This is a genomic window from Corynebacterium sp. HMSC075F02, from assembly GCF_001838335.1.
Classification (GTDB): domain Bacteria; phylum Actinomycetota; class Actinomycetes; order Mycobacteriales; family Mycobacteriaceae; genus Corynebacterium; species Corynebacterium jeikeium_D.
This window is the reverse complement of the sequence record NZ_KV836308.1, coordinates 56322-113992: the sequence shown is the minus strand read 5'-3', so window position 1 is coordinate 113992 and position 57671 is coordinate 56322. Positions and strand designations below refer to the sequence as shown.

Annotated in this window: 46 protein-coding genes (2 of these 46 cut by a window edge); 21 read left to right on the top strand and 25 right to left on the bottom strand. The window is 59.1% G+C overall.

All coding sequences use genetic code 11. The features are described from left to right. The 4 genes from HMPREF2920_RS03630 to HMPREF2920_RS03615 all read right to left on the bottom strand — a co-directional run. Positions 1 to 10 carry the 5' end (the start) of a glycosyltransferase gene (locus HMPREF2920_RS03630; RefSeq protein ID WP_016421829.1) on the bottom strand. 1913 nt of this gene lie to the left of the window's left edge, so 10 of the gene's 1923 nt are visible here — the first part of the coding sequence; its start codon is at positions 8 to 10; its stop codon lies beyond the left edge, outside the window. Between the two features lie 18 nt (positions 11 to 28). Beyond that, entirely contained in the window at positions 29 to 562 is a 534-nt protein-coding gene (locus HMPREF2920_RS03625; protein ID WP_053093006.1) for a GtrA family protein, read from the bottom strand. Positions 563 to 640: 78 nt separating this feature from the next. After that, entirely contained in the window at positions 641 to 1624 is a 984-nt protein-coding gene (locus tag HMPREF2920_RS03620) for a hypothetical protein (RefSeq protein ID WP_049193889.1), read from the bottom strand. A 51-nt stretch (positions 1625 to 1675) separates the two neighbouring features. After that, the gene (locus HMPREF2920_RS03615) at positions 1676 to 2329 is read right to left on the bottom strand and encodes a hypothetical protein (RefSeq protein WP_070854018.1); all 654 of its coding nucleotides are present in this window, start codon (positions 2327 to 2329) and stop codon (positions 1676 to 1678) included. 19 nt (positions 2330 to 2348) lie between these two features. On the opposite strand from HMPREF2920_RS03615, the gene HMPREF2920_RS03610 reads away from it, so the two are divergent. From HMPREF2920_RS03610 to HMPREF2920_RS03585, 6 genes are all read left to right on the top strand, one after another. Further along, positions 2349 to 2576: a hypothetical protein gene (locus tag HMPREF2920_RS03610; RefSeq protein ID WP_005510976.1), complete on the top strand. Its 228-nt coding sequence runs from the start codon at positions 2349 to 2351 to the stop codon at positions 2574 to 2576. Positions 2577 to 2689: 113 nt separating this feature from the next. Further along, the gene (locus HMPREF2920_RS03605) at positions 2690 to 4159 is read left to right on the top strand and encodes a decaprenylphosphoryl-beta-D-ribose oxidase (RefSeq protein ID WP_070607246.1); all 1470 of its coding nucleotides are present in this window, start codon (positions 2690 to 2692) and stop codon (positions 4157 to 4159) included. Between the two features lie 25 nt (positions 4160 to 4184). Further along, positions 4185 to 4946, top strand: coding sequence for a decaprenylphospho-beta-D-erythro-pentofuranosid-2-ulose 2-reductase (locus HMPREF2920_RS03600; protein WP_038627263.1), 762 nt, complete (start codon positions 4185 to 4187; stop codon positions 4944 to 4946). A 110-nt stretch (positions 4947 to 5056) separates the two neighbouring features. Further along, positions 5057 to 7078, top strand: a complete 2022-nt coding sequence (locus HMPREF2920_RS03595; RefSeq protein WP_070854017.1) for a galactan 5-O-arabinofuranosyltransferase — start codon at positions 5057 to 5059, stop codon at positions 7076 to 7078. Between the two features lie 132 nt (positions 7079 to 7210). Next, a complete protein-coding gene (locus HMPREF2920_RS03590; protein ID WP_070854016.1) occupies positions 7211 to 10609 on the top strand; it encodes an arabinosyltransferase domain-containing protein in 3399 nt (1132 codons plus the stop codon). Between the two features lie 40 nt (positions 10610 to 10649). After that, positions 10650 to 11678 (top strand): TIGR00730 family Rossman fold protein, encoded by a 1029-nt coding sequence (locus tag HMPREF2920_RS03585; protein WP_070854015.1) that lies wholly within the window; start codon positions 10650 to 10652, stop codon positions 11676 to 11678. 27 nt (positions 11679 to 11705) lie between these two features. Here HMPREF2920_RS03585 and HMPREF2920_RS03580 read toward each other — a convergent pair whose 3' ends face one another. After that, positions 11706 to 12632 carry a glycoside hydrolase family 25 protein gene (locus HMPREF2920_RS03580; RefSeq protein ID WP_070854014.1) on the bottom strand — a complete coding sequence of 309 codons (927 nt, stop codon included), beginning with the start codon at positions 12630 to 12632 and terminating at the stop codon, positions 11706 to 11708. Between the two features lie 106 nt (positions 12633 to 12738). Here HMPREF2920_RS03580 and HMPREF2920_RS03575 point away from each other — a divergent pair, with 106 nt between their 5' ends. From HMPREF2920_RS03575 to HMPREF2920_RS03565, 3 genes are all read left to right on the top strand, one after another. Then, positions 12739 to 14772, top strand: a complete 2034-nt coding sequence (locus HMPREF2920_RS03575; protein WP_070854013.1) for a M13 family metallopeptidase — start codon at positions 12739 to 12741, stop codon at positions 14770 to 14772. Positions 14773 to 15032: 260 nt separating this feature from the next. Continuing rightward, the gene (locus HMPREF2920_RS03570; protein WP_070854023.1) at positions 15033 to 16007 is read left to right on the top strand and encodes a sugar-binding transcriptional regulator; all 975 of its coding nucleotides are present in this window, start codon (positions 15033 to 15035) and stop codon (positions 16005 to 16007) included. 143 nt (positions 16008 to 16150) lie between these two features. Next, positions 16151 to 17299 (top strand): YihY/virulence factor BrkB family protein, encoded by a 1149-nt coding sequence (locus HMPREF2920_RS03565; protein WP_246821099.1) that lies wholly within the window; start codon positions 16151 to 16153, stop codon positions 17297 to 17299. A gap of 411 nt (positions 17300 to 17710) precedes the next feature. Here the strand turns inward: HMPREF2920_RS03565 and HMPREF2920_RS03560 are convergent, their stop codons facing one another. The 4 genes from HMPREF2920_RS03560 to HMPREF2920_RS03545 form a co-directional block, all read right to left on the bottom strand. Then, positions 17711 to 19087: a hypothetical protein gene (locus HMPREF2920_RS03560; RefSeq protein WP_070854012.1), complete on the bottom strand. Its 1377-nt coding sequence runs from the start codon at positions 19085 to 19087 to the stop codon at positions 17711 to 17713. Beyond that, positions 19080 to 19667: an ABC transporter ATP-binding protein gene (locus HMPREF2920_RS10595; protein WP_083327109.1), complete on the bottom strand. Its 588-nt coding sequence runs from the start codon at positions 19665 to 19667 to the stop codon at positions 19080 to 19082. The genes HMPREF2920_RS03560 and HMPREF2920_RS10595 overlap by 8 nt, the downstream gene beginning before the upstream one ends. Before the next feature lie 267 nt (positions 19668 to 19934). Next, on the bottom strand, positions 19935 to 21152 hold the full coding sequence (locus tag HMPREF2920_RS03550) for a NupC/NupG family nucleoside CNT transporter (RefSeq protein WP_070854010.1): 1218 nt from the start codon (positions 21150 to 21152) through the stop codon (positions 19935 to 19937). A gap of 45 nt (positions 21153 to 21197) precedes the next feature. Continuing rightward, a complete protein-coding gene (locus HMPREF2920_RS03545; protein WP_049189792.1) occupies positions 21198 to 21617 on the bottom strand; it encodes a cytidine deaminase in 420 nt (139 codons plus the stop codon). 169 nt (positions 21618 to 21786) lie between these two features. On the opposite strand from HMPREF2920_RS03545, the gene HMPREF2920_RS03540 reads away from it, so the two are divergent. The 4 genes from HMPREF2920_RS03540 to HMPREF2920_RS10895 all read left to right on the top strand — a co-directional run bounded on the left by HMPREF2920_RS03540 (position 21787) and on the right by HMPREF2920_RS10895 (position 26713). Continuing rightward, positions 21787 to 23073 (top strand): thymidine phosphorylase, encoded by a 1287-nt coding sequence (locus HMPREF2920_RS03540; RefSeq protein ID WP_016421814.1) that lies wholly within the window; start codon positions 21787 to 21789, stop codon positions 23071 to 23073. 104 nt (positions 23074 to 23177) lie between these two features. Further along, a complete protein-coding gene (deoC, locus tag HMPREF2920_RS03535) occupies positions 23178 to 23828 on the top strand; it encodes a deoxyribose-phosphate aldolase (RefSeq protein ID WP_070601355.1) in 651 nt (216 codons plus the stop codon). Positions 23829 to 23838: 10 nt separating this feature from the next. Then, the gene (locus HMPREF2920_RS03530) at positions 23839 to 25602 is read left to right on the top strand and encodes a phospho-sugar mutase (RefSeq protein ID WP_070601356.1); all 1764 of its coding nucleotides are present in this window, start codon (positions 23839 to 23841) and stop codon (positions 25600 to 25602) included. A 637-nt stretch (positions 25603 to 26239) separates the two neighbouring features. Next, positions 26240 to 26713, top strand: a complete 474-nt coding sequence (locus HMPREF2920_RS10895) for a hypothetical protein (RefSeq protein WP_246821098.1) — start codon at positions 26240 to 26242, stop codon at positions 26711 to 26713. 44 nt (positions 26714 to 26757) lie between these two features. On the opposite strand, the gene HMPREF2920_RS03520 is transcribed toward HMPREF2920_RS10895, so the two are convergent. From HMPREF2920_RS03520 to HMPREF2920_RS03505, 4 genes are read right to left on the bottom strand one after another with little or no spacing between them, the layout of a single operon-like run. Then, on the bottom strand, positions 26758 to 27444 hold the full coding sequence (locus HMPREF2920_RS03520) for a biliverdin-producing heme oxygenase (protein ID WP_070854009.1): 687 nt from the start codon (positions 27442 to 27444) through the stop codon (positions 26758 to 26760). Next, positions 27437 to 28261, bottom strand: a complete 825-nt coding sequence (locus HMPREF2920_RS03515) for a heme ABC transporter ATP-binding protein (protein WP_083280647.1) — start codon at positions 28259 to 28261, stop codon at positions 27437 to 27439. The genes HMPREF2920_RS03520 and HMPREF2920_RS03515 overlap by 8 nt, the downstream gene beginning before the upstream one ends. Beyond that, on the bottom strand, positions 28261 to 29340 hold the full coding sequence (locus HMPREF2920_RS03510) for a FecCD family ABC transporter permease (RefSeq protein ID WP_049172506.1): 1080 nt from the start codon (positions 29338 to 29340) through the stop codon (positions 28261 to 28263). The genes HMPREF2920_RS03515 and HMPREF2920_RS03510 overlap by 1 nt, the downstream gene beginning before the upstream one ends. An 11-nt stretch (positions 29341 to 29351) precedes the next feature. After that, positions 29352 to 30425 carry a heme/hemin ABC transporter substrate-binding protein gene (locus HMPREF2920_RS03505; RefSeq protein ID WP_070429106.1) on the bottom strand — a complete coding sequence of 358 codons (1074 nt, stop codon included), beginning with the start codon at positions 30423 to 30425 and terminating at the stop codon, positions 29352 to 29354. Positions 30426 to 30628: 203 nt separating this feature from the next. Here HMPREF2920_RS03505 and HMPREF2920_RS03500 point away from each other — a divergent pair, with 203 nt between their 5' ends. Both HMPREF2920_RS03500 and HMPREF2920_RS03495 read left to right on the top strand, forming a co-directional pair. Beyond that, positions 30629 to 31183, top strand: coding sequence for a neocarzinostatin apoprotein domain-containing protein (locus HMPREF2920_RS03500; protein WP_070429105.1), 555 nt, complete (start codon positions 30629 to 30631; stop codon positions 31181 to 31183). Positions 31184 to 31227: 44 nt separating this feature from the next. Further along, entirely contained in the window at positions 31228 to 32412 is a 1185-nt protein-coding gene (locus HMPREF2920_RS03495; RefSeq protein WP_070854008.1) for an isocitrate/isopropylmalate dehydrogenase family protein, read from the top strand. Between the two features lie 249 nt (positions 32413 to 32661). Here HMPREF2920_RS03495 and HMPREF2920_RS03490 read toward each other — a convergent pair whose 3' ends face one another. Next, positions 32662 to 33543: a glyoxalase/bleomycin resistance/extradiol dioxygenase family protein gene (locus tag HMPREF2920_RS03490; RefSeq protein ID WP_070566502.1), complete on the bottom strand. Its 882-nt coding sequence runs from the start codon at positions 33541 to 33543 to the stop codon at positions 32662 to 32664. Between the two features lie 3 nt (positions 33544 to 33546). Beyond that, positions 33547 to 33840: an RNA-binding S4 domain-containing protein gene (locus tag HMPREF2920_RS03485; protein ID WP_070566500.1), complete on the bottom strand. Its 294-nt coding sequence runs from the start codon at positions 33838 to 33840 to the stop codon at positions 33547 to 33549. A 163-nt stretch (positions 33841 to 34003) separates the two neighbouring features. On the opposite strand from HMPREF2920_RS03485, the gene HMPREF2920_RS03480 reads away from it, so the two are divergent. Then, entirely contained in the window at positions 34004 to 34531 is a 528-nt protein-coding gene (locus tag HMPREF2920_RS03480; protein ID WP_049189801.1) for an HPP family protein, read from the top strand. Positions 34532 to 34897: 366 nt separating this feature from the next. Here the strand turns inward: HMPREF2920_RS03480 and HMPREF2920_RS03475 are convergent, their stop codons facing one another. After that, complete coding sequence (locus HMPREF2920_RS03475; protein WP_070601361.1) at positions 34898 to 35773, bottom strand: abortive infection family protein; 876 nt, start codon at positions 35771 to 35773, stop codon at positions 34898 to 34900. A 228-nt stretch (positions 35774 to 36001) separates the two neighbouring features. On the opposite strand from HMPREF2920_RS03475, the gene HMPREF2920_RS03470 reads away from it, so the two are divergent. Continuing rightward, complete coding sequence (locus tag HMPREF2920_RS03470; protein ID WP_070601362.1) at positions 36002 to 36697, top strand: acetyltransferase; 696 nt, start codon at positions 36002 to 36004, stop codon at positions 36695 to 36697. Here the strand turns inward: HMPREF2920_RS03470 and HMPREF2920_RS03465 are convergent. Genes HMPREF2920_RS03465 through HMPREF2920_RS03440 form a run of 6 tightly spaced genes read right to left on the bottom strand, consistent with a single transcriptional unit; the run spans position 36681 to position 44413 of the window. Then, a complete protein-coding gene (locus tag HMPREF2920_RS03465; protein WP_070601363.1) occupies positions 36681 to 37331 on the bottom strand; it encodes a sugar transferase in 651 nt (216 codons plus the stop codon). The genes HMPREF2920_RS03470 and HMPREF2920_RS03465 overlap by 17 nt on opposite strands. A gap of 10 nt (positions 37332 to 37341) precedes the next feature. Beyond that, positions 37342 to 38904 carry an O-antigen ligase family protein gene (locus HMPREF2920_RS03460; protein ID WP_070601364.1) on the bottom strand — a complete coding sequence of 521 codons (1563 nt, stop codon included), beginning with the start codon at positions 38902 to 38904 and terminating at the stop codon, positions 37342 to 37344. Next, entirely contained in the window at positions 38901 to 40079 is a 1179-nt protein-coding gene (locus HMPREF2920_RS03455) for a DegT/DnrJ/EryC1/StrS family aminotransferase (protein WP_070601365.1), read from the bottom strand. The genes HMPREF2920_RS03460 and HMPREF2920_RS03455 overlap by 4 nt, the downstream gene beginning before the upstream one ends. Beyond that, the gene (locus HMPREF2920_RS03450) at positions 40079 to 41269 is read right to left on the bottom strand and encodes a glycosyltransferase family 4 protein (RefSeq protein ID WP_070601366.1); all 1191 of its coding nucleotides are present in this window, start codon (positions 41267 to 41269) and stop codon (positions 40079 to 40081) included. The genes HMPREF2920_RS03455 and HMPREF2920_RS03450 overlap by 1 nt, the downstream gene beginning before the upstream one ends. 3 nt (positions 41270 to 41272) lie before the next feature. Continuing rightward, a complete protein-coding gene (locus tag HMPREF2920_RS03445) occupies positions 41273 to 42517 on the bottom strand; it encodes a lipopolysaccharide biosynthesis protein (RefSeq protein WP_048731977.1) in 1245 nt (414 codons plus the stop codon). Positions 42518 to 42535: 18 nt separating this feature from the next. Further along, positions 42536 to 44413 carry a polysaccharide biosynthesis protein gene (locus tag HMPREF2920_RS03440; RefSeq protein ID WP_070601367.1) on the bottom strand — a complete coding sequence of 626 codons (1878 nt, stop codon included), beginning with the start codon at positions 44411 to 44413 and terminating at the stop codon, positions 42536 to 42538. A gap of 366 nt (positions 44414 to 44779) precedes the next feature. On the opposite strand from HMPREF2920_RS03440, the gene HMPREF2920_RS10775 reads away from it, so the two are divergent. Together HMPREF2920_RS10775 and HMPREF2920_RS03435 are read left to right on the top strand one after the other, a co-directional pair. Then, the gene (locus HMPREF2920_RS10775) at positions 44780 to 44932 is read left to right on the top strand and encodes a hypothetical protein (RefSeq protein ID WP_161798520.1); all 153 of its coding nucleotides are present in this window, start codon (positions 44780 to 44782) and stop codon (positions 44930 to 44932) included. 132 nt (positions 44933 to 45064) lie between these two features. Then, complete coding sequence (locus HMPREF2920_RS03435; RefSeq protein ID WP_070854007.1) at positions 45065 to 47632, top strand: multicopper oxidase domain-containing protein; 2568 nt, start codon at positions 45065 to 45067, stop codon at positions 47630 to 47632. A gap of 8 nt (positions 47633 to 47640) precedes the next feature. Here HMPREF2920_RS03435 and HMPREF2920_RS03430 read toward each other — a convergent pair whose 3' ends face one another. Both HMPREF2920_RS03430 and gltB read right to left on the bottom strand, forming a co-directional pair. Next, positions 47641 to 49182 carry a glutamate synthase subunit beta gene (locus HMPREF2920_RS03430; RefSeq protein WP_070854006.1) on the bottom strand — a complete coding sequence of 514 codons (1542 nt, stop codon included), beginning with the start codon at positions 49180 to 49182 and terminating at the stop codon, positions 47641 to 47643. Then, positions 49175 to 53797 (bottom strand): glutamate synthase large subunit, encoded by a 4623-nt coding sequence (gene gltB, locus HMPREF2920_RS03425; protein WP_070854022.1) that lies wholly within the window; start codon positions 53795 to 53797, stop codon positions 49175 to 49177. Before gltB ends, HMPREF2920_RS03430 begins: the two co-directional genes overlap by 8 nt. A gap of 314 nt (positions 53798 to 54111) precedes the next feature. Between gltB and HMPREF2920_RS03420 the strand changes: the two genes are divergently transcribed. Both HMPREF2920_RS03420 and HMPREF2920_RS03415 read left to right on the top strand, forming a co-directional pair. After that, positions 54112 to 54969 (top strand): HNH endonuclease family protein, encoded by an 858-nt coding sequence (locus tag HMPREF2920_RS03420; protein WP_083295689.1) that lies wholly within the window; start codon positions 54112 to 54114, stop codon positions 54967 to 54969. A 539-nt stretch (positions 54970 to 55508) separates the two neighbouring features. Further along, positions 55509 to 57206, top strand: a complete 1698-nt coding sequence (locus HMPREF2920_RS03415; RefSeq protein WP_049193377.1) for an AMP-binding protein — start codon at positions 55509 to 55511, stop codon at positions 57204 to 57206. Between the two features lie 82 nt (positions 57207 to 57288). Here HMPREF2920_RS03415 and HMPREF2920_RS03410 read toward each other — a convergent pair whose 3' ends face one another. Further along, positions 57289 to 57671 carry the 3' portion of an SDR family oxidoreductase gene (locus HMPREF2920_RS03410; RefSeq protein ID WP_016421787.1) on the bottom strand. Its footprint extends 349 nt past the window's final position, so only the last 383 of its 732 coding nucleotides appear in the window; the start codon falls outside the window, past its right edge; the stop codon is at positions 57289 to 57291.

Sequence of the window (57671 nt, the reverse complement as noted above, 5' to 3'; positions counted from 1 at the left end):
TCGAAGTCACGTCCCCCAGCGTATCGCGCTATTTCACACGGAAGATGAATACACGCTGAATGATGAAGTTAATTACCGTCGCAACGCCCTGTGCGACGACGAATGCGCCGAACTGTGCCCACTGCGCGTTCCAATCCCAGGCCTCGACAAGCCAGGGCTGCAACACATTAAAGATGCCGACCTGTGTGGCGTAAGTAATCAAGTACAGCACCGCAACTGCCAGCACCTTCTTCGCCGAGGACTTCGACTTGAAGGTCCAGCGGCTGTTAATGATGTACGCCGTAATCGTGCCGAAAACCCAGCCGACCGTCTTACCCCAGAAGTTGGTCGCCCCGAAGGCGTTGAGCATGATGAACGTCAGGCCGAAGTCCACCACCGCCGCGATGACGCCGGAGATGATAAAGCGCATCATCTGCACTTTCAGTCCGTGCTCGTCCTTGGTCTCCGTCGCCATTGGCACTGCGGCCGAGTCCTCTACGACAAATCCGTTTTCGTGGGAGCCGTTTCCGAGCTTGCCGTTGTCGCGGTTCGGGTTTTCATTTGCTGTTTCATTCGCTGACACGCCTAGGAATTCTAGGCCACCGGCCAGCTAACAAACAGCCAGCGCGAACATAAACAGGCAATAAAGAGGAGAAAAAATCTAACGTCGCAGCGCCTCACGCAGTAGATCCAGCCGCTCCACCGGCGAGAGCGTATCCTCCCCAGCTAGCCCCAGCGCGCTCATCTCCGCCCAGCTAGCCGCTGCCAATTCCTCCACGTCCTCGCCGGATAGCGGGATGCCCTCGTCGCTCTCCCAGCCGAGGCGCTCCATGACATGCGCCGCCACATCATGCCGTAGCTCATCCGAGGTCAGCGCCGCCAAACACAGCAGCTCCACCAACGCCGCATCGTGCCCGGCCGGGTCTTTCTCGGCGTCCTCTATAGGCAATGCGCGCAATCGCTTAACGACGCTCTCCCCCGCCTCCCCGGTCAATTCCAGCGCGGTTGATTCCGACCTCTGCAGGTCCAGAGCCTGTAACAGGGGCACGAATTCAAACACCCCCGACCGCTCGATGATGTCCACCACATCAGCACGAGCGGTGGCCAACGTATTTTGAATAGAGTCCCGTCCGGTCAATTCCCTATTGATTGCGGCAATATCTACCGGCTCCTCCGCGTCCACATCTCCCAGTGCGCGGATAGAGCCCGAGCCACCGATACACAGGGCATCCGGGGTGGCCTCATCGCGGGCAAAAGCTTCTCTGACCTGCAAGGTATGTTCCCACAAGCCCCACTGCCAGATAAGGGTATCGCCGGGACTTTGCAGCACCTCGGCAACTGTGGTGGACAGGGGAACATCGACGACTCCGACCGCTGCGGGTCTGCCGCCAGTCACCAGCTGCGCCGCAGACTCCACCGCAGAGCCGGGCAAATGGAACTTCGTCGGCACGCTTTCCTCGCCCCACCCAAAGATGACCGCTAACACGCGGGACAGGCTTCGCAGATCCATCTGGTCATTGACCCCGAAGACGCGGTGGGCACTGCACGGTTCTTCCTCTAAAGAGGCACCGATAATGAGCGTGGCCGGTTCCGTGGCCACGCGAACGCCTGGGAAGGCGACTACGTTATCGGTCTGTGCTGCCATACCTCACAGCGTACGCAGGAAAAACAATGTGGCCTGGATGGCAAAAACTCGCTACAATGCGCGCGTTTTTACCAGCGGAATCTGGCGCGGCTCCGCACCCCACGGCTCTACCAAGTACTTGCGACGCAGGCGCTGCGACTCCACCGCGGTCCACTGCGCCACCAGCTCTTCTACCCCGCGGGCAAGCCCCAGCACCGGCCCTGCGACTTCTTCGCCTACATGCGGAAAATCAATAACCTCTACGTCGTTGACCTTGGGGAACCGCGGCTCCGTCAGATTTCCCTTGCCGGGCTTGGCCTTCTCTTCCTTCGCGGCGGCGCGCAGCTGTCCGATGTGGTCACGAATGCCAGCCACCGATGCCGGCAGGTCCACCACCGTGGCCCCTGCCTGTTCAATCGCATGCGATAGCAGGTCCGCCCCCTCAGCGCTCTCTGCACTCTCTGCCGCAGCGTCACCGTCACCATCGCCCGCGGTCACAGACGCAACAAAGCAACCGGTGAGCAGATTGGTGGCGGTCTCCAGGGCTCCGTCGTCAAGCGGATCCACCAGCCATGCACCCGACAACCTCTCGCCTGCAAAGGACGGCGAGAGCTCCACATGCCAAATGACAACGGGCGATGTGGAACTACATACGGCAAGGGTCTGCGGAGCAGCAGCAGGCGTGGACATCATGAGGTTGATGGTATCGCGAGTGACGGATCCCACGCGGGGTAGCCTTTATCGCATGTTCGACTTTTTCAAGAAGAAGCCGCGCGAAACCATCAACATGGCCGCCGAGTACACCAACACCCCGCTGTCGAACCAGATGGTCATGCTGTTCGCTGAGGAACTGCCCATCCTCGACAGCAAGGAACGCGCACAGGTCTACCGCGCACTCGAGGCGTACGACGGCCCGCAGATCACCTCGCAGGAAATGCTGCCGGAAGAGATCCGAAAAATTATGGATCTATAGTCTCTCCGTACATTTCACTCGCTTTCCGACGGCCCGTGCGCGGCCTCAAGCGTGACCAACACCTCGGAGCGTCACGGGCGACGGAGCCGGTGCAAAGGGGTAGCCTAGCCTTGATGTCCACTAACACTAACGGCAAGTCCAGCACCGATGCTTCGAACGGTGCCTACGGAGCCGTACACACAGAAGCCAGGACCCTGACCGGTTGGGGTCGTACCGCCCCCGCTAAGTCCCAGGTGCTGTCGACGCCGGACTTGGATGAAATCGTTAACGCCGTCAAGGCTGTCGCAGACCAGAACTCCGACAAGCCTGCCCACCTGCGCCGCGGTGTAATTGCCCGCGGTATGGGCCGCTCTTACGGCGACCCCGCCCAGAACTCGGGCGGTCTGGTCATCGACATGCAGAAGCTCAACAAGATTCACTCCATTGACCAGGAGTCGGCGATTGTTGATGTCGACGGCGGTGTCACGCTGGACCAGCTGATGAAGGCCGCACTGCCCTACGGCCTGTGGGTGCCGGTGCTGCCGGGAACTCGCCAGGTCACTATCGGTGGTGCCATTGGTCCGGATATTCACGGTAAGAACCACCACTCTGCAGGTTCCTTCGGCAACCACGTGCTGTCGATGGAGCTGCTGGTCGCTGACGGCCGTATCCTGCACCTCGAGCCGGAGGGCTCTGCAGATGACCCGGACGGCAAGTTGTTCTGGGCAACTGTCGGCGGCATGGGCCTGACCGGCATTATTGTCCGCGCTCGGATCAAGATGACCAAGACCGAGACGGCCTACTTCATCGCTGATACGGACCGCACGAATAACCTCGACGAGACCGTGGCATTCCACTCCGATGGCTCGGAGCACAACTACACGTACTCCTCCGCGTGGTTCGACGTCATCTCCCCGGAGCCAAAGCTGGGCCGTTCCACTATTTCCCGCGGTTCGCTGGCAACCTTGGCGCAGCTGGAGGAATTCGCCCCGAAGCTGGCCAAGGATCCGTTGAAGTTCAACGCTCCGCAGCTGATGACGGTTCCGGATATCTTCCCGAACTTCACCATGAATAAGCTTTCCCTCATGGCTATCGGTGAGGCCTACTACCTCATGGGCGCCCCGGCGCGTAACCAGGTCAAAAACCTCACCCAGTTCTACCAGCCGCTGGATCTCATCGGCGAGTGGAACCGTGGCTACGGCTCCAACGGCTTCCTGCAGTACCAGTTCGTGGTACCGACCGACGCCGTCGAGCCTTTCAAGGACATCATCCGGGACATGCAGCGCTCCGGCCACTACTCCGCGCTCAACGTGTTCAAGCTCTTTGGCCCCGGCAACAAGGCCCCACTGTCCTACCCGATGCCGGGTTGGAACGTCTGCGTGGACTTCCCGATCAAGCCGGGTCTGGGCGCCTTCCTCGATGATCTGGATAAGCGCGTCATGGAGTTCGGCGGCCGCCTCTACCTGGCCAAGGAATCGCGCACTTCCGCCGCTAACTTCCACCAGATGTACCCCGAGATGCAGAGCTGGCTGAACACCCGCAACGAGATCGACCCGCACGGTGTCTTCGCCTCTGACATGTCGCGTCGACTGGAACTGCACTAAAAGAACCGAGAGGATTTAAGCCCCAATGATTAATGCTGTAGGCGCTGCCCAGTCCATCCTGCTGCTCGGCGGCACTAGTGAAATCGGCCTGGCTATTACCGCCGAGTTCCTGAAGAAGGGCCCGGCCAAGGTCATCCTGGCTTCCCTGCCCAACGATCCACTGCGCGAGGCCTCCGCTGAGAAGATGAAGGCCGCCGGCGCTTCCGAGGTGGTCACCCTCGACTTCGACGCAACGGACTTCGACTCCCACCCGGAGGTCGTCGAGAAGGCATTTGCCGACGGCGACGTGGATATCTGCATCGTCGCGTTTGGCATGCTTGGCGACGCCGAGGAGCTCTGGCAGAACCAGCGCAAGGCCGTCCTGGCTGCGAACATCAACTACACCGGCGCGGTGTCGATGGGTGTTCTGGTTGGTCAGAAGTTCAAGGCGCAGGGTCACGGCCAGTTCATTGCCATGTCCTCCGTTGCTGGTGAGCGCGTGCGTCGCTCCAACTTTGTCTACGGTTCCACCAAGGCCGGCCTGGATGGTTTCTACCTGAACCTGGGTGAGGCCCTGGAGGAGTACGGCGTCAAGACCCTGGTTATCCGCCCGGGTCAGGTCCGTACCCGTATGTCCGCTGACGTGGACGAGGCCCCGCTGACTGTGAACAAGGAAGATGTCGCCAAGCTCGCGGTGAAGTCCGTCGAGGCCGGTAAGACACTGGTCTGGGCTCCGCCGGCATTCCAGCTGGTGATGATGGTGCTGAAGCACATTCCGCGCCCGATCTTCAAGAAGCTGCCGATTTAAGAGCGGGTTTCGAAGGACTCGATAGAACTCAGCGGGGCTTGACGGGCTGACGTACCCACCTTTAGCTCCGCCGTTCGTCGGAGTCCGGTTCCTGTGCAAAACTTGAGGGCATGGTAGACAAGCAGGCCGAAACCTCGAGCGCTGACACCACGGGTGCCGACAACACTAGCGCCAACACAACGGGCGCACGATCCTACAGTGAGCTGGTTGACGAAGATCGCTACGAGATCTTCAACGATGACCAGCTCTCCCTCAAGGCTGCCCTCCTCTACCTAGTTGCTGCGCTTGTGGGCGGTTCGGTTATCGCTCTAGCGTCCTGGTTTGTGTTCCACCGCCTGTCGCTGCCGGCCTTTGGCGGCTCGCAGCTGACCAGGGCAGTCGCAACAGCGCTGATTGTCATCACGCTGACGCTCACCACCGTCCTGCTGTATTTCTTCGCCACCAAGGGCAAAGATAATCGCCCCCGGTGGCTAACGTGGTTGACGTATCTGATGGCTTACATGTCACCGGCCATCTTGGTGGTCTCTGCCGTCGGCCTCCCGCTGGGCTCGACCAGGCTGTGGTTGGACGGTCTGTCCGTCGACCAGGAGTTCCGCACTGAGTACCTCACCAGGATGGCCTCGGAGCCTGGCCTGCATGACATGTCGTACATCGACATCCCGTCTTTCTACCCAGCTGGTTGGTTCTTCCTGGGCGGACGCCTGGCCAATATTCTTGGCATTGCCGGCTGGGAGGTCTTCCAGCCCTGGGCATTGATTACACTCGCTGCCGCTGGCTGTGTTTTGGTCCCGGTGTGGCAACGCCTGAGTGGCTCCCTGCCCGTAGCCACTGGCATTGCGCTGACAACCACGGCGGTCGCCCTGGCGACTGTCGCCGATGAGCCCTACGCCGCAGTCGTTGCTATGGGCCTTCCGGCGATGACCGTGATGGCCTGGCGCGGTCTCACCGGCGCCTGGTCCGCCATGTTTGGCGTGCTCGTCTTCCTGGGTATTTCTGCGACTTTCTACACTCTTTACACTGCCGTAGGCGCGCTTATTGTGGTCGTGTTGGCCGTGGTCGCGTGGACGTCGTCAAGCTCTTGGATGCCCGTAGTGCGCCTGATCATTATGGGCGTGGGATCGATGCTGATTGCGGCGACGGTGTGGGGTCCGTACATGCTGGCGGTTGCGGCGGGCGCACCGCGCTCGGGCGCGACAGCGACGCATTACCTGCCGCCAGAGGGCGCGCAGCTGCCTTTGCCGATGCTCGCTGCCAGCGTGATCGGTGTGCTGTGTTTCATCGGTGTCGTGCGCATGCTGGTCAGCGCCACGGAGCCGGATGCCCGCGCGCTCGGCCTGGGCACGCTGGTGCTCTATGGCTGGGTAGTTGCCTCGATGGTGGCGACGTTGCTCGGACGCACACTGCTGGGGTTCCGCCTCACCGCACCGATTACGTTTATGTTGATTGCGGCTGGTGTGGTCGCGCTTGCCGACGCCCGTCTCAACGGCATCGAGAAGTATTGGCCGCAGGCGGCACCAGCTCACATTGCCAAGCGCGTTTCCGCGGTAATGGCGGCAGTCTTGCTGCTGGCGGGCATTGGCTACGCGCAGTCGATTCCGAATAAGTTGCATGGTGCCATCGACTTGGCGCATACCGACACCGACGGTAACGGCGAGCGCGCGGACCGCTTCCCACCGAATGCCGGGGCGTGGTACTCAGCGGTGGACCAAACGCTGAAGGAGGCCGGGCTCGATCCGGCCCAGACAGTGGTGCTGACGGATGAGAAGAATTTCCAAGCACTCTATCCCTGGTATGGATTCCAGGCACTGACCAGCCACTACGCTAACCCTCTGGGTGAGTTTGACCGCCGTAATCAGGCATTGGAGGAATGGTCGGAGATTCGCGATCCCGATGAGCTCGTGCAGGCCATGGATGCAACGCCGTGGCGCGGACCGGATGCCATTGTGCTGCGGGGCGAGGTCGAGACACCTGATGGCGAGGATGCCGCTCCACTGACGTTGGACATCGCGGATGATATCTATCCGAACAATCCGAATGTGGTCTTCCGGAGCCTGAATTTTGCCCGCTCTGCATTTGAGAAGCACTGGAAGCTAAACCAGGTCGGCCCGTTCGTAGTGGCGGTTCGCAAGTAGGTATTGGCAAGTAGGTATTGGGCGGCCATCCCCTGCTATAAACGTGATTCCTGTTACTAATGTGGAAACTGTGATGTAACTTTCGCGTTGCAAACTCAAAGAAAAACGCCAATTACCGTAGTATCTTTCCTTGTGACTGCCGAAACTAAAGAAATCAAAGAAAGTGTCGACGGCTCACCCGAAGTGACCATCGACCGCGTGGAGAGACCGCCTATGGACGGCCCCTCTCCTACGACGCTGACTCGTTGGACAGCGATTATCGCTGGAATCGTCGGTTTCATTTGCTTTGTCATCACACCGTTCCTCCCGGTCGTGAATACTCAGTCCTCCGTGTCTTGGCCTCAGCGCGACACACTGAATTCAGTGGATGCACCGCTTATGGCGCAGGCACCGTTGGATCTGAGCATCGATCTGCCTCTGTCGCTGACGGATGAGCTTTCCGACAAGCGGACAACCCTGTTGTCGACTATCCCGCCGACCGCGGATAAGCCGACCAAACGGGGCTTGATGGTGCGTTCGGGCAAGGACGGCCTCGATGTCATTCTGCGCGACAGCGTGGTGATGAGCCTGGATAAGAAGGAGCTTGCCAGCAATAAGGGCAAGATCCTGGAGATCCGCTCAAACGAGCATGAAACCACCGTCAACATCGACGGCGCCAAGAACTCAGATGGTGAGAAGCTCACCGCCACCACACAGGGCGATTACCGCCCGCAGGTCACCGGTATCTACACTGATCTGCCCGCTGACGGCGACGCGGCCAAGGCCGTAGCCGATGGACTCGATGTCCACATGAACATCGACTCCCGCTACACCTCACACCCGACAGTGGTGAAGTACATCGTCATGTACTTGGGCCTGCTTCTGACGCTGGCTTCCCTGGTCGCGTTGGCTCGCATTGACCGTATTGATGGTTCCCCCTTCACTCCGCTGTTCAAGCGCGGTGCGCTGAAGCCGACTCCGCTGGACATCCTGGTCGGCACGATTTTGGTTGTTTGGCACTTCATCGGTGGCAACACCTCCGATGACGGTTACATCTTCACCATGGCGCGCGTCTCCGACGAGTCGGGCTACATGGCGAACTACTACCGTTGGTTCGGCGCTCCTGAGTCACCGTTCGGCAGCCCCTACTACGACCTGCTGTCGCTAATGGTGAAGGTGTCCACCTCATCTCTGTGGATGCGACTGCCGGCGCTGCTGTCCGCACTGCTGGTGTGGTTCATTATCTCCCGAATGGTTATCCCGCGCCTCGGCGACAAGATCGCCCAGCGCCGGGTGGCCTACTGGTCTGCTGCTGGTGTGCTATTGGCCTTCTGGCTGCCGTACAACAACGGACTGCGCCCGGAGCCGGTCATTGCTCTGGGGTCCCTACTGACCTGGGTATTCATTGAGCGCGCAATTCTGACTCGACGCCTGCTGCCAGCTGCAGTCGCAGTGGTTATCGCCACGCTGGCACTGGGCTCGGGTCCAACGGGTCTAATGGCAGTTGCCGCCCTGCTCGCAGGCATCCCGATGCTGGTGCGCATTGTCGTTGAGCGCCATAAGGCTCTCGGTGGTGGTTGGCAGGCCCCACTGATGCAGATTGCACCGTTCCTGGCTGCGGGCACCGCCATCTTGGTCGGTGTCTTCGGCGACCAGACTTTGGCCACGGTCCGCGAGTCCATTCGCGTCCGCAGCATCATCGGCCCGTCGGAGCCTTGGTACAACGAGTACGTCCGCTACTACTGGCTGGTGCTGCAGTCGGTCGACGGCGCGTTCCCGCGTCGTTTCCCGGTTCTGATTGCACTGGCGTGCTTGAGCATCACGATTGCCGCGCTGCTTCGTCACCGCACCGTTCCGGGGGCTCTGGCCGGTCCGTCGGCACGCCTGGTGTTCATGTTTATCGGCACCATGTTCTTCCTGACTTTCACGCCGACAAAGTGGACGCACCACTTCGGCGTATACGCGGGCATCGCGGCTTCCCTGGCAGCACTTGCCGCCATGGCCATTAGCCATTGGGTAGCAGGTAACCCGCGCAACCAGCTGTTCTTTGCCGGTGGTTTCACCTTCATCCTCGCTTTCTCGCTGATGGGTATTAACGGCTGGTGGTATGTGTCGTCCTACGGTGTGCCGTGGTTCGACAAGACCATTCAGTTGCGTGGCCACCAGCTGGGCTCAGCGGTATTGGCTCTGGCCTTGCTACTGCTGCTGGCTGGTGCCGTAATGAACTTCGTCCAGGAGTTCCGCACCAAGCCGAAGTCGCAGGAAAAGTCGGCACGTGCGCGCCGCATCAATGCAGTTGCATCGTCCCCGATTGCGGTGACGACGCTGCTGGTGACGATGTTCATGGTGGCTTCACTGGGCAAGGGCGCAGTATCGCAGTACCCGGCATACTCGGTCGCCGCCGGCAATATCCGCTCCTTGGCTGGTCAGACATGTAATATGGCGAGCGATGTGCTGATGGAAACTGATCCGAACGATGGCTTCCTGAATACCGTCGATGGCAAGCCGCTAGCGGAATCGCTGCGCGGTGGCGGCAAGAACCGTGGCTTCGACCCGAACGGCGTCCCGTCAAACATGAAGGCCGAAGCTGTGGACACCAGCCAGAGCCAGGCAAGTACTGCCGACACTGATGATCAGTCTACTGATCCGGAAGCCACAGTTGAGGGCGGTTCCGCGTCAGGCACCGACGGCGGCAAGCGCGCCGACAAGGGTGTCAACGGCTCGCAGGTCGAGCTGCCATTTGGCTTGGATCCGGATAAGGTGCCGGTGCTTGGCTCCTACTCCGAGGACATTCAGCGTCCTGCAAGCCTGGAAACTTCCTGGTTCCAGCTGCCTGAGATTGACGAGGACCACCCGCTACTCGTCGTATCGGCGGCCGGCCGTATCTTCCACCACGACATCAACGGTGTGGCTCAGCCGGGTCGCAAGCTGGTGGCACAGTACGGTCGCAAGGGCGGCGACGAGGATGGCTTCGAGGTCCTCTCCGAATCGGAGCCGATTGATATCGGCCCTGCTCCGACCTGGCGTAACCTGCGCTTCCTGACCGAGGAGATCCCAGAGGGAGCGACCGCTGTGCGACTGGTCGCGGAGGACAATGACGTCTCCGAGGATCAGTGGCTGGCACTGACCCCGCCGCGCCTGGCCGAGCTGCAGTCGATGACTGATGTCATTTCGCCGGAAACTGCGACTATCCCGGACTGGCCGGTTGCCTTCCAGTTCCCGTGCCAGCGTCCGTTCGACCACTACGCAGGTGTCGCAGAGCTTCCGGAATACCGCATCACTCCGGACCGTGGCCTGAAGGTCGTCGGTGCAGATGTCTGGCAGTCGGTCGATGGCGGTGGTCCGCTCGGATTCTCCGACGCTGTGAATGAGGCTACGTCCGTACCGACTTACCTCAAGAACGACTGGCGCCGCGACTGGGGTTCCGTCGAGAAGCTCTCGCCGCGTCCGAATAAAGACAAGGTCAAGCCGGATGTCGCCGAAATTGAGTATGAAGATATCACTCGCTCGGGTCTATACTCGCCCGGGAAGATGATTGTGAAGGATCCCTAGGCGAAAGAGCCTCGGTGCCTCCTTCACCTAAGGAGACCGAGTGACTGCACAAACCCGTTCCATCGTTGTCGCCGCAATGGTTGTGACTGACCCGGTGGGGCGGGTTTTGTGCGTTCGTAAGCGGGGCACGGATACGTTCATGCTGCCCGGCGGCAAGTTCGAGCCGGGTGAGTCCGTCGATCACCCGGAGGTCACCGCCGCGCGCGAAGTCTCCGAGGAGCTCGGCGTGGACATCGAGCTATCGCTGTTGCGTCCGTGGAATATCGCCCGCGCAGCCGCCGCCAACGAGGCGGGCTTCGAGGTCGTCGGCCACCATGTGCGCTATGTCGGAGAGTTCACCGACGAGTTGGCAAACGTTCAGCCCCATGCCGAGATTGAAGAGGTCCGCTGGCTCGACCCCTGGCTGCCGACCGGGAAAATCGCCCCTATGCTGGCCGAGACTACTCTGCCGAAGCTCCGCGAAGAGCTGCCGCAGCTTGCCGCTGGCCGTGAACAGCCACAGCGCGCACTGTCGTCACTAACTGTTTTCTGCGGCTCCGGCTTCGGCAACGATCCCGCCTGGCGCGTCACCGCCGAACGTCTCGGCCAGACACTCGCGGAAAATCGGGTGGAGCTCGTCTACGGTGGCGCGGCGATTGGTCTTATGGGCACGGTTGCTAACGCAGCGCTTGACGACGGCGGCAGTGTCACAGGTGTCATCCCCGAGGTCTTGGTCAAGAAGGAAATTGCCCATCCGCGGCTGACTCACCTGGAAACTGTTGCGACTATGGCCGATCGAAAGTCGCGCATGTATGAGCTCGGCGATGCTTTTGTTGCACTCCCCGGCGGTGCGGGCACACTGGAAGAGTTCTTCGAGGTGTGGACCCAGCAGCACCTGGGGATTCATGCCAAGCCAGTGGCGTTGCTGGGACCTTCGGGCTTCTGGGAGCCCCTGTTGGCGCTCCTGCGCAAAGTTGTGGATGCGGGGTTTGTGCGACCGGAGCTTCTCGATGCGCTTATCGTCGTCGACGACGTCGACAAGCTCCTGCCTGCGTTGATTGCGTGGCGTGCGGGGCGGACGAAGTTTTAGCCCGACCCCAGACCCCACAACATCCTGCTAGTGAGCAGCAGCCAGCTGCTGCAGCTCAGCTTCGGTGCCGTTGAAGACGTCCTCGTCCACGTTGGTCGGGATGCCATCGACGCGGCCGGTGGAGGAACGCTGCCAGAAGGCCATACTCTCCCAACCACCCGGCAGTGAGGTCGGAGCGCTGTCTTCGTAGGCGGCGAGCCACAGCGGGTAGTCGGTGAAGTCGGTCGAGTTACCCATCGGGTTCTGCCAGAACCAACGGTAGGTGTAAATCATCGGGGTTTCGCCGGTCTTTTCCTCGACGCGCTCGAGGAAGTCCTTGGTCCACTTTTGCAGCTGGGTTGGGTTGAGGCCATTGTCTAGCTCGATGTCAAGCACAGGCGGCAGTGTCTTGTCTGTGGAGATTTGTTCATCGCGCTGCTGCAGTGCTTCTACGTACTGGTCAGCCTGCGCGGTTGCGGAGCGATCCGGGTGTGCCTTGTGGTAGCTGCCCACGTACAGACCGGCCTTCGCGGCGGCGATGGAGTCCTCGAGGAAGTACTTCTGGTCACCTTCGACACCGTCGGTGGCCTTGATGAAAGCGAACTTCTGGCCGCTAGCTGCGACCTCGTTCCATTTCAGCGCGACGCCACCTGGGCGCTGCCACTTGGAGACGTCCACACCGGTCGGCCCCATGTGGAAGCCGGTGCGAGCCGGGTTCGACGATGCGCTGGTAGCCGAACCAGTTGAGGAACCGTTGGCATCAGAGCCCTGCGACTCCTGAACAGTCAAAAAGTCGAGCGACCCCTTGGAATCAGCAGCGGACGGGTTGGAGTGTGCAGATGCGTCCTGAGGTTGCGCGTCAGCCGGTGCAATAACACCCAAGGTCAGCGGCGCAACGGCCACGATACTTGCCAAAGTGGCGCGGCCCGGGCGTCGCTTCAGCACCGCGGTCGCGGAAAGTGGAAGAAATTTCATGGTTTGCACCTTACCCCCTAAATCACTTTAGCCCCATTCGCAATCCTAAACTTATCCCACCCCTCCAGTCACAGCTTCAATCCGCCCTTGCCCCTAGACTGGCGGCATGACAAATAGCACTAATACTGAGACCCAGTCCGCAACGTCCCAACTCTCAACGACTCCTCGCCCACAGGATGACCTCTACTTGGCCACCAACGGTGAGTGGATTAGCAATCACGTCATCCCGGCTGACCGCCCCATCGATGGCGCCTTTTACAACCTAAGGGATGAGGCGGAGGAAAATGTCCGCGAGCTCATCACCACTGCCGCCGATGCGGATCCGAATTCCCGCGTCGCTCGCTTGTACAACTCTTTTATGGACGAAGCCGCTATTAATGACGCCGGCGCTGCTCCGCTCGCGCAGGATTTAGAAATGATTGCCTCCGCCGAGAACGCGCATGAGCTGGCGTTGGCGCTCGGCCGCCTCGACCGCCTCGGTGTCGGTGGTGCGCTCGGGTACTGGGTGGAAAAGGATTCCGGCTCTGACCTAGATGCTCTCTACCTGCTGCAGTCGGGCCTCGGCCTCCCGGATGAGGCTTACTACCGCGAGCCTGGCCACGCCGACACTCTCGCCGCCTATGAGCAGCATGTTGCCGCTATGCTGAAGCTCCTCTCCTCGCATGACGACGGCGCGGGAGACCTCTCCACCGCACTTGCTGCATTCGAGTTGGTGGACCCGGCCGCTGCGGCGGCGCGCATCATGGCTTTTGAAAAGCGCATTGCCGCTGGTCACTGGAATGTGGTCGATACCCGCGACGCGCTGAAGACCTATAACAAGACGGCTATTGCTGACCTCCCCACCGGCTTCCCGGTCGCGGAGTGGCTCGCGGCCACCGGTGTCAATGAGACGAACCAGACTGCCATCGACACCATCGTGGTGATGATGCCGTCGTACTTCGCGCACTTGAGCAAGCTGTGGCAGGACACTGACCTGGCAGATCTGCGCCTGTGGGCACTGTGGCGCGTTCTCCACCAGCGTGCTGCCTACCTGTCGGATGACTTCTCTGCGGAGAGCTTTAACTTCTACGGCCGCACCTTGCAGGGTTCGACCGAGCAGCGTGCACGCTGGAAGCGTGGTGTTGCCTTTGCCGACGGTGCGGTTGGACATGACGTCGGCAAGCTGTATGTGGAAAAGCACTTCCCACCGGAGTACAAGGAGCAGGTCCTGGAACTGGTGGACTACCTGCTGGCGGCGTACCGGGAGCGCATTTCGGAGCTGCCTTGGATGACGAAGGCGACGCAGAAGCGGGCACTGGAGAAGCTGTCGCTGTTTAAGGCCAAGATTGGTTACCCGGAGCGTTGGCGTGATTACTCGGCGATGGAGCTCGGGGATTCGCTGATGGACAATGTCCGCGCCGCCAGTGCTTTTGCGCATGATTATGAGGTAACAAAGCTAGGTACTCCGGCCGATCGCGATGAGTGGCATGGCACTCCGCAGACGGTCAACGCCTTCTACAATCCGGTGGTCAATGACATCACGTTCCCGGCTGCGATTTTGCAGTCACCGTTCTTCTCACCGGACGCTTCCCCGGCGGAGAACTTCGGTGGTATCGGTGCCGTTATTGGTCACGAGATTGGGCATGGTTTTGATGACCAGGGCTCGCAGTATGACGGGCACGGCAACCTCCACCAGTGGTGGACCGATGAGGATCGCGCAGCTTTTGAGAACCTGACCGCCGCACTGGTGGATCAGTACGAGGGACTGGTGCCGCAGGCACTGCGCGAGCAGGCCGAGGAGGGCGCTGACCTGCCCGGTGTCAACGGTCGCTTCACCCTGGGCGAGAACATCGGTGACCTGGGCGGGCTCGGCATTGCCGTCGTCGCTTTCCGCCGTTTCCTCGCTGCCCGCGGTGAAGAACTTGGACTGGAGGACACCCCAGAGACCTACCGTGACCTGTTCAAGCAGTGGGCACTGGTTTGGCGTTCTAAGATTCGCCCGGAGTTCGCGCGTCAGCTGCTTGCCATCGACCCGCACTCACCAGCGGAGTTCCGCTGCAACGTCATTGCCAGCAACATCGATGAGTTCCATGAGGCCTTCGACACTTCAGCGGGCGACGGCATGTGGCGTGAGCCGAATGAGCGCGTGAATATCTGGTAATTCTGCGAGAACCCAACCTGCGCTGCGTTCCCCTCCGACACCTTCGGGGTCCTCCGATGCCCTCCGACACCCTCCGGGGAAAGCCAACGCCTCACCGTTTACTACAAATGCAAAAGCTGACTTTTTGTTTTTGCAAACATGGAACTAAAATCACAGGTGAGGCGCACGCTTTCCCGATGATCAAGTCGGGCAGGGCCACAATCAAGCGAGGTTCCTGTTACAAGTGCGCTTGCTAAGTGCTCTTGTTGGAGGAGGCCGCTGTGGACAGTCGCGACATCCAAGCACTCACCGCCGTCAAACTCTATTACGGCGAGGGGCTCACACAGTCTCAGGTTGCAACTGAACTCGGGGTTTCTCGTCCAACGGTCTCTAAACTGCTCAACCTTGGCCGTGAGCGCGGCTACGTGCGCATTGAGATCCATGATCCGCGCGAGGAAGCCTCAGAGACCGCTACGCAGATGCGGGATCGCTACAAGTTGAACGATGTGCGGCTGGCGCAACCGGCTCGCGCTGGCAACGCAGTCTTGCTCCGCGAGTTGGGGCGCGTGGGCGCCGAGCTTCTCGACGAGCTGGTGGTCGACGGTACCCTTCTCGGTGTTTCGTGGGGTAAGACCATGTACTCCGTATCCACGCAATTGAAGTCCAAGGATGTCTCGGGCGTGGAAATTGTGCAGCTCAAGGGAGGAATGAGCCACTCCGATAAGTCCACGAACGACATCCGCACTATCGGCGCTTTCTGCCACGCCTTCCACGCCTACGCCCGAACACTGCCGCTGCCAGTGATTTTCGATTCCGTCGAGACCAAGCGCATCGTGGAACAGGATCGGTTCATTGCCAGCGTTTTGGCCCTTGGCCGGACGGTGGACATTGCCGTTTTCACCGTCGGCGCCGTCGACCATGATTCGCTGGCCTTGAACTTGGGACAGCTGTCGGCAACCGAAAAGGACTTGCTCGTGGAGCGCGCAGTGGGCGATGCCTGCTCACGCTTCTACCGCGCTGACGGTGGCATTGCGCTACCAGAGGTCGATGCCCGCACGGTAGGTATCAACCTCTCTGACCTGCGCCGGATCCCCACTCGGGTACTTGTGGCCGGTGGCGCACACAAGGCCGTGGCCATCGACGTGGCCCTTCGAACAAATTTGGCTACTCACCTGGTCATCGACGATGCCACCGCTGAACGCCTGCTTGCGCTGGACTCCCCCGCTAGCCCCACCCCTCTTACTGCCACGGAATAACCGTCCCGGAACGCATCAGTACAAAGAACTGACACCCGGGCCCGAGAAGCGTCTTTGTCCTCTTCGACCGATAGACTTAAGCGAGCGCACATGTCCGCATATATGTTGCAGCCGCTGTCCGGTCGGAGAGGACGATTCTTTAGGTGTCACCAGCACAGCAAATCAAGCACACACTCCAGGCCTACGAGTCGGCGGACGCATTATTTGCCCAGTCCGCGAAGAAGTTGCCACCCGTGGGGTGGAAAGGAGCGCTCTACGCCCTCAAGCGTGCGGGTATCGAATTTTTCTTGGAGCTCGGTTTCGACGCTGCCGCGAAGTTGACCTACTACACGGTGTTGACCTTCGCGCCCGCACTGCTTGCGATTTATTCGATTGCCACGCTGATGCTGGCCGGTTACACCGATGATCTCAATCGTCTGACTGAGGATTTCATCCGCAGCTATGTCCCAGCTGAGTATGCCGGGACGATTCGTAATGTCATCTCGACGATTATTGGCTCCGCGACGGGCGGTCTTGTCGCACTGACTATCGGTATTGTCTTTGCACTGATTTCGTCCTCGGCCTACACGCGCGCTTTTTCGCGCACGGCTAACTCCATCTACGGCGTTTCCGAAGGTCGCACGCTGATTCGCTACCACTTGCTCATGGTCGCCATTACGCTGCTGCTGTTAATCGGCACTGTGGTGCTGCTCATTGCGATTATTGTCAATGACCAGCTAGTTATCACCATCGTCGAACCGGTTGCCCGCCCGTTGGGTATTGAATCGACCACGCGACAGGTCATTGACTTCTGCATCTCCGTCTGGAGTTGGCTGCGCTGGCCGGTCATTATTTTGATGTCGATGATTCTGATTGGCTCGCTATACTACTTCACGCCGAACGTGCGCATGCGCAAATTCCGCTGGCTCAGCACAGGTTCGGCACTGGCAATTATTAGCTCGCTGATCATCGGCAAGGCGCTCCAGCTGTACTTATTCAACTTTGCGGCTTCGAATCCCTATGGCGCCATGGGTGCGGTTATCGCGCTGATGACCGCACTCTGGAGCATTAATGTGGTCGTGGTCTTCGGCTTCAAGCTGGATGCCGAGGTTGAGAGGATGCGCCAACTGCGCGCTGGCCTGCCCTCAGAGCGATACATCCAGCTTCCGCCTCGAGCTACCGCTGCTGCCGAAGGCGAGCAGCAGATTCACCGCAATCTCGAAAACCAGGCGCACCAATTTTGGGAAGCCGCGCGGGATGAGAGTAGTAGCGCTGACGCTAGCCCTAAAAGGGCTAATTTCGAGGAGGCCTGAAGTTTCGGTTTGAACGGTCCGCAGACTACACCATCTTGAGGCCATAACCGCGGAAAGGCATACAACTTCTGATTTTCATGTTTGAGCGCGAGCACACCCCAGGCAGCATAAGCGTGGGACTGCTCCCGAGCCACGCGCAATCGAGCTCGTCTACACAATTGAAATGACGAACACTTAGGCTGTTCCTTCACTCAACGAAGGGACTAGCAGGCAACCAATCAGGTAAGGCTGGGGGTCTCTCTACACCATTTACTACTGAGAAAATCGTGTATTTGAACAAGTGCATCGAACACCGTGCTCGCAATCTCCCCCCCCCGGGGTAGACTGAGCATTCCTCGTAAGAAATCGTACTCTTGATATCCACCTAAAGCGTCAATTTAGGCAATCAGTTGCAACACGCCGTAGTTCAATTTAGCCGCAATTGGCGTATAGCAAACTACTCATGGTGCGACGAAACTTCCACGCTAAGAAGACTAGTCCGCACAGAAGGAAGGCTAGGTAGATGGCTCCAGCTAATGCTAGGGAGACCATTAATGATAGCCCCTCAATCGCGAATCTGGCCGACACATCAAGAATCATTACATGAACCATCGAGCCGCCCAGTGCGAATACAGCTGCAATTCCAAGGCTCACACATATAAACAAAAATGGTAAACCGGCAAATCTTACCAAGTACAGTACGGGGGCTGGAAACCCAACTTTGTTAAGTCGATCGGCTGTAATCACGACTTGATCTACAGCCATTAGGAATGACGTGAGTGACAATATTCCTACGAAAAATAGAGGTAGCCCTAGCATGACTAGGAAATCCCAGTTCTGGATTCCGCCGCCCGCTTGTTTCATCGCGTAAGCCTCAGTGTGTGAAACCGAGAGAACAATAGCTGGAATGCCCAATACGTAAGCCAATGGCAAGACGATTGACTTGGTCGCAGTATGGAGTTCTGCGGAGAAAGCACCTAGCGCAGCTGCCCCTGGAAAGGAACCAGCCAATCGGGCAAGAGCTCTCTCGATTGCTCTGATGATGTGCAGAATAAATCGACTACACAGCCAAAACAACGCGGATAACATAGCTAAAATCACAAATAGTCCTGCCTGAGCACCGGATTGGACCGCTATTACAAGGAAAATCATTGACAGCGCAGCGACTAAGTCTCCCCACTGCAGTTTATTGGCTCCATCAATCGAAACTCGCACTGGTTTCGCTCCTGCACTCTGAGCCTTCTGCTTCAGGGCGTATCCCATGAACACGACAATGCCACTGATGATGACGCTTATGCTGATTATGAATGTGGCCATCAGAATTGAGTTCAGCGATATGGGTTCGAAATACTGACCGGGATATAGAAGGTCATCGGAGTCTCGACGCGATATCAGCATCACTACCTGTTGAAAAAGTACCGCTACAGGATAGGATATTGCGATAGCCAAGGCCTCAATCGATAAAAGCTGTAAGACAAGCAGAAGAAAGTAACGTCGAGCAGGCCATCCCACAACTTGTAGGCAGCTAATAAAATAATCGAGTTTGGTAAACGCTCGACTCACAATCTGCGGAATACAGAAAATCGAAGCTATTGCCCAAGATATGGAAACATTAGTAGCCAGATTCACGGTGACTGCCTCACCTACTGCTGTGCCTTCCGTCGCTTGTCGGGTGTTAAGAACGGCCGCCAGTATGCCGATAGTAAAACCGATAGCTAAAGCAGCGGCAATGTTTGGGCCGATTGATGCTCGTAGATACGATGCCGCGATTTTGAGTGTGATTGATTCTTCACGAGTGCGCTTAGCCATTGATTGTCCCGCCGTCTAAACGAACAATACGATCACATAGCTTTGCAATGGATGAATCATGAGTCACGACGAGCCCGTGTCCGTCATGCGAACGACACCATGTTGTGATTTGGTCAAAAGCACGATGCGCGTTCTGTTCGTCCAAGCTTCCCGTCGGTTCGTCTGCCAACAATAGTTTCGGGCCGCTAGCCAGAGCTCGAGCAATTGCTGCACGTTGTGCTTGCCCGCCCGAAACTGCTTCGGGTAAAGAGTCTCTTTCGTTTCCAATACCCAAGTTATCTAATACGATATTTGGTGATATCTCTTTCGGATTACCCGCTAAGGACCAAGTCAGCTCCACGTTTTCCAGCAAACTTAACCCTGGAATTAGGAGATGATATTGGAAAATTATTGATACAGATTCCCTTAAGTGCTTACGCACTTTTCGTTTTGGCACACCTGATATTTGAACCCCATCAAGTTCACTCCGACCTTCGGATAAGCGTCTGATACCACCCAATCCATGCAATAAAGTGGTTTTTCCCGCCCCCGACGGCCCCATAAGAGCCACCACTTCGCCATTTGCAATCGAAAAGTCCACATCGCGGAATAGCCACTCTCCCCCCCCCCATCTCCCTTCTTGAACCGATATCCTGCTCCAATAACTTCGAACATGTGTCAGCCCTTCGCTATAGAAATAAAACTCCGCAAAAATACAGCCCTAATAGAGTCCTTTAGACAATCCACAGGAAAACCCAATTAGGAGCTCTCACACGCGCTCTATAAGACCATGGATTTAATGCCGTCGCATCAGCAACCTATATGCCATTGGATTTCTACACGACTCTCAAACATTCCTTTAGAGCAGCTATAGCGCAATCACACCCACGATTGCTGCGTTGAGCAGGTTGGTGCACAGACCCGCGATCAGCGCCAGTGGACCGTTCTTGGCAATCTCACCGCGACGCTCCGGCGACAGCGCGCCGAAGGAACCAATCTGAATCGCAATGGACGACAGGTTGGCGAAGCCGGCCAGGGCGAAGGTCGCCAGCATGATGGACTTCGGATCCAGCGAGTCGACGTGCTCAGAGAACGAGGTGTAGCCGACGAACTCGTTCAGAATCGTCTTCTCGCCAATAAAGCTACCGACCAGCCCTGCGTTCTCCCACGGCACACCAATCAGCCATGCAATTGGCGCAAAGATCAGGCCGAACAGTCCTTCCAGAGACCAGTTATTCTGACCGAACCAGCCGCCAATGCCGCCGATCATCGCCGACAGCATCGCAATCACAGCGATGAACGCAATCAACAGACACGCCACAACCACAGCGATACGTCCGCCGGCCAGCGCACCCGATCCAAGCGCATCAATGACGTTCTTCGACTCGGTATCGCGGACATCCTTCACCGACGCATCCAGATCAGATTCCTCTGTCTCCGGCCAGAAAGTCTTTGCAATCAGCAGCGAGCCCGGCGCGTTCATTACCGATGCCGCCAGCAGGTACTCCAATGGCGCACCGAGCAGGGAGTAACCAATCAACGTCGATCCGGCCACCGAAGCAAAACCGCCCGACATACATGCGAACAGCTCCGACTTGGTCAGTTTCGGAATATACGGCTTAACGACGAGCGGAGCCTCCGACTGCCCGAGGAAAATCACCGTGGAAGCGAAGACGGACTCTACCTTCGAGGTTCCCATAATGAACTTCAGTGCGGACCCGACATACTCAACGAAGTACTGCACTACCCGCAGGTAGTAGAGGGCACCGAGGACTGCGCCCAGGAAGATGATCACTGGCAGCACGTTGAGCACGAAGACGAAGTTTTTCCCCGTGCCGTCGAAAAGATTACCGAAGACAAATGAGGTGCCCTCATTTGTAAAGTCGATCATCTTCTCAATGGCACCGGCGACGCTCTTCAACGCCTGGAAGCCGGGTTCCCACTTCAGCACTACCAGCGCGAACACCGCTTGCAGCAGCAGGCCAACGCCGAGCGTGCGCCAGTTAATGGCTTTCCTGTTCTTTGAGATAGCAATGGCAAATCCGATGACGAGGATGATGCCCAGTAAGCCTTGCAGTCTATCCATGACTAAGGTCTTCTTTCTTGATAAAAGAGGCTGTGGTGATGATGCCTACAGGTCCTCGGGACCAAAGGCGTAAGGGAGAATTTTTTCGAAGTCGATGCTGGCCGGAGCGCCTAAACCACCATTTTCCGGGCGCTCGGATTCCACAATGACACGCTTGCACCCAAATTCGTGCAGGACCTGCCGACAGGCACCACAGGGGTGGCACGGTGCCGCCTTTCGCCCGACAATGGCACAGGCCGCAATCTTATGGTTGCCGCCGTGCTCCGCGACCATGCGGAACACGGCTGTGCGCTCTGCGCAGTTGGTCAACCCATAGGACGCATTTTCCACGTTGCAGCCTGTGACCACCGTGCCGTCGTCAAGCAGAAGTGCGGCACCGACCGGAAAACCTGAATAGGGGACGTACGAGTTTTCCGTGGCTGCGTAGGCCTTAGCCAGTAGTTCTTCGTCTGAGATGTGGGACATTGTGCTCTCCCTCCCCGAGCCTGTGCGAGGTGTTTATGCAAACATACTTATGTGGGTACAAATGGAAAGTTAACTATTGACATTTGTTCTAGTGCTGATGATAATCGGAATCAGCAGAGTTCACAAGACCAATATCGCTAAGCACAATCGCCTATAAAAGGAGCGAACAATGGCTGAAAAGTTCGATGTAGTTGACGTCATCAAGGTAAAGCGTGATGGCGGTGAACTCAGTCCGGAAGAGATTTCCTGGGTCATTGACGCCTACACTCGCGGCGTCGTGGGCGATGAACAGATGGCGGCGCTGAACATGGCCATCTTTATCCGCGGCATGAACCGTCGCGAAATTGTGGATTGGACTCAGGCGATGATTGACTCGGGCGAGACCATGAGCTTCGCATCGCTGAGCAAGCCCACCACGGACAAACACTCCACCGGTGGTGTCGGTGACAAGATCACGCTGCCGCTGGGCCCACTGGTGTCCTCCTACGGCGTGGCCGTCCCGCAGCTGTCCGGCCGCGGCCTCGGCCACACCGGCGGCACCCTGGACAAGCTGGAATCCATTCCGGGCTGGCAGGCTGATGTTCCGAATGACCGCTTGATGCAGATCCTGGAGGATTCCGGCGCGGTCGTCGCAGCAGCCGGTGCGGGTCTGGCACCTGCGGATAAGAAGATTTACGCGCTGCGTGACATCACCTCGACGGTCGACTGCATTCCACTGATTGCCTCGTCGATCATGTCCAAGAAGATTGCGGAGGGCACCTCCAGCTTGGTGCTGGATGTCAAGGTCGGTTCGGGCGCCTTCATGAAGGATCTGAATCAGGCCCGCGAACTGGCCCGCACCATGGTTGACCTGGGCAACGACGCGGGCGTGAACACCCGCGCGCTGCTGACGGACATGTCCACGCCGCTGGGCCTGACCATCGGCAACGCCCTCGAGGTCCGCGAATCGGTGGAGGTTCTCGCCGGCGGCGGCCCCGCAGACGTCGTGGAGCTGACCTGTGAACTGGCCCGAAACATGCTCGAGCTGGCCGGCGTGCACGATGCCGACGTGGAGCAGGCTCTGAAGGACGGCCGCGCAATGGATTCGTGGAAGAAGATGATCCGCGCTCAGGGCGGCGATCCGGATGCCGCGTTGCCGGTGGCACCTCACACGCACGATGTGGTTGCGCAGGCTGACGGTTACCTGACCAAGCTGGATGCACTGGCTCTCGGCGTTGGTTCCTGGCGCTTGGGCGCGGGACGTGCTCGTAAGGATGATCCGGTGCAGGCCACTGCCGGTATTGAGATTTTCGCCAAGCCGGGAGACAAGGTGGTCAAGGGCCAGAAGCTGCTCACGCTGCACACTGAAACTCCGGATAAGTTCGAGCGCGCTCTCGAGTCCATCGAGCCGGGCATTGAAATCGGCGACACCGCGCCTACAGCCGAGCGCGAGATTATCCTCGATCGCGTGTCCTAGAAAATTACTGACAGACTCGCGCCGGCGCCACTTCCCGCCCCGAGCCCGCCACCTCCCTACCTTGACGCTCTCTCCCAAATTTCCGAAAGGACTTGATTTCTCCCATGACTTCCCGCGCTGATGTTGCCAAGATGATTGACCACACCCTGCTCAAGCCAGAAGCCACCTCTGACCAGGTCAAGGCTCTTATCGCTGAGGCCGGCAAGCTCGGCACCTACTCCATCTGCATCTCCCCCTCGCAGCTCCCAGTCGAGGTACCGGAAGGCCTGCACATCGCCACTGTCGTCGGCTTCCCCTCCGGCGCGGTAAAGGCCGAGATCAAGGCCGCTGAAGCCGCTCGCGCTGTGGCCGATGGCGCTGAAGAAGTCGACATGGTCATTAACATCGCCTTCGCCAAGGAGCACCGCTTCGACGACCTTGAGGCCGAAATCAAGACTGTTCGCGATGCCATTCCGGGCAAGGTTCTGAAGGTCATCATCGAGTCGGCCGCCCTGACCGATGAGGAAATCATCGCAGCTTGCAAGGCCTCCGAGTCCGCAGGCGCAGACTTCGTCAAGACCTCCACAGGTTTCCACCCAGCTGGCGGCGCTTCCGCTCACGCCGTGAAACTCATGCGCGAAACCGTGGGCGACCGCCTTGGAGTCAAAGCCTCTGGCGGTATCCGCGATGCCGCTGCCGCTGAGGAAATGATCGCCGCTGGCGCCTCTCGCCTGGGCCTTTCTTCCTCCGCCGCTGTCCTCGACGGTCTGAAGTAGGCTAACCCCGATGCTCTCCGAACAGCTACAAGCCACCATCACCGATTGGATCGCCCACGATCCGGACTCGGCCACCGCCGCTGAGCTCTCCTCGCTTTACGACGAAGCCAAGGCCGCCAACCCCGATGCGATTGCCGAGCTGGAAAGCCGTTTCGCCGGGCCACTCGAATTCGGCACTGCAGGTCTTCGCGGTGTCGTTGCCGCTGGTCAGTCTCGCATGAACCGTGCCACGGTCATCCGTGCCACCGCTGGCCTGGTTGCGCATCTGAAGAACATTGTCGGCGATGACTTCACCGTGGTCATTGGTTGCGATGCCCGCCACGGCTCCGCCGATTTTCACCGAGATGCCGCCGCGGTTGTCGCCGCAGCCGGTGGCAAGGCCCTGGCTCTGCCACAGCAGCTGCCCACACCGGTGACCGCCTTTGCCGTGCGCCACCTCAATGCTGATGCCGGCATCATGGTCACGGCCAGCCACAATCCACCGAAGGACAACGGCTACAAGGTTTACCTCGGTGGCCGCGCGGTGGAGTCGGATTCCCGCCGAGGCGTCCAAATCATCGCGCCCCATGACAAGCAAATTGCGGACGCCATCGCCGCTGCTCCACCGGCTGATGAGGTCCCGCGTGACTTCGATGCCGTCGAGCAGGTTGGTCCTGAACTACTGGACGCCTATGTGAAACGGGCGGCTGCGCTCGCAACGACGTCGTCAAGCGAAGAGAAGCAGGCAGCGAAGATTGTTCTCACCCCGATGCATGGTGTCGGTGGCGAGACCATCGTGCGCACACTGAACGCGGCAGGTTTCTCGAATGTCAGCGTGGTCGAAAAGCAGTTCGCGCCGGATCCGGAGTTCCCGACGGTATCGTTCCCGAACCCGGAGGAAGCCGGCGCGCTGGATCTTGCGTTTGAGCTGGCACGTGCCGAAGACGCGGATGTCATCATCGCGGCTGACCCGGATGCGGACCGCTGCTCGGTAGCTATTCCGGACAGCGGCGTCGACGGCGGCTGGCGACAGCTCTCCGGCGACGACATCGGTGCGTTTCTGGGTGAAGTCATCGCTGCGGATGCCGAGGCCCGTGGGATTGCGACCGTGACCAATGATGAGGGCGCAGAGTTTCCGGCCACAATGGCTAACTCGATTGTGTCCTCACGCCTGCTGGGCAAGATTGCCGCAGGTCACGGACTGAATTATCGCGCTACACTGACCGGCTTTAAGTGGATTGCTGGTGTGGACGGGCTCGTCTTCGGCTACGAGGAGGCCATTGGCTACTGCACTGATCCGGCAGTCGTGCGAGACAAGGACGGCGTATCTGCGGCGGTGCGTGTCGCCGACGCGGTGGCGCGTCTGAAGGGCCAGGGGCTGGGCATTCAGGACCTGCTGGATGAGGTCGCCTGCGCCCACGGCCTCTACAAGACCGCCCCGTTGACCTTCCGAGTCGAGGACCGCTCGCTGATTACCAAGGGCATGGACACTCTGCGCGCCAACCCGCCTGCACAGCTGGCCGGATCGAAGGTCACACAGGTCACGGACATGAATGACGGCCTAGACATGGTCGACGCCAAGGCCGAGAGCTATCACATCCCGCCTACCGACGGCATTCTCATCCTCACCGAGGCCAACGACCGCGTCATTGCCCGGCCTTCCGGCACGGAACCGAAGCTGAAGTGCTACCTGGAAGTCGTGCTGCCGGTCGCTTCGGCCGCGATTCCGCACGTGGCCGCGGCCGAGCGGCTCGACCAGATTAAGGCCGAGCTCAAGGAAATCCTGGGGATGTAGCCACTAAGCAGCTACCAGCTACCAGCTACACCTCGCAACAAACTGGGGTGCGCATGAACGAAACGGCCGAAAAATGGCCGTGGGGTTTCACGCGCGCCCCAGTTTCACATATGCAGCCCGGAGTCTTGGACCGGCTCATGAGTTACTGACTAGGTTTATGACAAAAACAAGCAGAAATTAGTGCCGAAACTGACATAAACTTAGGCAGTTTCTCGATGGTCACAGCCTCATTTGAAGCTCACCACCTCATTTCGGGTCTAGCTAAACCCGTCCTTGCCGCATTTTGCGCAAGACATGCGTCTCCTAACATGCTTTACAGTTTTCCCAGTAATACAATAAAAGCCGTTAACCGTGTCCCCAGGGGATGGAGCACCATTCGCTACGTGGGTTGGGCTCATCACAGGGGGAACACTTCCTCCTCGTGATTGGTACGTCCAGCATGTCGCATAACGAGTCCCCCAGCTCAGACCCCAACTACAATTCGAATCCTTCCACCGGTTCTTTCGGCCCCGTGTACCCGAACCAGGCACCTCAACCCCAACCACAACCACAGCCCCAATTCGCTGCGCAACCGGCACCAACTTTCGCTTACGCAGCCCCGGCGTATCCGCAGCAAAGATCAGGTACTTCCGGCGCAATGATTGCGCTCATTTCAGTGCTGGTCGTGGTCCTGCTGGGCCTGGTTGGCGCGGTACTTTATGTCACCCTGAGTAAAGATGACTCGGTAACTGCGGCCGACACACAGACGGCTGCCACTACACAGGCCGCTGCCGATGCTTCGAGCCAGCCCAACCCACCGGTCACACAGACTGAGACCGTGGTTGTTCAAGATTCGAGTGGCTCATCCGGTAATTCGGGCTCGTCTCGCTCATCGGACCTGGCTGGCGGCAACCTCTCCAGCGCATGGAAGGGCACGTCCTCAACGAGCGATCCGTTCGTTCGAAATGTACACAGCGCCTACGTCCGCTACCGCAATTCCACTGGTGCGGAATCCGGCACCATCACGGCCTACAGCCCAACGACTGGCCTGACCTACAACATGTGGTGCCGCCCATCTGGTAGCAACATCAAGTGCACGGGCGGCCGTAACGCAGTGGTGTACATCGGCTAACGCATACCGCCCACCGCCACGGTCACAGCACTCCAGTCCGCGACCTACGCCACTGCGTCGTCTAGGCCGCCAGCTAGGTCGTGGAAAATGGCCCGGTTGAGACGAAATGCCTTTTTCGCCTCGTCAACCACGGCATTTTTGTCGGCATCCGAAATGCCCAGCTCAGACAGTCTCTGTCGGTAGCCGTCGCGGTAGGGCTTAATTTTTCCGATCGCGGAGAAGTCATAGAATCGGGTTCCCTCCGCACCGATGCCGTAATGCTTGGCCAGCATGGACGCAATCACCTGACCACCAGAAAGATCGCCCAGGTAGCGAACGTAATGGTGTGCCAATGCGGCGTTGGCGTTACCGTTGCTTTCGATTTCACGAAGCTCGGCCACGTAGTTCTTTGTCGCCTCCACTGGCGAGATCTTTTCCCGCCAATCAGGCCCCACCAAATGCTCAAGGTCGGCCGCCAGAGCCTCCAGGCGCTCCAGCTGCGCATCGTAGACCGCGCTGACCTGCGGCGACTCCGCAGTGGACCGCACGGCCTGCTCCAACGCTTCGTACACAAAGTACAGCTGACCAGTTAGATCGATGGCCGCCTGCGCATTCAGTTCACCCGCAAGCAGCCTCGACATGAAGTCGGAGTTCTCCGCTTCACTGTGGACACCCGCAGTCTCCACTTTGAGTCGCTCTGCCAGGGGCTGAGCAGCCTGCTTGTCACCTTCTTTAATCGTGTTTTCAACCATGATTTTCTTCTTTCTCTGTGAGGTTCGGAGACTGGGGTGAGAGATTGTGGCCCGCACGCTGAGGCACCAGCACGGGGTTGCCCGCGGAGTCCTGAAGCACTTCCACACCGATGCCGTAGACTTCGCTGACGGTCTGTGCATCCAGGGTTTCCGCAGGCGGGCCTTGCTTTACGACGCGCCCCTGCGCCACCACCACAACGTGATCGGCATACGCCGCTGCGGCGGACAAATCGTGCAGGACCACGACCACGGCTTTGCCCGCCGCCGCGCGGGCGCGCATCATTCCCATGATTTTTTCGGCGTGGTGGAGGTCCAGGGCTGCGGTCGGTTCGTCGAGAAGCACGACAGGAGTGTCCTGGTAGAACACGCGCGCGCTGTGGACGCGGGCGCGCTCGCCGCCGGAGAGGGTCGGGACTTCCCGGTCAAGGAGGTGCGCGACGTCGCATTCAGTGATGACTTCCGCGAGCAGCTCTTCGTTCGGGCAGCCCCAGGGGTTGCGTCCGAAGTTGATTACTTCGCGGCTGGTGAATGGCACGGACAGTTCTTGGCTCTGTACCAGGACGGCGCGGTAGCGGGCCAGGTCGGCGATGGAGAGCTCGGTAATGGAGTGCTCGCCGATCCGGACGTTGCCGCCGCTGAGCTCATGGTCGCCGGAAAGCGCTGCGAGCAGTGTCGACTTTCCAGCACCATTCGGGCCGACCAGCGCGGTGACTTTTCCGGGCTCGGCGACCACGGAAATATCGTTGAGAATGCGGTGACCGTCCAGGGTGATGCTGACATTTTCGGCAGAAATGCCCAGGCCAGAGTGAATTTCCATTAGTGCACCGCCCTCTTCGAACGCAGGAGCAGCCAGAAGAACAGCGGGCCACCGACGATCGAGGTGAGCATTCCCAGCGGCAGGTCCGCACCGGTGATCATGGTGCGGGCCGCGAGGTCGGCCAGCGTTGTGGCCAGCGCGCCGCCGAGGATGCATGCAGGAATCAGCGTGCGATGCGCTGGTCCCAGCAGCAGTCGTGCAGCGTGCGGCACGACCAGGCCGATGAAGACGATGATGCCGGAAAATGCCACACCAGCCGCCACGACCAGGGACGTGCCAAAAATGATGGCGCGACGCAGCGTGACGACGTTAATACCCAGGTGGCGGGCTTGCGCTTCACCAAGACTCAGAATGTCCAGCTTGCGGTAGCTGACCCACATGGCAATTACGGCCGGAACTGTCACCAACGTAATAATGACAACCTGCGTCCAGGTGGCACTGGCAAACGAGCCCATCTGCCAGAACACAATGCGGTCGCGGGCAGCCGTGGAGGCTACGAATGTCAGGAGCGAAACCAGACCACCACAGATGGAGTTCACAGCCACACCGACCAGAATGATTCGAGCGATATCGCGGCCACCGTGCGCATTGGCGGCCACAATAGCCGTGGCTACCGCGCCACCAATAAAAGCTGAGACCGCAATGGCCCAGCTGCTGGCGAAGACACTCAACACTCCGCCGAGCACTCCGGAAAGCCCGGCGGCGGTGCCCAAAACTGTGGCGGTGGCAGCGCCGACCGCGGCGCCGGAGGAAACGCCGATGAGGCCGGGTTCGGCAAGCGGGTTGCCGAACACCGCTTGCAGCGCCACACCTGCGAGGGCGAGCCCCGCGCCAACGAGGCAGGCCAGCGCGATGCGCGGCAGTCGCACTTGCCACAGCACGGTGTCGATGGGCTCTGGCGCGTCACCGAGACCGCCATTGAACACTAGCCTCACCATTGAGCTCAGTGATTCGCCGATGGTAGCGCCGAACTGCCCCACGGAGGCCGACCAACCTATTGCCAGCACCAGCGCTAGGGCGAGTCCAATGAAAACGGCCACCTGTCTGAACGGACTAGTTTTGTTCGCGGTTGTCTGCATTGCTCAGCCAGTCACTTTCCCGCAGTCTTGTCAGCGCCATCACCAGCACCGCCACCGTAGAGAGCATCCGCAATGGCGCGAATCGCACGCGGCGACTGCGAGTCAAAGGACAGCAGCTGCGAATCGGGCACGTCCACAACGGACTCATTCTGGCCCGCCGGGGTCTGTGCGATGCCCGGGATCTCCTTCAGACCTTCAATCCCGCCGACGGACTCCAGGCCACCGGTCATCACCAAGATGGTGTCGGGAGCCGCAGCAATCAGGGACTCCGGAGTAATAGGCGTGAACGCACCCTCAATACCCACGCCCTCACCGGCATCGACACCGCCGAGACGAGTGATCAGAGAACGCCCACCAGAATCCGGTCCCGCAATCATGGCCACACCGGTTCCGCGCACGTAGAGAATCATCATCTTGCGGCCATCGGCCTTGGCCTGCGCGTACTCGGTCGCAGCCGCCAGCTCCTTGTCCAGGTGCTCCTTCACCGGGCCAACTTGGTCAGCCAGGCCGACTGCGCCCGCAACTTCGTCGATAAGCGTGTTGATGGTCTCGGGAGTGCGCTCGTCCGACACATGGACGACGGTGATCCCCGCTTTTTCAAACGTGTCGAAGACACGGCTAGGGCCAATCGTGCCATCGGTAATGATGAGCTCCGGCTTTAGCTTCATCACCGACTCAGCATTGACTGCATGCCCGCCGATGGTGAGGTTCGGCAAATCCTTTACCGCCGGGAAATCGGAGGTGGAGTCGCGCCCCACCAGACGGTCTCCGAGGCCAAGCGTGTAGACCGCACGACTGAGTGCTCCCGCCCGGTCAAGCGTGAGAATACGCTGGTAGTCCTTGTCCGCCGCCGGTTTCGGGTCTTTCAGCAGCACTTCGGGGTTTTCCGAAGGCAGGTTCGCATGCGCGGCACCGTGAGCGGAAATGTTGTCGGCGCGCGGAACCGTCGTCACGCCAGCGCTTGACGACGATGCCCCCTCCCTCGCGGCATCATCGGAACCACAGGCGACTAGTCCTGCGACTAGGACAACACTCAGCAGTGTTCCGGCAAGACTGCGAACGCGACAGGCAGGCACGGTGAACATATTCCCCCTCTGTGAGCTGACGCTGCACGGAGATAGACGACAAAAAGAATGACTAAATAACGACTAACACTAGTAACAAAGAGCTTAGAAAGGACTTTGCTCTACTCACCCAAAGAATCTTAGGCTATCTTTTAGTTCTAGGTTAGCCTACCCTTAAATAAAGATAGTAATTTCTACAGTTTTTCGGAAGGACGTTACCTCCTATGACTACTCGTACACTCCAGCGTCGCGCGGCTTTCCTGGCTATTCCGGCCGTCGCCGCACTTCCACTTCTCGCCGCCTGTGGCGCAGATGACGCGTCCGATGCCGCGCAGGATGCTGCCAACGCCTCGGAAACCACCAGCTCGGCTGCAGATCAAGAAACCGACACCGACGCCAGCGCCGGCGAAGTAACCATGGAGGCCGAGCCGGTCAACGACCTCTCCGAGGGCGATGTCATCTCCGTCGACCTGTCTGGTCTCGACCCCGACTACGGCTACTACGCCGCACTCTGCGCCGCCGAGAAGGCTCCAGGCAACCCCGTCCCGGACTGCACCGGTGACCGCAGTGCCGGCACCCAGTCGCAGCAGTGGATTACCAAGAAGTCCGGCGGCACCACCACCATCGCCGACGACAACACTGCGCACTTCGAGCTCAGCGTCGTCCCCACCGGTGAGGCCGTGGACTGTACTCAGCAGGAGTGCGTGCTGAAGCTCTTCGGCGACCACAGCGAGGGTTTCGAGGACATCACCGAAATCCCGGTTACTTTCGCAAAGTAGCCAAACCACACACGCGCAGGTGTCGCAGACCTAGGCTAAGAGCCATGGAAACCGACCAGCCTGCGACTGCCAAAGAGGCGGCACCGCGCCGCATCACACTCCTGCCCGGCGACGGCATCGGCCCCGAAATCACCGATGCCTGCCGAGGACTCATCACCGGCGTCTTCCCCCACTGGGAACTGAAAGAGGCACATATTGGCTGGTCACAATGGTGCGCGCACGGCAATCCCATCCCACAGGAGACCTGGGAAACACTAGAGCGCAGCGATGCCGCTCTCCTCGCGGCGATTACCTCCAAGCCCGCTCGCGAGGCTGAGGATGAACTGGCACCACACCTGCGCGGCACTGGCCTGACCTACCGCTCCCCTATTCTCCAGCTGCGCCAGCGCCTCGATCTTTTCGCCAACATCCGCCCGGTCACCCTGCCCGGCGCGGCTGCCGACTTCACCATCGTCCGCGAAAACACCGAGGGCCTCTACAGTCACGACTATCTCCTTCCGCCTCACGACGCCCCGACCGACTCTCCGCACCACCACCTGTGGGCAGAGGTGGTGGAGGACTCAACGGTGGCTCGCGCCGTCGATAAGCGTGGCGACGTTGCGGTTTCTTTGCGCGTGACGACGTCCTTTGCGTGGCACCGCCTTGCGCGACAGGCGGCCAAGTTGGCTCTCGCGCGGCAGGCGACGCACCCAGATTCGGAGGCCACGCCGACGGTGACGGTGGCGGACAAGCCGAATATCCTGCGGGACTCTGCGCGTGTGATCCGCGGGGCGGTTGAGCAGGTGGCGAAGGAGTATCCGCAGGTCGCATTCGATTTTGCCAATGCGGATGCCGTGGCAATGCAGCTGGTAACCGACCCGGCGCGCTTTGATGTCATCATCGCGGAGAACCTTATCGGCGACATTCTCAGTGACATCGGCGCTGGGCTGATTGGCGGGCTGGGGCTGGCGGCGTCGGCGAATGTGGGCGACGACTTTGCAGTTTTCGAGCCGGTACACGGTTCGGCACCTGACATTGCGGGTCGCGGCGTTGCTAACCCGGCTGCGTTTTTGCTCTCAGCGGCAATGTGCGCGGAACATCTTGGGGCACCGGCCTCAGAGCTTGCGCCCGCAGCCAAGCTGCGCCAGGCCGTCTACGCCGCCACACGCACCGCGCCGACGTTGGACCTCGGCGGCATCGCGACAACTAGTGAGTTTGTGGCTGCGGTGCGGGCGGAGCTGGGGTTGTAGGCATTGACTCGATTACGAAGCGTAATTAAAGTGGTTGCTATCAATCCCAGCCGTTGACCCTCCGCTGATAAGGAGAGCGCCGATGACTGGGGTTACTCATAGGGGGAGGGCCAAGAAATATGAGTAGAAACAGATATAGTGCTGCGCGAGCTGTGCCTTTACGTGAGATCACTAACGAAGACGATCCTTTACACGTTAACTACACCGGGAAACGGGCCCCCGAGGACGACGACGAAGAACTCTGAGCCCCTACTGGAACTGGCTGAGGTCAATGCCTTCCAGCGGGTCGGACTCGCGGATGTCCTCCTCCGGCGGCAGCGGCACCTCGCAGAGCACAACTGCCGCACCACACGGGTCCTGCACGGTTGCCAGCGGACCGAACTCGGTGGCCTGCGGGGCGACGAGCACGGAACCGCCCAGTTCCTCAGCCTTAGCGACAGCGGTGTCGATGTTCTCCACGCCGAGGTACGCTAGCCAGCCAACGAAGCTCTTATCGGCCGCATCGGTCTGTGCGGCAACCGAGCTGGCTACCAAACCTGCGAACGGTGCCCCGTCTTCCATCGCGACTGCGAAAGTGCCGTGCTCGTTCTTGTTGCGCACGGCGATTTCCCAGCCAAAGAAGTTGTGGTAGAAGTCCGCGACCTGCTCAAAGGTCTCCTCCGGGCCTGCAACCAGCTCGAACCACACCGGGGTGCCGGGCTCGCCCGCTGCGATGAAGGCCTGCTCACCCGGTTGTTCCAGTAGTCCAATCAGGCCACCGGCGGGGTCGGAAACGACGGCCATTGTGGATCCGTCGACAAGCGGAGTCGGTTCCTGGAAGACCTCGGCGCCGAGCTCGCGCGCCTTCTCGACGGCACCAGCGGCAGAGTCGACATGGAAGTTCACACGCCACTGGTTGACGAAGGCATCCTCAGCGTCCTTATCGGCCTCCAGCAGCACTGACACCGGCATTCCGGACAGCATGGCGATGCGTCGACCAACGGAAGCTTCGCGGGCATCCTCATGAATCGGCGCGGTGTTGCGGTAAGCCCATCCGAGAACGCCGCGGTAGAAGCGCTCGGTCTTACGCGGTGCAGCGGAGAGCAAATCTACGCGCAGGGGCATGCCAAATTCGGCGGGAAATGCGGGCATGAGTTACAGGTTCCTCCACTTTTCAGGATCAAAGTCATCATCGGCGGTGGCCTCATCAAAGTAGTCATCATCGACTTCATCGGCAGTGGCCACGCGTGCCGACATACCAGCAATAGAGACGACGTCCCCTGGACGCAGCACCTTGCCACGACGAGTGTCGACCTCACCGTTCACGCTGACCTGGCCCTCAGCAATGAGTTCCTTGGCCAGACCGCCCGTTTCCACCAGGTTGGCCAACTTCAGGAATTGCCCGAGACGGATGGACTCGTCCCGGATTGCGACATCGATAGGCTCCATGTCCTTAAGTGTGTCATACCCGGTGAAAATGGTCGGGGTTGGTTCGGGTCTGGTTCGGCTTTGGAGGCTTGGGAGACCTGGGAGCCACCCCATTTAAACTTCTATTTCAATAAAAACCTCGAACCGCGACGCAGATGAGGCAGCACACCCTAACATCGTTCTCATGTCTAATTCACGGTCTCCGAAGTGGCCCCGGATCGCCAGCGAAGCGCCACCTCGCCCTCCGCTACGCCATGTTATCGCCGCCTCGGTAGCCGTGAGCCTGCCGCTGATGACCCTGGCACTCATCTCAACTTCTGTCTCTGACCTGCTATTTCTGCCTCCTATTGGCGCTGCCATGGCGCTTATTGTCGGTGCGCCCAACTTGCCTCTGGCTCAGCCACGAAATGTCGTGGTCGGACACCTCATCGGCTGCACGACTGGCATCGCAATTCTGCACATGTTGGGTTCGACCATCATTGCTGCAGCGGTTGCCGCCGGCGTCGCCTTCGCGCTCATGCTTCTTGCTCGCGCGGCGCACTCCCCTGCCACCGCTACCGCTATGGTCACTGTGCTGATGCCACACGGTCATGGGCTTGCCAACGATTTCCGCTTCATAGGCTTCATTTTCGCTTCGTCGATCATGATCGTGATGCTTGGCATCCTCGCAAATCGACTGCGCGGCCTCCGCTATCCCACATACTGGTGGTAGGTGGATTCGGAGCTCAGCCTCGAACCAGCGCCAGGGAAATCTATGGATTCACTACTAGGCATCTTTGCAGCCCCAAATATAGTTCCGTCGCACTTTCTATAGTGATTTCTCGCTTTACGGCGAACACAACCTAGGCTTTCCTAGGTTATGAACTTTTACCTTCCCGAACTGCAACGAGAAAAACTCTAATGGAGCTTTTCGAGACACATCCACCAACGTTTAGATAGCTCGAACCTTTCCCCATTTCTCTAACGGAAAAATAGGCCGCCAAGAGCCTACTACAGAGACCAAGTAAATCCAGCTGAAGAATCACTAGATACAGATAACTTTTTAGTAATGAGAGAAAAGACCAAAAAATTTCAATACTTAAAAGGGAGATATCTGCCGTTGGTTATAGACTCCGAGGACATAACGACACCACGCAATAGCAGAGTCCACTGCTAAATCCGCAGTTACTTTATCGAGTTCTGGAACTTCATTCATTCCATGTCCTGAGTCAGTTTGGCGAGACCTTAGGTCCGCTACACCCTGAACCATCTTATTCAGTCCTCTACGTACCGACTCGAAAGCTTCGCTTGTCATCAAAGCTCCCCCTGATTCGCCAATTCCTAGCATTTTATGCACTTTGGATGCCCTCTCCATCACCCTGAGATCAATGATTTCCGAATCCTTCATTCCCATAGCGGAAAGAATTGCAGCAGCGACTGCTTCAATTACATCCTTCGCGTAACCTACGACTTCCAAGTAGTCATGCTCGATTGTTAAAGCTCGGTTTAGCTTCTTAACTTTTCGCGTAACCCCATCGATTGAAGGCAGATTACTCAAATCGAAAAGATCAAGAGGAACCCCTTCCGGCTCCTCAATCCTCTGACTCTCCAAAGACAACCTAAAACCATCTTCACGGCAAGCGCGGCTGAGATCTTGAATCAAGGCTTCATACCTTAATTCACCCTCCCAGTCGGAATAGTCACTATTCCGAAGCATCTGACTCAAAGCCCGAAGTCCCCGTGATGCTTCTTCTTGGTTGCCCCAGTCCACTCGTTTAGAAAAATTCTGCCCAATTTCAAGCGATGAATAAAGGTTTGGGTTATCCTTCAAAGCTTCAGGGTTCGGAGTATCGGGATGGAAGAACTCGAATCGAGCCCAGCACATATATGTCTCATACGGGGTCAGGAAATCTGTTAAACCCATCGCTGCACCACGGATATTTACGCTGACTAAATCAGGATTTTTCTTAACCATCTTCTTCTCTATCTCCTCTCGTCCTTAACCGCATACCCTCACGCGACCTTCTCCATCTGCTTCTTATCAGCATCTTAACTAGCAGGCCGGAATGAACAGCCTCGTTAAACGATGGTGCTTCGAACGTTGGCACCCATACACAATCGCCCCCTAATCTCTTAGCGTGCAAATTCACTTCGACGCTTTTGCCCTGGCGGTGCCGCTATACGGCATGGGACAATTGTCCTCATGCCAAAGCAGTGGATTAACAACACGACGACCGAAAAAATTGTCATCGTCGGCGCTGGTGGTTTTGGGCGAAACGTGGTCAGCTTCATCAAGGACATCAACGACTACGCAGCAGCCAACGGCCTACCACCGCAGTGGGAAATCCTAGGCATTATTGATGATGGCACCCCAGATATGACCTTTTTCCACAAAATGGGCGTGCAACTCTTGGGCAAAACCGAAATCCTCGCGGACTTGCCCGAGGGGGTTTATTACACAGTCGCAATCGGTAGCGGCGCAGCTCGACGTTCGATTGCGCAACGCGCAGATGCCGAAGGGCTCGTGCCTGCGACTCTGGTCCACCCAGACACCAGCATTGGCGCGCTGGTCTCGCTCGGAGAGGGCACGGTCATCTGCCCCGGGGCACGCTTGACCTGCAATATTGAGGTAGGCAAGCACGCCCAAATCAATATGAATGTCACAATCGGCCACGATGCAGTGCTGCGGGACTACTGCACAATCTTCCCGCTCAATGCCGTGTCGGGCTTTGTCACGCTTGGCGAGGCCTGCACACTAGGCGCCAACTCCGTAATCAACCCCGGCCTCACCGTCGGCGAGGGAGCTTACATCGGATCCGGAGCCGCAGTTACCAGAAACGTCGATGACTACACCGTTGTCGCCGGTGTTCCCGCGGGCGTAATTAAGAACCTGCGTTAGCCGAAACGTCCTTATCCGACGAACCGGTGAACTCGGTCATGGTCACTTGCCCCTCTTCCGAGATCCCTTCACGCTTGAGCACCACCAAGATCGTGTCGAGCAGAATCTTTGCATCGAGCAGTAGCGACCAATTATCCACGTACTGCACGTCGTACTCGAAACGCTCTTCCCAGGTGATGCCATTGCGGCCCGACACCTGGGCAAGCCCCGTAATTCCCGGTGGCACCTCATGGCGGCGTGCTTGGCGCGGCGAATAGCGCTCTAGGTACTTCATGCGCAGCGGGCGCGGACCAACGAGGCTCATGTCGCCACGCAGAACGTTAAAGAGCTCCGGGAGTTCGTCCAAGCTTGTGGACCGAAGGAACTTTCCCACCTCCGTGAGGCGGGACGCATCGTCGACAAGCCCCTTTGCCGGATTGACGTGATGCATCGTCCGGAACTTGAGGATATTAAACGGCTTACCATCCTGGCCCGGGCGTTCCTGGCGGAATAGGACTGGCTTTCCCATGGAAAGTCGCACTGCCAGAGCCGTAGCGCCCATAACTGGCGACAGCACAATCAAGCCCGCTGCAGATGCCGCGATGTCGACGCCACGCTTAATTACCCGTTGCGCGCGGATGCTCAGTGAATCCATTGGTTATCTCCTATTTTTCGTTGAACATTTCGCGCAGAAGCTTTTCGGCACGCGCATCGACTTCCGCATTGGAACGGTTCCTGACCAGCCATCCGATTGCACCCACTGCACCGGCCGCGGCAAACGACGCTGCCGCAACGCGCAGTTTCTTGTGGTCATTCTGGTTGTCAGGCGCACTTTGCTTGACGACGGCCACCGCTGGCTCCAGCTCCGGCACAACCGGCTCCGCGGTATCGGTGACCATGACTGGTTCGGGCTCGGCTGCGGGTTCTGGTTGCGGCTCCAGCTCTGGTTCTGCCAATGCTGTGTCCTGCGCGCGGCGCCGTAGGCTCAGCATTGTAAATGCTGCTGCAAAGCCAAATAGCCATAGCGAACGGGAATCGTAGTAGTAGCCGGAAAAAACCTGTGCCACAAGAACCGCTAACGCCACAGCTGCGGTCAGACCAGCTTGAAGAAACTTGAATAGGTGGCGACAGGCGATTGCCAGCACAACCAGCACAATCACAAACAGGCCGATACCTATGACACCCGCTTCAGATTCGACTGTGTAGAAGATATTGTGCGGATGCTCCAGTGGACGTGAAGACCTCGGTGTCGACAGCACAACGAAGCTATGCAGGCCTCCACCAAAGATGCGGTGTTCACTCATGATTCGGAAAGCTTCATCATGGAGATAACCGCGTCCGGAATCATGTTCTTTTTCGAAGGTCAACTGGATAAAGCGCGTCTTAAAGTACTCTTCAATCTCGGTACCTGCGATGAACCGCGAGTATCCATACGCGACCGCTGCGGCGACTGCGACGTAAAAAACAGTCGCCCACTTCCAACCCCAGTGAAAAAACACAGCTATTGCGGTAAAGAGGACTACCACGGTGGTAGCAACCAGTACACCGCGGCTTCCCGACGCAACGAGACCGTAAGCAAATGGTGCAGCAAACAAGAGAACTGCCCACATGAACTTACGCCACAGCATGAAAAACACAGCTGCCGCGATGCCGTACAGCATGAAACGGGCAAAGACATTCGGGCCACCGCCGAACGCCGTCATGCGTCCGACATATTTCGGACCAGTAATGCCACCGTAGAGAAAAATAAGCGAGCAAATGGCTACTGCTAACCACAGCCATACCAGTGCCTGAGGATGCAAATAGAACAGTATTGCTGACATCGTGGCGATGAGCCCAAGCGTTATCAACGCAGTAACGACAGGAGCAACTTCGGCAGCTTCGGGGGCCCACAGTCCGGACAGCATCATCCAGAACAACCAGGCATAGAAAGCCACTAATGCCCACACGGCCATCGGCCACTGCTTTACATTGCCAGCGCCTTTCATCGCATTCAGCCAACTCTGGCGCTGCGCTTCTGGGGTGCCGATGGCTGTAAGGATTGCAACGATTACCAAAATCGGCAATGCAAGAGAGAGATCAGGAAGCGCCGAAGAGACGTCCTTCATCGTCGTGTCGCCAACGTAGAGGACACCAGCAAACATTCCCGCGGCCACCACAATAAACAGCGACTGCAGTATTGGTTTTCGCTGTTTTACAGTTTCTCCAGCTACCTCTGTAGAAGTCATCCCAGCACTTCCTTCAAAACACCTATCACCCGCGCGACGTCGTCATCGTCCAGCGCCGGACCACTAGGAAGAGTAATGCCACGGGAGAAAAGATTCTCAGCGGTGCCGTTGATGGTCGCTCGCGCGCCTTCATACACCGGCTGTAGGTGCATGGGCTTCCACAGGTGACGAGCCTCAATGTTGGCCTCACCCAGTGCTGCAACCACGCTGTCTGGGCTCAGGACGCCCTTATCGACGGCCTCCTGCGGCAACACAATTGAGGTCAGCCAGCAGTTCTCGGTGAAACGCTCGTCGGAGTCAGAGAGCAAGCGGGTACCTTTACCAGGGGCATCGTCGTCAAGCGAGGCGAGCAAATCGATGTACGCATCACGAATCTGGCGGCGGCGAGCGATCATGTCGTCCAGACGCGAGTGCTGCGCCCGCCCCAGTGCGGCGAGCAGACTGGACAGGCGGTAGTTGTAGCCGATTTCGGTGTGTTCGTACCAGGCGACGGGCTGACGCGCCTGCGTGGAGAGGTAGCGCGCGCGGGCGATGAGGTCAGCATCGTTGGACAGCAGCATGCCACCGCCGGAGGTGGTCATGATTTTGTTGCCGTTGAAAGACAGCGCGGCGGCACGGCCGAAACTGCCGGCCGGCTGACCATCGACACTGGCACCGAGCGCCTCGGCGGCGTCCTCGATGAGCGCGATGCCGAGTTCTTCCAGGCGTGGCGCGAAGGCCGGGTAATCGGCGCAGCGGCCAAAGAGGTCCACAATCATCACGGCGGGAACGCTCTTGCCCTCGGCAAGCAGCTCATCGACGGTGCCGAGCAGCAGCTCAGGGTCGATGTTTCCGTCCTCTGCGGCATCGACGAACACCGGCGTAGCACCAACGTAAGCAATGGCGTTGGTCGTGGCCGCGAAGGTCATGGTGGAAACCGGAATGTAGTCACCTTCACCGATCCCCAGCGCAAGCAGCGCCAAGTGCAGGCCAGCGGTGCCAGACGACAGCGCGAGCGCGTGCTCAACACCGCAGCGCTTGGCAATCTCCGCTTCAAACGCGTCTACCTCGGGTCCCAACGGAGCCACCCAACCAGAGTGGAGTGCGCGAACGACGGCCTGCTCTTCTGCTTCGGTGACTGTCGCGAGCGAAAGAAAGATCCGCTCATTGGGCTTGTTAGCGTCGGCGTTAGTCATTACTTCTGCACCTTTCGGACGCGGTTGAGCACCTCGATGAGCTGGTTGTACAGGCTGTCACGAGCGAAACGCTTCTCACCCAGTTCGCGGTTGCGCTGTCCAGCTGCACGCAGCTCATCGCGGTCGGAGATGATCTCAGCGAATCGCTTGGCCGCGGTCGGAATATCGCGCGAGAGACGCCAACCGGCATCGTGCTCGGTTGCAGCTTCCTCCAGCCAGCCACCGTGGTTGAACACCACCGGACGCGATGCGGCCATGGCATCGAAGACCTTGTTCAGGGAGTTGCCCTCCAGGCAGGGGTCATCACGCAGCGGCGATAGCGCGATATCGGCGGCAGACACGTACTTGGCGACATCTTCCTTCGGCTGACGGCCGAGGAACATCGCATCGGCATCAAGGCCAGCGTTCTTAGCGCGCTGGTACAACGCATCCGAGTCGCTTCCCTGCCCCAGCAGGACAAAACGCACATTCTCCACGCCATCACGACGCAGCTGCGCCGCCAGATCCACAAGCCACTCCAGCTGGTAGGACATGCCAAAACCACCGGCATAGACAGCTACCACGTCATCGCCCCAGCCCTGCTCCTTTCGGAAAGCTGCACGCTGCTCGGCCGGGACATCAAAGCGCTCAAAGTCCGACGCATTCGGAATGACGGTCACGCGCTTCTTCGGAGCGACCTCTTTGACGCCATCGGCCATCGACGGCGACAGCGCCACGACCTCGCTCGATGCCGCATAAAATGCCTTCTCCAGCTGCTTGGCCAGGAAAATTGCCACCGGATTATTGAGGTAGCCCAACTTGATCGGCACCTCTGGCCACAGGTCACGAATTTCCGCCACCAACGGCGCACGCTGGGTAAACTTCGCCACGATTCCCGGAACCGCCACAGTCAGCGGGGTCGAGGACGCGTAGATCACGTCGGCAGGCACACGGGCAGCGACCGCAGAGGCTCGCACCAGGAAGTTCAAGAAACTGACGATGCGCTCGCGCTTCGACATTTCATTGCGGTACGGAATCGATAGACGACGCACGTGGATACCATCAACCGTTTTATCCATGGCCTCATCGCGACCACAGATCATTGTCACCTCGTGGCCTGCGGCGGCCATTCGGCGGGCAAACTCGTAGGGTCGGGAACCACCCGGCTCACCGGGGAGAACAAAGTGCTGGTGGATATAAGTGATTCGCATTGTTTAGGCTTCCTCGATTACGTCGACGGGGAGTTCTTCGGTGGTAGTTGATGGATTCTTCTGGCCTCCGCTTGGCTGCATCAGCGCCACTGCTGCAACAGCGGCTGCTGCAAAGTAGACAATTGCGCTGGTCCACGCGAGACCGAGGGCGTCTCCGAGAAGAATGCCCATCGGGTAACAAATGACAGCGATAACGGCGGAAATGAGCTCCACTCGGCCAATTCGACGGGGATTGTCGCTGCCGAGAATTTCACCGCACAGGTGTCGGTAGCAGCCGAGCACCACGGCCGCGATAGTCAGTGGCAGCACCAACTCCCGGGAAGGCTCAAACTCATGGCCGAATACCGGCACGATGAGGAAGTAGAGTGCCACCCCACCGAGCGCACCAAGTGCTCCGTACGCTGCAGTGACTATGCCAAGGTGTCGGAGCACACGAGATGGGGTGAGTTCGCGACCCCTCTGGTCGCTGGTGCGCTGATCGGCGACTGACTGCGCGATCCAGTACAGCGGTTCCGTCGCCGTCGCCACGACTACAAAAAGACCTAACGACGCCGGTGAGGCCAGCGCCGGCAGCAAAACGCGACCCAAGCGTGTGGTCGTCAACGGCCCCAGACCCGATGCGATGAATGGGGCATTTGTTCGTGCCGTCTCTACCACTCCGCCAACACGGGAATCGGTGTGTTTGCGTGACTTCGCTAGCGACCAGATTGCCAGTGGCAGTGCCGGGAAGATATAGGCCGCAGCCCACCAGCGCCAGTCCTCGACTCCGGCGAAATAGAGCGCAGCGCTTATTAGCAGTACTGAGCCCTGAAAACCGACGAATACTGCGACGAAGAAGGACACTCGATGGCGGCTGATAGCCATGGCACGGACCATGGAAAATGACACGGTAACCAAGGCGACGACGCCGGCCATTGCCGTCCACGGTCCGTAGACGACTCCTGCGATGGCACAGGCAATCAGAGCGACCACAGTCATGGCGAAACCACTCGGAATGAGACCGTGGTCGTAATCATCGCGGCGCAGCAAAAGCCGATCGGCCCCAAATCCGACGAATGGCGCCACAATATAGGCGAACTGCAAAACGGTAGCGACCTCGCCTCGACCGGCGGGCCCCAGCACTCGCGCGGAAAGAATACTGACCACAAAGGCGACGACTGCGGCGAGCGCTGAAGCTGCCGAAATCGTCGCAACTGTTCGAACTCTTTGCGCCAGCTGCCCGGAGTTAGAGGAGCTGGTGGTTGTCACGGTGGGGAGTCATCCTAACTATTTTGCTTTCGAGCTAGCGGTTGCAAGTGATTGTGCACCGGTGGGATGCGCCTCAATACTGCTTTGCGCCCCACCGTGCTCTGCAAGCCAACGACGTGCAGCATCGTGATTATGTGTGCACGGGAGAATCCGCGAATTCAGCCGTTCCGGCTCAACACGTACCTCAGTGATTAGCGGATGACGATCACCGATCTTGGGAACCTCGCGGTCATCAACCAAGTCCTCGGAGATTTTCTCACCGTCACGAAGACCCGTGTAGACAATCTCTACGTCTGCGTCATGGAGCCTAATGAGGTTCTCCGCCAGCTCAGCAATCTTGACCGGCTTACCCATCTCCAGCACCAGAGTCTCACCGGACTCTGCAATAACGGTAGCCTGCAGCACCAGCTGCGATGCCTCCGGAATGGTCATGAAGTAGCGCTGAACGTCAGGATGCGTCACCGTCACCGGGCCGCCCTCTTCAATCTGACGCTGGAAAGTCGTAATGACCGAACCGCGCGAGCCAAACACGTTACCGAAGCGGACAGATGCCCAGACACCTTCGTGAGTTTTCCCCATGTGCGCAGTCAGACGTTCCGCAGCGCGCTTGGATTCACCCAGAATCGAGGCCGGGTTCGCAGCCTTGTCCGTGGAAATATTAATAACGGTTGAAACGTTAGCCGCAGCCGCTGCATCCAGGACGTTCTGGGTTCCGATGACATTGGTTTGCACTGCTTCTGCAGGGTAGCTCTCCAGCAGTGGCAGGTGCTTGAGAGCTGCAGCATGGTAGACAACATCGGGCTTGCGCTCGGTGAAGATTTGCGTCAGCATCTCCGCGTCACGGATATCAGCCAGGACGGTATCGGAGCCGTCGAGAAGCGCCGAACCCGTCAGCGACAGCTGCGTGGCATGCAAGCCGCCCTCATCGCGATCCAGCATGATCAGTTCTGCCGGCTCAAAGCGGTGAACCTGTCGGCAGATTTCCGAACCGATAGAACCTCCAGCGCCGGTGACCAGCACCTTCTTACCGCGGATTATGGAAGCGACCTTGGATTCATCCAGGTGCAGAGGCTGACGGCCAATGAGGTCGGCGATGTTAATTTCGCGCACCTGCGAGGTAGCGACAGCACCACGGTGGCGCGAGTACTCTTCCACCGGCGGCAGAATGAGCAGGCGCAGCGACGATTCCTCACAAATGTGGTTGAGGACGTTGATGCACTCAGTGGACAGTGGCTCATCAGTCGCAATGATGACCGACTGCGCCGAAGTGCGCGATGCGAGCTCACCCAGCTGATCAATTCCACGAACCACGCGGAGACCATGGATACGAGAAATATGGTTCTCGCCGCTTTCTTTGGGATCGACGATTCCAACCAAGTGGAAGCGGTTCTCACGGGAGATACCGGAATCCGTAAGGCTGTTAATAAAGAATTTGGCTCGACGGCCTGCACCGAGAACAATCAAGCGATCATCCGTCTGACGGGAGCCAAAGTTGTTGGTAATCCAGCGAGCGAGAGTTCGGGTATAGATACTTGCCAAAGTTGCGACACAGCCGCCTGCGAACGGAACGTACCACGCAATTTCCGGGAAGGTCTTCAGGATTTGAGCTAACCCAGTGGCTGCGGTAGCGCCGCCCATGCTGATGCTCAGCAGAACAATATCTTCAGTTCGACTGCCGGGCCATACGCGTTGTGGGTTGGTGTACTCCCCGAGCAGCAGGCCGAGCAGGACGATGACGGCCACGGCGACAGCGACAACCAAAAAATTAGTGCCTGATATTTCAGAGAAAGATACCAATTCACCGCGGACGATTCCGTTAGCGGCGGACAGCGCAATCAGCCAGGCGAGTACGTCAAATACGCACCAGGCGAGCTGCTTCCAGTCTCGGATAAACATTCTTATGCCTTTTACTGCTGGTTAAATTTTCTTACGCACAATGCGTTCCACAGGCTTGGCATACTATGCGATATGAACTACATTTACAGCCCCCTACTACAAAGGGCTACCCCATCGTTCGGGTAGCCAAAAAGCCACCTTTACCACTCATCATTCTCCCTGGTAAAACAACGTTTCACCAACTGTTTACTGAAGCTTCAATCTGTTTACATTCATCTAACTAGCTGTACAAACTAGCTTCTAACGTAACCACTTCCTGACGATTGCAATTAATGCAAAATCACCTCTTTATTGAGATATTTATTCAAGGAAGTATTTGCGTGAATACTCAAACAATCGTTTTTGACAAAAGGGTTACACTTCCCCGTGAGCACATCATCAATGCGTCGGGCACGCGCTTTCATCACCCGGAAGCCCTTCCTTGCTGCCCTGATGCTGATTCAAAACCGGATGGGTCAGACACAGAAGACCACACAGTTCTGGCAGGCCCACAAAAACGGCGAAGACCCGACCAAATAAAAGCACTCTTACATGCGCCCATATTAAATGCGCACCCAGTATGCGTATTATTGATATATGTCGTCGCACGCCACACCAGAACCCCAATCCCCCACAACCAAACCGCCTACTAAGCCTGGCAAGAAGCGCCGCATGTCCTGGCATCGCAAGGCCGGTATGCCAGTGCGCTGGTGGTTCGCCTCCATCATTGTGGCAGCACTCATTCACCCTTTCGTCACCGATGGCCGTTGGCTGTTGGTGCATCTCTTTACCCTCGGCGCCGTCACCAACTCCATCCTCATCTGGGGCCGCCACTTCACCGAAAAGCTACTGAAAATCGACGTGCCCGTTGGCAATCGGAAGATTCAGTTGGCAAATATTTACCTGCTCAACGTAGGTATTGTCGCAACGGTCGTCGGCAAGCTCGGTGACTGGTGGCCAGTGACCACCGTCGGCGCGGCGGTCATCGGCGTCGCCGTCGCATGGCATGCGATTTCCCTCGGACGCGACCTGGTAGCGAAGCGCGATCGGCCATTCGCCATCTCCGTTGCGCACTACGTCGCGTCGGCATGCCTACTGCCCATCGGCGCTGCACTCGGCGCCATCCTCGCATCTCCGAAGGGCAAAGCGCTTCACGACGACCTCCTATTGGCACACGAAGCCGTCAACCTCATTGGCTTCCTCGGGCTCGCGGCCTGCGGCACGCTCATCACCATGTTCCCAGCGCTGTGGCGAACCCAGATGTCGCCGCATTCCCGCCCGAAGCTGGCACTAGCAGTACAGCTCATAGGTATCGCAGTTACCGCGATCGGTGCACTGACCAGCTTCAACTGGATCGCCTCGGTCGGCCTTGGCATTATCACTATCGGCTGGGTCATAGCCGCCATCCCGTGGGCACACAACGTCATGACTGTCGCTAAAGACCCGCGCGACCGTCTCAGCTACCCGGCGCTGTCTGTCGCGGCCGCCATCGTATGGCTAATCGGCACACTCGCAGTCGCCACAGTCAAGGCGCTTGACGACGGCTTCGTAATCTCAACCCTCACGCTGCCGCTGGTAATCGGTTTCGGCGCTCAGTTGCTTATCGGCATGATGAGCCAACTCCTGCCCGCAACCATCGGCGGAGGTGCTGGTCCAGTCTCAGCAGGTATGAAGGAACTTGACCGTGCGGGCGCATTCCGCTGGTCGACCATCAATATTGGTCTGGCACTGTGGCTGCTACCACTGCCGTCGTGGACCAAGGTGGCGGTCTCCGCGCTGGTCTCCCTCGCATTAGTGTCCTACCTACCGCTGGTCGGCCGGGCCGCAAAGGCACAGATTGGTGCGCTGAAGGAACGCCAGAAGGCACGAGCTAACAAGGAAGCATCGCCGAAGCCGGTCGAGCTGCAAGCAACCGCGCGTCGTCTCGGTGCTCAAACTACCGCTGCTCTGGCTGTATTAGGCCTGGTAGTATCCGTCGGCGTTGCGCTGAGCGGTAGCGGTGGTGGTACGAGCAGCATGGAAACCACCGGTGATGTTGCGCCCACCGGAGAAACCGTCGAGGTCACGGTCACTGCCAACGATATGACCTATACCCCGAACGTCATTGAGGCGAACCCCGGCGACCGCCTGGTCATCACCATGGTCAACGCGGATTCCCAAGTCCACGATCTGCGCTTGGCCACCGGCGAGGACACCGGCCGAGTCTCCCCCGGCGACTCCGCCACCATCGAAGTGCCGGTCGTCCCTGGCGACATTGACGGTTGGTGCACCATTGCTGGCCACCGCCAGATGGGCATGACGCTCACAGTTAATGCAGGTGGTTCGAATCATTCACACCGCACCGAGCACGGCAGCCACTCCGGCCATGCCACGCCAGGCGCACTCGGGAATGTCGGCGAGCTACCCGGCCCGGATTCCCCCACCATCAACCCGCTATTAGAACCCGCCGAGGACGCCACGGTTCACCACGTCACGCTGCGGGCCAGCGAATTCACTGGCTACGCTGCCCCTGGCGTCGAGCAGCAGCACTGGGTTTACAACGGCAAACCGCTGGGGCCAACTCTGCGCGGCAAGGTGGGCGACGAGTTCGTCGTCACGCTCATTAATGACGGCACCATGAGTCACTCCATCGACTTTCATGCCGGCATTGTTTCGCCGGACGAGCCAATGCGCGACATCGCCCCTGGTGAGAAGCTTGAGTACCGCTTCCGTGCTGACCGCGCGGGCATCTGGATGTACCACTGCGCAACCATGCCCATGTCCATGCACATCGCTGCCGGTATGCACGGTGCCGTCATCATCGACCCACCGAATCTCACTGATGTTGACCACGAGGTTCTTCTGGTGCAGTCGGAAAGCTACTGGGGCGAGGACAGCCCCGACGCCGACAAGACCATGGCCGAGGACCCCGATATCTACAAGTTCAACGGCTACCCCGACCAGTATCTCACCCACCCAATTCGCATTCGCGCAGGTGAGACGGTACGTTTCTGGGTACTTGCCGCCGGCCCCAACAAGGGCACGAGCTTCCATATCGTCGGCACGCAGTTCCATCGCGTGTACAAGGAGGGCGCGCTTTTGCTTGACGACGGCGTGGGCGGTGCCCAAGCCCTTGACCTCGGTGCCGCGCAGGGTGGTTATGTTGAGGCCGAATTCCCGGAGCCAGGCACGTACCGCTTTGTCGACCACCAGATGGTGCATGCCGAAATGGGGGCACGCGGCAACATAGTGGTGAACTAAACCAGGGTTTACAACTTAATTGGAGCGTCTTCTGGCTCCACCGCGCGAGGCAAGTTGGACTCGCCCATCAGGTACTGGTCCACGGCCTCGGCGCAGGCGCGGCCTTCGGCGATAGCCCACACAATCAAACTGGCACCACGGCCATTGTCACCGGCCACGAACACGGGACCGTCGAAGTTCTGCTCGATGTCGCTGCGCACGGCGAGGTAGTCGTCGTCACGCATCATCACACCGCGATCGTTGAACTGAATCCCCAGCTCATGCGACAGACCACCGCGCTCCGGACCGGAGAAGCCCAGCGCGATGAGAACTAGGTCGGCATCGAGTTCGAAATCCGTATCCTCCATAGGCACACGCTTGCCATCGATGACCTCGACCTCGTTGGCGGACAGGCCGGTCACGTGACCGTCCTCGCCGTGGAAGGAGACGGTGTTGACGTTGAAGACGCGCTTGCCCAGGGTCTCGCCGGTGACGCGAGCGTTGAAGCCGAGTGCCTCGGTAACCTCTGGTGGTTCGGAACCGGTGATGGTGTACTCGCCCTCTTCGTGGGCAGTCGCCACACGCCAGACCAGCGGATACATCGGCCACGGAGTCGACGCCGCACGGGACTTCGGCGCACGCGGGCGAATATCGAACTGCGTGACGGACGCCGCTCCCTGGCGCAGCGCGGTACCGAAGCAGTCAATGCCGGTGTCACCGCCGCCAATGACAACGACCTTCTTGCCCTTCGCATCAATCGGCGGGGTGTCGAGCTCGCCTGCGGCAACGCGGTTGGCACCCGGCAGGTACTCCATAGCCTGGTGAATACCCTCCAAATCACGGCCATCGACAGGCAGGTCGCGGGCCAGTGACGCGCCGGTAGCTAGGACCACTGCATCGAATTCGGCCAGGTCAGCAGCCGTCGGTGAGATGTTGGTGCGGAACTCAGTGCCCTCGATTTCCATCTGCTCGAGACGACGGTCGAGGAAACGCTGCTCCATCTTGTAGTCCGGCACGCCGTAGCGCATCAGACCACCAATCTTGTCGTCGCGCTCGAAGACCGTGACATCATGCCCGGCGCGAGTCAGCTGCTGTGCTGCAGCAAGGCCCGCCGGCCCGGAGCCGATGACAGCGATGTGTTGGCCGGTGTCGAAAGTCGGCACAATCGGCTGCACCCAGCCCTCATCGAAGCCGCGTTCAACGATGGCCAGCTCGATGTTCTTAATGGTCACGGCATCATCATTGATGCCGAGCACACAACCGCCCTCGCACGGAGCCGGACACAGGCGACCGGTCCACTCGGGAAAGTTATTGGTGGCGTGCAAGCGCTCGAAAGCCTCGTGCCAGCGGTTCTGACGAACCAGGTCATTCCACTCCGGAATGATGTTGCCCAGAGGACAGGCCGAGTGACAAAACGGCACGCCGCAGTCCATGCAGCGGGTCGCCTGCTGTTGCAGGTGCTCCTGACTAGCCTCCTCATAGACCTCTTTCCAGTCCATCAGACGCAGCGGAACCGGGCGATGAGCAGGCTCTTCGCGCTGGAATTTCATGAAACCCTTCGGATCAGCCATTGGTTACTGCCTCCATGATTGCCTCGTTGATGTCAGCGTCGTTGTCCTTTGCCTTCGCGACTACGTCGAGAATTCGGGCGTAATCACGCGGCATAATTTTGATGAACTGTGCGGCCGGGAACCGAGTCTTAGAACCCGTGAGCTTGCGGTGCTTCGACAGCGTTGCCTCCAGCCAGCTGATGTCCTCATCGTCGAGAGGCACGATGTCGACCAACTCGGTGTTGATGTTCGCCCGCGTCGCCTCGTTATCCAGCAGGTAGGCGATACCGCCACTCATACCGGCGCCGAAGTTGTGACCGACCGGGCCCGCCACTACGACGCGGCCACCGGTCATGTACTCGCAACCGTGGTTACCGATGCCCTCGACCACGGCCGTGGCACCGGAGTTACGCACGCAGAAGCGCTCGCCGACGGTGCCGCGGACGAAGATTTCACCGCTAGTGGCACCGAAACCAATGACGTTGCCGGCAATCGTGTCGGTAGCCACATCCGCGGTTGGCGGGGTCGAACGTGAAGGTCGGACCACAATCTTGCCTCCGCATAGGCCCTTGCCGACGAAGTCGTTGGCATCGCCCTCCAGCTTGATAGTCACACCGGCCGGCAGGAACGCGCCCAGCGAGTTACCGGCGGAACCGAGCAGGTTGACGACGATGGAGTCGTCGGCAAGCCCCTGCTTACCTGCGACTTTGGTGACTTCGTACCCGAGCCGCGTGCCCACGGAACGGTTCACATTGCTGATGGCGTGGTGCAGCGCCACTGGCGTCGGCGCCAACCCATTCGCGCGCGCCGTACGCAGCGCGGGCTGCGCTTCGTCGATGAGGCGCTCGTCCAACGCACCCTCAAGCCCGTGGTCCTGCGCCTTCGTGCAGTAGGAATCCTGGTCCACGAAGAAGGGGCTCTCGGCAACGTGCAGGATTCGCTCCAGGTCAAGCTTTGCGACGCGCGGAAGGTTGCCCAAATTCTTGCGCGGACGCAGGCACTCGGCATGTCCGACCGCTTCATCGATGGTGCGGAAACCCAGCTCAGCGAGGTATTCACGGACCTGCTGGGCGATGAAGGTGAAGAAGTTGACCACGTGCTCGGCACGGCCGGTGAACTTGCTCCGCAACGTCGGATTCTGGGTGGCAATACCGACTGGGCAGGTGTCCAGGTGGCAGACGCGCATCATGACGCAGCCCTCAACCACCAGCGGAGCGGTGGCAAAACCAAACTCCTCAGCGCCCAACAGCATCGCGACCACGACATCGCGACCGGTCTTGAGCTGGCCATCGCACTGCACGCGGATGCGGTCGCGCAACCCGTTGAGCATCAGGGTCTGCTGGGTTTCAGCGAGCCCCAGCTCCCACGGACCACCGGCGTGCTTGAGGCTGGTCAGCGGCGAGGCGCCGGTGCCGCCATCGTGGCCGGAGATCAACACAACGTCGGCATGCGCCTTCGACACACCAGCGGCGACAGTACCCACACCCTGCTCGGAGACGAGCTTCACGTGAATGCGGGCGCGCGGATTGGCGTTCTTGAGGTCGTAAATGAGCTGCGCCAAATCCTCAATCGAGTAGATGTCGTGATGCGGTGGTGGCGAGATCAGACCCACGCCCGGGGTGGTGATGCGCACTTCCGCAATCCACGGGTAGACCTTGTTCGGTGGCAGCTGGCCACCTTCGCCGGGCTTTGCACCCTGGGCCATCTTGATCTGGATGTCGGTGCAGTTGGACAGGTAATGGCTGGTCACACCGAAGCGACCCGAAGCTACCTGCTTGATGGCAGAGCGTTTCCAATCGCCGTTGGCCTCCATTTCGAAACGGTCTGGATCTTCGCCGCCCTCGCCGGAATTGGACATCGCACCCAGGCGATTCATAGCGATGGCCAGCGTCTCATGTGCCTCCGCAGAGATGGAGCCGTAGCTCATCGCGCCGGTGGAGAAACGCTTGACGATGCTGGAAACCGGCTCGACCTCATCAATGTCGATCGGCTCGCGATCCGAGACGAACTCGAGCATGCCACGCAGGGTTGCCAGCTGCTTGGTCTGCTCATCGACCTTGTTGGTGTAGTCGCGGAAGACCGCGTACTGACCAGTGCGGGTCGCATGCTGCAGCGTGTAGATGGTCTCCGGGTTGAATAGGTGGTACTCGCCTTCGCGGCGCCACTTGTACTCGCCGCCGAGATCCAGCTCGCGGTGTGCTTGCTCTTCCGGACGCGGCAGGAATGCGCTGCGGTGACGAGCTGCAACGTCTTCTGCGACCTCGTCGAGGCCAATGCCCTCCAGCGGAGAAACAGCGCCGGTGAAGTACTCGTCCAGGAACTCCTGCGACAGACCGACGGTGTCGGCCAGCTGTGCGCCACGGTAGGACTGCAGTGAAGCGATACCCATTTTGGACATGACCTTCAGCACGCCCTTGGAGGCGGCCTTACAGTAGTTCGAGCAGGCCTGATCCAGCGTCAGATCACCGAGCTGGTCCTTCATACGCAGCTCATCGATGGTTTCGAAAGCCATGTATGGGTTAATGGCATCGGCGCCAAAGCCCAGCAGCATGGCCATGTGGTGCACCTCGCGTGCGTCGCCAGCCTCAATGATGAGGCTGGCGCGCGTGCGAGTGCGTTCCTCCACCAGGTGGTGGTGGACCGCGGAGGTCAGCAGCAGCGACGGGATCGGCGCAAAGCGCTCGTTGGACTCACGGTCAGACAGTACAATCAGTCGGGCACCACGGTCAATGGCTTCAGAGACCTCACGGCGGACACGACGGATAGCGTTGCGCAGGCCACGGCCACCGCGGGCGACCGGGTACAGGCCAGAGATGACCTCGGCACGGAACTCGGAGTACTCCTCGTTCTTGCCCGCCTGGCACAGGGTGACAAAGTCGTGGTTGTCCAGGATTGGATGCTCAAGCCGGATGCGACGGGCGGCATCGGCGGTGGGCTCCAGGATGTTGGTCTCTGCACCCAGCAACGTATTCATGCTGGTGATGGACTTTTCGCGCAGCGAGTCCAACGGCGGGTTGGTAACCTGCGCGAACCGCTGCGAGAAGAAGTCGAACAGCATGCGAGGGCGGTTGGACAGTGCCGCAATCGGCGTGTCTGAGCCCATCGAACCCAGGCCCTCCGCGCCGGTGAGTGCCATCGGGCGGATGATTAGGTCAACGTCTTCCTCGGTGATGCCGAAGACGCGCTGCCGCAACACCGCGCGGGCATGCGGCATGTACTGGTAGCGCTCTCGTGGCAGGTCGGTGATGTCGACCAGGCCCTCTTTGATCCATTCCTCGTATGGACCGGTGGCGGCCAGCGTGGACTTAATCTCCTTGTCCTCAATAATGCGACCGGCCTTCATGTCCACCAGGAACATGCGCCCCGGCTGCACGCGCGTGCGCTGCACAATCTGCTCCGGCGGGATATCCAGGACACCAGCTTCGGAGGCCATCACCACCAGGCCCTCGTCGGTCACCCAGATGCGCCCCGGGCGCAGACCATTGCGATCCAGGGTGGCACCGATGACCTGGCCGTCGGTAAAGCAGATGGCAGCGGGGCCGTCCCACGGCTCCATCAGGCAGGCGTGGTACTCGTAGAACGCGCGAACCTGCGGGCTGAGATTGTCGTCGTGCTCCCAGGCCTGCGGAACCATCATCATGACCGCATGCGGGAGACTACGACCACCGAGATGCAGTAACTCCAGGGCCTCGTCGAAACGCGCAGTGTCAGAACCGTTGGGGTCGCACACCGGCAGCGCGCGGTCGATGTTGCCCAGCTTGCCAGAGCGAATCAGCGACTCGCGGGCGCGCATCCAGTTCTCGTTGCCGCGCACGGTGTTGATTTCGCCATTGTGAGCGACGTAGCGGTACGGATGTGCCAGCGGCCAGGACGGGAAAGTGTTCGTGGAAAAGCGCGAGTGCACGATGGCGAGCGCGGAAGTGACTTCCTTCTGCTGCAGGTCAAGGTAGAAATCCTTCAGCTGCGGAGTAGTCAGCATGCCCTTGTAGACGATCGTGCGGCTGGACAGCGACGGGAAATACACGGTGTCGCCACCAGAGCCCTCGCCGGCGCCCTGTTCACCCAGCTCACGCTCGCAGCGCTTACGCAGGAAGAACATCTTGCGGTCGAGATCGATATTGCTGAGCTGGCGACCCTCGTAGTTCTTCGCGGTAACGAAGAGCTGACGCAGCACCGGCATAGCCTGGCGAGCCATCTGGCCAAGCCCGTCAGCGTTAATCGGCACATCGCGCCATGCCAAGATCTCGATGCCCTCTTCGGCGCAGATGTCTTCAATAGCCCGGATGGCATCGAGGGTGGCCATGCGCGACTGCGGCAGGAATGCAATACCGGTGGCATAGGTGCCAGCCGGCGGCAAAATGACGCCTTCCTTGCTCAGCTCAGCACGGTAGTAGGCATCCGGAACCTGAATGAGAATGCCGGCACCGTCGCCGGTGGTCTTCTCAGCGCCGGCGGCACCGCGGTGGTCGAGGTTGACCAGTGCCTGAATGCCCTTTTCGACAATGTCATGAGTCTGGCGACCGTAAATGTCGGCAACAAAGGCCACGCCACACGCATCATGTTCGTTCGACGGGTGGTAGAGACCTTCCCTCTGAGGACCACGAGGCAATGTGGTCGCTGTTTCGGTCAGAGTCATGGCTGTCTTAGCTGTCATGGCTGTTTTCCCCTTGTAGGTGCAATGTGCCAATTGGGGGACACGGGTTATCTATATTTCCAACTGTTTTAACAATGCACTTTCACCTAGGCGTATTGCAATACGTATTTAGGGAACTAGCTATATTTACCCACCCCCGAAGGAGCTAGAACACCCTTCCCGTTCGACTAAAACCGGGCTTTTACTACCCGCTTTAACGCCATAACCCCCTAATCGAGCTACCACCCCCGCTAGCTACGCACAATTGTTCGATTCTTTAGCACACCTCTCTCCATACCCAATCCGCCCCCACCGCTATGGTTAGCTCCATGCTCGCCAACCGTCGTTTCCGCTCGCCACTGCAGGGCCTCGCCCTCCTTATCGGCGCAGCGACAATCCTCAGCGGCTGCACGGCTCCCACAGCCCCCACTCCAGAGAGCCAGTCATACAGCCCGGCACCGGCACCCGCATTTACGCCCGAGCCAGAGGAACCCGCGCCCGAGATTCCCGAAGTGCCCCACGCCCCCGCCGCCCCGGACACCCCAGCGCCCGGCACATCGCCTATCGACGGCATCCGTAGCGCCCTCAACCAGCTGGAGGTAAAAGGGCGCGCACCGAAAACCGGCTATGCGCGCGATGAGTTCGGGCAACGTTGGAGCGACGACGTCTCTGCCGAGTTTGGGCACAACGGATGTGACACGCGAAACGATATTTTGAATCGTGACCTTATTAATAAGGAGTACAAACCAAATAGCCACGATTGCGTCGTGCTTTCAGGGCAATTACTGGATCCCTATACCGGCACGATGATTGAGTTCCAGCGTGGCCGCGATACCTCTTCTGCCGTTCAAATCGACCATGTCGTAGCCTTAAGCGACGCCTGGCAAAAGGGGGCACAGCAACTCCCGCCCGAGGTTCGGCAGGACTTTGCCAATGACCCCCTCAACCTCTTGGCCGTCGATGGCCCCGCCAATCAACAGAAGCGGGATAGCGATGCCGCATCCTGGGTACCCGCCAATAAGCCATTTCGCTGCCAGTATGTCGCTCGCCAGGTGGCAGTAAAACAGAAATACCACCTGTGGCTCACACAGGCGGAGTACGATGCCATCGACCGTTGGCTCTCTACCTGCACACCAGAGGATGAGCCCACACTTGCCGCCCTAACCCTGAATTAGGGCAACTTCCTCCGACGCTCACCGATGCCGCACACCGAGGCTCAAGCCAGCGAATATGCCACCTATTCAGCTACGCACTCGCAACCTCCGCCCCTCCTAGTCTCGAACATTTCTATTTTTCAGAAGATTCCTAGCCCCCTAATTTCTGGGGGCGACCGCCATTCAGCTACTGCCCGCCCCGTCAAACAAACCAACCGAAAACCCCTGGGTTCATAGAGTTATATACGTCAATATCAGAATTGAATTCGTTACCGCAGTGTTATCCTTTCGTTATATTCACTGCTTCCTGTCGGTTTATAACTGTTTGATAACACTGTATCCTCGAGCCCGTACGCGAAAAGGTATCCGTCGTAAAGCATTGCGCACGCCGACTGCGTATTTTTTACTTTTCTTCGTGGAAACTACTTTTTGACGCGGCACAGGTTTGTTAAAGTCTGGTTGTTACAAAATCGCACTACCGTGACTGATGGTGTCAGTGTGACTAAAGAGTCGCTTGGCGCTATTAATCGCTTGTCCATCATCTTGGAGGATTCTCACCCATGGCAGCTGAAATGAAGGCTCCGGAAGTACCACTTGGGCTCCAAATCAAGGCTTTTGCCCAGTCGATTCCACCACTCCTGCGTACTGGTGCCCTGTACATGACTCCGAAGACGGCGCCGAAGATTCTCGATTACCTGCGTCGCCTGAAGTTCTCCGTCGCCAGCCTGATTTCCATGAGTGCGCTGCGCTACCCGGATCGCCTCGCCCTTGTCGACGATGACGGCGAACTCACCTATTCTCAGCTGCTTGACAACGCCCACGCCCTGGCTCGCGCCTTGATGGACCGTGGCATGACCCAGAAGTCCAGCTTCGGCGTTATCGCACGCAACGGCCGCGGCATCATCCTGCCGATGGCCATCAAGGGATTCATCGGCTCCGAAATTATGCTGATGAACATCGGCTCCGGCCCGACTCAGATTCGCGGTGTCGTTGACCAGAATAAGGCCAAGTTCCTGTTCGTCGATGACGAGTTCCTGGGCAACCTGCCAGAAGACCTCGACGATGTCACCGTCGTTATTACCTCCGTGACCAAGCCGGAGACCCGCAAGAACGCGGGCAAGAACTTCGTGTTCATGGAAGACCTCATTGAAGAAGGTCGTACATCGAACGCCAAGCTAGATCCGAAGCCGGAGCAGGGACGCATCATCATCATGTCCTCCGGCACCACCGGCATCCCGAAGGGTGTCCTGCGCAATGAGCCGAAGACACCGGCAACTGTGGGTGCAATCGCCGATCGTATTCCGTGGCGCCGCAACATGGTCATTCACCAGTCCGCATCCATGTTCCACGCCTGGGGCTGGGCAAATGTGCTGATTGGCATGGCTACCGGCTCCACCATTGTCACCATGCGTGTCTTCGACCCGAAGAAGGCTGTTGACCAGTGTGAACAGTACGGCTGTAACGGCATGATTTCCGCGGCCTTCTTCCTGCGCCAGATCAAGGATGTTCTGGATGAGGAGCCGAACCGCAAGATTGGCCCGTTCCGCTTCATTGTCTCCTCTGGTAACGCCATCCCGGGCTGGCTCGTCTCCGCGCTGACTCACCGCTTCGGTCCGGTTATCTGTAACTTCTACGGCTCCACCGAGGCCGGCCTGTGCTCCATCGCATCCGGCGCGGACCTCGCAGCCCGCCCGGACTCCGCAGGTCGCCCGGCAATTGGCGCCAAGGTTCGCATCCTGGGTGACGACGGCAAGGAAGTCGAGCCGGGTGAGGTTGGCATGATCCACACCGCTCAGGAGCTCTCCTTCATCGGTTACCTGAACAAGAAGGACAAGTTCACCACCGTCGATGGCCTGTTCCAGATTGGTGACCTCGGCCGTATCGACCAGGACGGCTACCTGTACATCTGTGGTCGCTCCGACGACATGGTGATCAAGGGCGGCGAGAACGTCTTCCCACGCGAGGTCGAAGAAATTCTGGGCCCGGTGCCGGGCATCGCCGATGTCTTCTGCCACGGCAGCAACGAAAACGACGAGATTTTCGCTGACCTGTTCCTCTACGTTGTCCGCGAGGACAATGAGGCCGGCAAGAACCTCACCGAGGACATGCTGCGCGAGTACGTCCGCGAAACTCTGGCCGAGCACTCCACTCCGGACCGCGTCTTCTTCGTCGACTCCCTGCCGCGCAACGCCATCGGCAAGGTTGTCCCGCGCGAGGTCAAAGCAATGCACGAGCGCCTGAACCTGGACGCTCAGTAAGAAGCCTGCACACGAAAGTGTGCCCACCGGCTATCCGCCTGGTGGGCACACTTTTTGCTTATCTTCGCTACCTTTTACACGGCTATCCGCGCGGGCGCACCTGGATTTCATCCACGTTGGCATCCGCTCCGGTATCAACGGCCAGACGTACTGCGGCTGCGATCGATTCAGGCCGCATGAACTTCGTTCCGTCGTAACGCCAATCCGCATCATCGCGGTGCCAATTCGACTGCAGCTGAACCTGCATATCGGTATCGACGCGCCCAGGGTGCACGGAGCTGACTCGTACCGCGCCACGCTCTTCCTCGCGCAGCGCATCGGTGAAGGCCCGCAGCGCGAACTTCGACGCTGCATACGGTGAAGTACCAGCTGAAGCGCGGAATCCCGAGCCCGAGTTGATGGTTACCAGCGTGCCCTCCGCCTTGCGCAGCGCTGGCAGCAGCTGGCGTGTCAGGTCGGCGACGG

Excerpts from the sequence above, each read along its gene's own strand:
- HMPREF2920_RS03575 (WP_070854013.1), top strand. The coding sequence starts at position 12,739 with ATGACAAATAGCACTAATACTGAGACCCAGTCCGCAACGTCCCAACTC.
- HMPREF2920_RS03505 (WP_070429106.1), bottom strand. The coding sequence starts at position 30,425 with ATGTTCACCGTGCCTGCCTGTCGCGTTCGCAGTCTTGCCGGAACACTG.
- HMPREF2920_RS03420 (WP_083295689.1), top strand. The coding sequence starts at position 54,112 with ATGGTTAGCTCCATGCTCGCCAACCGTCGTTTCCGCTCGCCACTGCAG.
- HMPREF2920_RS03465 (WP_070601363.1), bottom strand. The coding sequence starts at position 37,331 with ATGGATTCACTGAGCATCCGCGCGCAACGGGTAATTAAGCGTGGCGTC.
- HMPREF2920_RS03540 (WP_016421814.1), top strand. The coding sequence starts at position 21,787 with ATGGCTGAAAAGTTCGATGTAGTTGACGTCATCAAGGTAAAGCGTGAT.
- HMPREF2920_RS10895 (WP_246821098.1), top strand. The coding sequence starts at position 26,240 with ATGATTGCGCTCATTTCAGTGCTGGTCGTGGTCCTGCTGGGCCTGGTT.
- HMPREF2920_RS03440 (WP_070601367.1), bottom strand. The coding sequence starts at position 44,413 with ATGTTTATCCGAGACTGGAAGCAGCTCGCCTGGTGCGTATTTGACGTA.
- HMPREF2920_RS03480 (WP_049189801.1), top strand. The coding sequence starts at position 34,004 with ATGTCTAATTCACGGTCTCCGAAGTGGCCCCGGATCGCCAGCGAAGCG.
- HMPREF2920_RS03470 (WP_070601362.1), top strand. The coding sequence starts at position 36,002 with ATGCCAAAGCAGTGGATTAACAACACGACGACCGAAAAAATTGTCATC.
- gltB (WP_070854022.1), bottom strand. The coding sequence starts at position 53,797 with ATGACTCTGACCGAAACAGCGACCACATTGCCTCGTGGTCCTCAGAGG.
- HMPREF2920_RS03515 (WP_083280647.1), bottom strand. The coding sequence starts at position 28,261 with ATGGAAATTCACTCTGGCCTGGGCATTTCTGCCGAAAATGTCAGCATC.
- HMPREF2920_RS03560 (WP_070854012.1), bottom strand. The coding sequence starts at position 19,087 with ATGGCTAAGCGCACTCGTGAAGAATCAATCACACTCAAAATCGCGGCA.
- HMPREF2920_RS03430 (WP_070854006.1), bottom strand. The coding sequence starts at position 49,182 with ATGGCTGATCCGAAGGGTTTCATGAAATTCCAGCGCGAAGAGCCTGCT.
- HMPREF2920_RS03500 (WP_070429105.1), top strand. The coding sequence starts at position 30,629 with ATGACTACTCGTACACTCCAGCGTCGCGCGGCTTTCCTGGCTATTCCG.
- HMPREF2920_RS03610 (WP_005510976.1), top strand. The coding sequence starts at position 2,349 with ATGTTCGACTTTTTCAAGAAGAAGCCGCGCGAAACCATCAACATGGCC.
- HMPREF2920_RS03520 (WP_070854009.1), bottom strand. The coding sequence starts at position 27,444 with ATGGTTGAAAACACGATTAAAGAAGGTGACAAGCAGGCTGCTCAGCCC.
- deoC (WP_070601355.1), top strand. The coding sequence starts at position 23,178 with ATGACTTCCCGCGCTGATGTTGCCAAGATGATTGACCACACCCTGCTC.
- HMPREF2920_RS03435 (WP_070854007.1), top strand. The coding sequence starts at position 45,065 with ATGTCCTGGCATCGCAAGGCCGGTATGCCAGTGCGCTGGTGGTTCGCC.
- HMPREF2920_RS03495 (WP_070854008.1), top strand. The coding sequence starts at position 31,228 with ATGGAAACCGACCAGCCTGCGACTGCCAAAGAGGCGGCACCGCGCCGC.
- HMPREF2920_RS03510 (WP_049172506.1), bottom strand. The coding sequence starts at position 29,340 with ATGCAGACAACCGCGAACAAAACTAGTCCGTTCAGACAGGTGGCCGTT.
- HMPREF2920_RS03605 (WP_070607246.1), top strand. The coding sequence starts at position 2,690 with ATGTCCACTAACACTAACGGCAAGTCCAGCACCGATGCTTCGAACGGT.
- HMPREF2920_RS03475 (WP_070601361.1), bottom strand. The coding sequence starts at position 35,773 with ATGGTTAAGAAAAATCCTGATTTAGTCAGCGTAAATATCCGTGGTGCA.
- HMPREF2920_RS03550 (WP_070854010.1), bottom strand. The coding sequence starts at position 21,152 with ATGGATAGACTGCAAGGCTTACTGGGCATCATCCTCGTCATCGGATTT.
- HMPREF2920_RS03490 (WP_070566502.1), bottom strand. The coding sequence starts at position 33,543 with ATGCCCGCATTTCCCGCCGAATTTGGCATGCCCCTGCGCGTAGATTTG.
- HMPREF2920_RS03450 (WP_070601366.1), bottom strand. The coding sequence starts at position 41,269 with ATGCGAATCACTTATATCCACCAGCACTTTGTTCTCCCCGGTGAGCCG.
- HMPREF2920_RS03545 (WP_049189792.1), bottom strand. The coding sequence starts at position 21,617 with ATGTCCCACATCTCAGACGAAGAACTACTGGCTAAGGCCTACGCAGCC.
- HMPREF2920_RS03415 (WP_049193377.1), top strand. The coding sequence starts at position 55,509 with ATGGCAGCTGAAATGAAGGCTCCGGAAGTACCACTTGGGCTCCAAATC.
- HMPREF2920_RS03620 (WP_049193889.1), bottom strand. The coding sequence starts at position 1,624 with ATGGCAGCACAGACCGATAACGTAGTCGCCTTCCCAGGCGTTCGCGTG.
- HMPREF2920_RS03580 (WP_070854014.1), bottom strand. The coding sequence starts at position 12,632 with ATGAAATTTCTTCCACTTTCCGCGACCGCGGTGCTGAAGCGACGCCCG.
- HMPREF2920_RS03595 (WP_070854017.1), top strand. The coding sequence starts at position 5,057 with ATGGTAGACAAGCAGGCCGAAACCTCGAGCGCTGACACCACGGGTGCC.
- HMPREF2920_RS03530 (WP_070601356.1), top strand. The coding sequence starts at position 23,839 with ATGCTCTCCGAACAGCTACAAGCCACCATCACCGATTGGATCGCCCAC.
- HMPREF2920_RS03600 (WP_038627263.1), top strand. The coding sequence starts at position 4,185 with ATGATTAATGCTGTAGGCGCTGCCCAGTCCATCCTGCTGCTCGGCGGC.
- HMPREF2920_RS03460 (WP_070601364.1), bottom strand. The coding sequence starts at position 38,904 with ATGACTTCTACAGAGGTAGCTGGAGAAACTGTAAAACAGCGAAAACCA.
- HMPREF2920_RS03485 (WP_070566500.1), bottom strand. The coding sequence starts at position 33,840 with ATGGAGCCTATCGATGTCGCAATCCGGGACGAGTCCATCCGTCTCGGG.
- HMPREF2920_RS03455 (WP_070601365.1), bottom strand. The coding sequence starts at position 40,079 with ATGACTAACGCCGACGCTAACAAGCCCAATGAGCGGATCTTTCTTTCG.